This is a genomic window from Sphingomonas sp. So64.6b (assembly GCF_014171475.1).
In the GTDB taxonomy this organism is placed as follows: Bacteria; Pseudomonadota; Alphaproteobacteria; order Sphingomonadales; family Sphingomonadaceae; genus Sphingomonas; species Sphingomonas alpina_A.
The window spans coordinates 3246599-3302702 of record NZ_CP048817.1; the positions used below are offsets into that span (position 1 = coordinate 3246599).

General features: G+C 65.0%; 59 protein-coding genes (2 of these 59 cut by a window edge). 34 read left to right on the plus strand and 25 right to left on the minus strand.

Features of this window, described 5'->3' with window-relative positions; all coding sequences use genetic code 11:
• The 3 genes from G4G27_RS15625 to G4G27_RS15635 form a co-directional block, all read left to right on the plus strand.
• Positions 1–8 carry the 3' end of a hypothetical protein gene (locus tag G4G27_RS15625; protein ID WP_183109510.1) on the plus strand. The gene continues 328 nt to the left of window position 1, outside the view, so only the last 8 of its 336 coding nucleotides appear in the window; the start codon falls outside the window, past its left edge; its stop codon occupies positions 6–8.
• Between the two features lie 319 nt (positions 9–327).
• On the plus strand, positions 328–726 hold the full coding sequence (locus G4G27_RS15630) for a MerR family DNA-binding protein (protein ID WP_183109511.1): 399 nt from the start codon (positions 328–330) through the stop codon (positions 724–726).
• Positions 723–1307: a glutathione S-transferase gene (locus G4G27_RS15635; RefSeq protein WP_183109512.1), complete on the plus strand. Its 585-nt coding sequence runs from the start codon at positions 723–725 to the stop codon at positions 1305–1307. The genes G4G27_RS15630 and G4G27_RS15635 overlap by 4 nt, the downstream gene beginning before the upstream one ends.
• 48 nt (positions 1308–1355) lie before the next feature.
• Here G4G27_RS15635 and trpS read toward each other — a convergent pair whose 3' ends face one another.
• Positions 1356–2372 (minus strand): tryptophan--tRNA ligase, encoded by a 1017-nt coding sequence (trpS, locus tag G4G27_RS15640; protein ID WP_183109513.1) that lies wholly within the window; start codon positions 2370–2372, stop codon positions 1356–1358.
• 213 nt (positions 2373–2585) lie between these two features.
• Positions 2586–2816: a hypothetical protein gene (locus G4G27_RS15645; RefSeq protein ID WP_183109514.1), complete on the minus strand. Its 231-nt coding sequence runs from the start codon at positions 2814–2816 to the stop codon at positions 2586–2588.
• Positions 2817–2947: 131 nt separating this feature from the next.
• Between G4G27_RS15645 and G4G27_RS15650 the strand changes: the two genes are divergently transcribed.
• Positions 2948–4033 (plus strand): MBL fold metallo-hydrolase, encoded by a 1086-nt coding sequence (locus G4G27_RS15650; protein WP_183109515.1) that lies wholly within the window; start codon positions 2948–2950, stop codon positions 4031–4033.
• 3 nt (positions 4034–4036) lie between these two features.
• Here the strand turns inward: G4G27_RS15650 and G4G27_RS15655 are convergent, their stop codons facing one another.
• Complete coding sequence (locus tag G4G27_RS15655; protein ID WP_183109516.1) at positions 4037–4732, minus strand: helix-turn-helix transcriptional regulator; 696 nt, start codon at positions 4730–4732, stop codon at positions 4037–4039.
• A 108-nt stretch (positions 4733–4840) separates the two neighbouring features.
• Here G4G27_RS15655 and G4G27_RS15660 point away from each other — a divergent pair, with 108 nt between their 5' ends.
• The 4 genes from G4G27_RS15660 (at position 4841) to G4G27_RS15675 (ending at position 8079) form a co-directional block, all read left to right on the plus strand.
• The gene (locus G4G27_RS15660; RefSeq protein WP_183109517.1) at positions 4841–5170 is read left to right on the plus strand and encodes an NIPSNAP family protein; all 330 of its coding nucleotides are present in this window, start codon (positions 4841–4843) and stop codon (positions 5168–5170) included.
• Complete coding sequence (locus G4G27_RS15665) at positions 5167–5523, plus strand: antibiotic biosynthesis monooxygenase (RefSeq protein WP_183109518.1); 357 nt, start codon at positions 5167–5169, stop codon at positions 5521–5523. Before G4G27_RS15660 ends, G4G27_RS15665 begins: the two co-directional genes overlap by 4 nt.
• Positions 5524–5703: 180 nt before the next feature.
• The gene (locus G4G27_RS15670) at positions 5704–6948 is read left to right on the plus strand and encodes a M64 family metallopeptidase (protein ID WP_183109519.1); all 1245 of its coding nucleotides are present in this window, start codon (positions 5704–5706) and stop codon (positions 6946–6948) included.
• A gap of 138 nt (positions 6949–7086) precedes the next feature.
• Entirely contained in the window at positions 7087–8079 is a 993-nt protein-coding gene (locus G4G27_RS15675) for an MBL fold metallo-hydrolase (protein WP_183109520.1), read from the plus strand.
• Here G4G27_RS15675 and G4G27_RS15680 read toward each other — a convergent pair.
• Positions 8076–8969, minus strand: coding sequence for a LysR family transcriptional regulator (locus G4G27_RS15680; RefSeq protein WP_183109521.1), 894 nt, complete (start codon positions 8967–8969; stop codon positions 8076–8078). The genes G4G27_RS15675 and G4G27_RS15680 overlap by 4 nt on opposite strands.
• Positions 8970–9076: 107 nt before the next feature.
• Here G4G27_RS15680 and G4G27_RS15685 point away from each other — a divergent pair, with 107 nt between their 5' ends.
• From G4G27_RS15685 to G4G27_RS15695, 3 genes are all read left to right on the plus strand, one after another.
• On the plus strand, positions 9077–10069 hold the full coding sequence (locus G4G27_RS15685; RefSeq protein ID WP_183109522.1) for an aldo/keto reductase: 993 nt from the start codon (positions 9077–9079) through the stop codon (positions 10067–10069).
• A gap of 29 nt (positions 10070–10098) precedes the next feature.
• Positions 10099–10497 carry a cupin domain-containing protein gene (locus G4G27_RS15690; protein WP_183109523.1) on the plus strand — a complete coding sequence of 133 codons (399 nt, stop codon included), beginning with the start codon at positions 10099–10101 and terminating at the stop codon, positions 10495–10497.
• Positions 10498–10832: 335 nt separating this feature from the next.
• On the plus strand, positions 10833–11909 hold the full coding sequence (locus tag G4G27_RS15695; protein ID WP_202049588.1) for an acetamidase/formamidase family protein: 1077 nt from the start codon (positions 10833–10835) through the stop codon (positions 11907–11909).
• Between the two features lie 39 nt (positions 11910–11948).
• Here G4G27_RS15695 and G4G27_RS15700 read toward each other — a convergent pair whose 3' ends face one another.
• Positions 11949–13439: a serine hydrolase domain-containing protein gene (locus G4G27_RS15700; RefSeq protein WP_210275208.1), complete on the minus strand. Its 1491-nt coding sequence runs from the start codon at positions 13437–13439 to the stop codon at positions 11949–11951.
• A gap of 56 nt (positions 13440–13495) precedes the next feature.
• Entirely contained in the window at positions 13496–14368 is an 873-nt protein-coding gene (locus G4G27_RS15705; RefSeq protein WP_244624363.1) for an alpha/beta hydrolase, read from the minus strand.
• 201 nt (positions 14369–14569) lie between these two features.
• On the opposite strand from G4G27_RS15705, the gene G4G27_RS15710 reads away from it, so the two are divergent.
• Positions 14570–15460, plus strand: a complete 891-nt coding sequence (locus tag G4G27_RS15710) for an alpha/beta hydrolase (protein WP_183109525.1) — start codon at positions 14570–14572, stop codon at positions 15458–15460.
• 107 nt (positions 15461–15567) lie between these two features.
• On the opposite strand, the gene G4G27_RS15715 is transcribed toward G4G27_RS15710, so the two are convergent.
• Positions 15568–16899, minus strand: a complete 1332-nt coding sequence (locus G4G27_RS15715; RefSeq protein ID WP_202049589.1) for an SGNH/GDSL hydrolase family protein — start codon at positions 16897–16899, stop codon at positions 15568–15570.
• A 98-nt stretch (positions 16900–16997) separates the two neighbouring features.
• Between G4G27_RS15715 and G4G27_RS15720 the strand changes: the two genes are divergently transcribed.
• Positions 16998–17903: a LysR family transcriptional regulator gene (locus tag G4G27_RS15720; protein ID WP_183109526.1), complete on the plus strand. Its 906-nt coding sequence runs from the start codon at positions 16998–17000 to the stop codon at positions 17901–17903.
• 167 nt (positions 17904–18070) lie between these two features.
• On the opposite strand, the gene bla is transcribed toward G4G27_RS15720, so the two are convergent.
• The 3 genes from bla to G4G27_RS15735 form a co-directional block, all read right to left on the minus strand.
• Positions 18071–18937, minus strand: a complete 867-nt coding sequence (gene bla / locus G4G27_RS15725; RefSeq protein WP_202049590.1) for a class A beta-lactamase — start codon at positions 18935–18937, stop codon at positions 18071–18073.
• A 164-nt stretch (positions 18938–19101) separates the two neighbouring features.
• Positions 19102–19443, minus strand: a complete 342-nt coding sequence (locus G4G27_RS15730) for a hypothetical protein (RefSeq protein ID WP_183109527.1) — start codon at positions 19441–19443, stop codon at positions 19102–19104.
• Positions 19444–19454: 11 nt separating this feature from the next.
• The gene (locus tag G4G27_RS15735) at positions 19455–20972 is read right to left on the minus strand and encodes a L,D-transpeptidase family protein (protein ID WP_183113840.1); all 1518 of its coding nucleotides are present in this window, start codon (positions 20970–20972) and stop codon (positions 19455–19457) included.
• A gap of 200 nt (positions 20973–21172) precedes the next feature.
• Here G4G27_RS15735 and G4G27_RS15740 point away from each other — a divergent pair, with 200 nt between their 5' ends.
• Positions 21173–22186, plus strand: coding sequence for an aldo/keto reductase (locus tag G4G27_RS15740; RefSeq protein WP_183109528.1), 1014 nt, complete (start codon positions 21173–21175; stop codon positions 22184–22186).
• A 79-nt stretch (positions 22187–22265) separates the two neighbouring features.
• A complete protein-coding gene (locus tag G4G27_RS15745; RefSeq protein WP_183109529.1) occupies positions 22266–23153 on the plus strand; it encodes a helix-turn-helix transcriptional regulator in 888 nt (295 codons plus the stop codon).
• 15 nt (positions 23154–23168) lie between these two features.
• Here G4G27_RS15745 and G4G27_RS15750 read toward each other — a convergent pair whose 3' ends face one another.
• Positions 23169–23465, minus strand: a complete 297-nt coding sequence (locus G4G27_RS15750) for a hypothetical protein (RefSeq protein ID WP_183109530.1) — start codon at positions 23463–23465, stop codon at positions 23169–23171.
• An 85-nt stretch (positions 23466–23550) separates the two neighbouring features.
• Positions 23551–23811, minus strand: coding sequence for a hypothetical protein (locus G4G27_RS15755; protein ID WP_183113841.1), 261 nt, complete (start codon positions 23809–23811; stop codon positions 23551–23553).
• 150 nt (positions 23812–23961) lie between these two features.
• On the opposite strand from G4G27_RS15755, the gene G4G27_RS15760 reads away from it, so the two are divergent.
• Positions 23962–25134, plus strand: a complete 1173-nt coding sequence (locus G4G27_RS15760; protein WP_183109531.1) for an SGNH/GDSL hydrolase family protein — start codon at positions 23962–23964, stop codon at positions 25132–25134.
• Between the two features lie 45 nt (positions 25135–25179).
• On the opposite strand, the gene G4G27_RS15765 is transcribed toward G4G27_RS15760, so the two are convergent.
• The 4 genes from G4G27_RS15765 to G4G27_RS15780 all read right to left on the minus strand — a co-directional run bounded on the left by G4G27_RS15765 (position 25180) and on the right by G4G27_RS15780 (position 28832).
• Complete coding sequence (locus G4G27_RS15765; protein ID WP_183109532.1) at positions 25180–25956, minus strand: DUF899 domain-containing protein; 777 nt, start codon at positions 25954–25956, stop codon at positions 25180–25182.
• Positions 25957–26117: 161 nt separating this feature from the next.
• Entirely contained in the window at positions 26118–26846 is a 729-nt protein-coding gene (locus G4G27_RS15770; protein WP_183113842.1) for a hypothetical protein, read from the minus strand.
• Between the two features lie 299 nt (positions 26847–27145).
• On the minus strand, positions 27146–27448 hold the full coding sequence (locus G4G27_RS15775) for a hypothetical protein (protein ID WP_183109533.1): 303 nt from the start codon (positions 27446–27448) through the stop codon (positions 27146–27148).
• A 382-nt stretch (positions 27449–27830) separates the two neighbouring features.
• Complete coding sequence (locus G4G27_RS15780) at positions 27831–28832, minus strand: sensor histidine kinase (protein ID WP_244624364.1); 1002 nt, start codon at positions 28830–28832, stop codon at positions 27831–27833.
• Between the two features lie 294 nt (positions 28833–29126).
• Between G4G27_RS15780 and G4G27_RS15785 the strand changes: the two genes are divergently transcribed.
• From G4G27_RS15785 to G4G27_RS15795, 3 genes are read left to right on the plus strand one after another with little or no spacing between them, the layout of a single operon-like run.
• Complete coding sequence (locus G4G27_RS15785) at positions 29127–29471, plus strand: hypothetical protein (RefSeq protein ID WP_183109534.1); 345 nt, start codon at positions 29127–29129, stop codon at positions 29469–29471.
• A gap of 1 nt (position 29472) precedes the next feature.
• A complete protein-coding gene (locus G4G27_RS15790) occupies positions 29473–29976 on the plus strand; it encodes a type II TA system antitoxin MqsA family protein (protein WP_183109535.1) in 504 nt (167 codons plus the stop codon).
• Positions 29976–31805 carry an AAA family ATPase gene (locus G4G27_RS15795; protein ID WP_183109536.1) on the plus strand — a complete coding sequence of 610 codons (1830 nt, stop codon included), beginning with the start codon at positions 29976–29978 and terminating at the stop codon, positions 31803–31805. The genes G4G27_RS15790 and G4G27_RS15795 overlap by 1 nt, the downstream gene beginning before the upstream one ends.
• A 205-nt stretch (positions 31806–32010) precedes the next feature.
• Here G4G27_RS15795 and G4G27_RS15800 read toward each other — a convergent pair whose 3' ends face one another.
• Positions 32011–32577, minus strand: a complete 567-nt coding sequence (locus G4G27_RS15800) for a hypothetical protein (protein ID WP_183109537.1) — start codon at positions 32575–32577, stop codon at positions 32011–32013.
• Here G4G27_RS15800 and G4G27_RS15805 point away from each other — a divergent pair.
• The gene (locus tag G4G27_RS15805; protein WP_267134669.1) at positions 32568–32954 is read left to right on the plus strand and encodes a metalloregulator ArsR/SmtB family transcription factor; all 387 of its coding nucleotides are present in this window, start codon (positions 32568–32570) and stop codon (positions 32952–32954) included. The two genes, G4G27_RS15800 and G4G27_RS15805, sit on opposite strands and share 10 nt — an antisense overlap.
• A 33-nt stretch (positions 32955–32987) precedes the next feature.
• Here the strand turns inward: G4G27_RS15805 and G4G27_RS15810 are convergent, their stop codons facing one another.
• Positions 32988–33464 (minus strand): Lrp/AsnC family transcriptional regulator, encoded by a 477-nt coding sequence (locus G4G27_RS15810; RefSeq protein WP_183109538.1) that lies wholly within the window; start codon positions 33462–33464, stop codon positions 32988–32990.
• A gap of 137 nt (positions 33465–33601) precedes the next feature.
• On the opposite strand from G4G27_RS15810, the gene kynA reads away from it, so the two are divergent.
• The 7 genes from kynA to G4G27_RS15845 are packed head-to-tail and all read left to right on the plus strand — an operon-like array spanning position 33602 to position 41391.
• Positions 33602–34393, plus strand: a complete 792-nt coding sequence (kynA, locus tag G4G27_RS15815) for a tryptophan 2,3-dioxygenase (protein ID WP_183109539.1) — start codon at positions 33602–33604, stop codon at positions 34391–34393.
• Between the two features lie 17 nt (positions 34394–34410).
• Positions 34411–35625, plus strand: a complete 1215-nt coding sequence (gene kynU / locus G4G27_RS15820; protein WP_183113845.1) for a kynureninase — start codon at positions 34411–34413, stop codon at positions 35623–35625.
• On the plus strand, positions 35622–37118 hold the full coding sequence (locus G4G27_RS15825) for a benzoate-CoA ligase family protein (RefSeq protein WP_183109540.1): 1497 nt from the start codon (positions 35622–35624) through the stop codon (positions 37116–37118). The genes kynU and G4G27_RS15825 overlap by 4 nt, the downstream gene beginning before the upstream one ends.
• On the plus strand, positions 37115–39415 hold the full coding sequence (locus G4G27_RS15830; protein ID WP_183109541.1) for a bifunctional salicylyl-CoA 5-hydroxylase/oxidoreductase: 2301 nt from the start codon (positions 37115–37117) through the stop codon (positions 39413–39415). The genes G4G27_RS15825 and G4G27_RS15830 overlap by 4 nt, the downstream gene beginning before the upstream one ends.
• Positions 39412–40173, plus strand: a complete 762-nt coding sequence (locus G4G27_RS15835) for an SDR family NAD(P)-dependent oxidoreductase (protein WP_183109542.1) — start codon at positions 39412–39414, stop codon at positions 40171–40173. Before G4G27_RS15830 ends, G4G27_RS15835 begins: the two co-directional genes overlap by 4 nt.
• Positions 40170–40979, plus strand: a complete 810-nt coding sequence (locus G4G27_RS15840) for an enoyl-CoA hydratase family protein (protein ID WP_183109543.1) — start codon at positions 40170–40172, stop codon at positions 40977–40979. Before G4G27_RS15835 ends, G4G27_RS15840 begins: the two co-directional genes overlap by 4 nt.
• Before the next feature lies 1 nt (position 40980).
• Positions 40981–41391: a RidA family protein gene (locus G4G27_RS15845; protein ID WP_183109544.1), complete on the plus strand. Its 411-nt coding sequence runs from the start codon at positions 40981–40983 to the stop codon at positions 41389–41391.
• 80 nt (positions 41392–41471) lie between these two features.
• On the opposite strand, the gene G4G27_RS15850 is transcribed toward G4G27_RS15845, so the two are convergent.
• The 3 genes from G4G27_RS15850 to G4G27_RS15860 form a co-directional block, all read right to left on the minus strand.
• Positions 41472–42260, minus strand: coding sequence for a LytTR family DNA-binding domain-containing protein (locus G4G27_RS15850; RefSeq protein ID WP_183109545.1), 789 nt, complete (start codon positions 42258–42260; stop codon positions 41472–41474).
• Entirely contained in the window at positions 42257–43381 is a 1125-nt protein-coding gene (locus tag G4G27_RS15855) for a histidine kinase (RefSeq protein ID WP_183109546.1), read from the minus strand. The genes G4G27_RS15850 and G4G27_RS15855 overlap by 4 nt, the downstream gene beginning before the upstream one ends.
• An 85-nt stretch (positions 43382–43466) precedes the next feature.
• Entirely contained in the window at positions 43467–44228 is a 762-nt protein-coding gene (locus G4G27_RS15860) for an NRDE family protein (protein WP_183109547.1), read from the minus strand.
• 197 nt (positions 44229–44425) lie between these two features.
• Here G4G27_RS15860 and G4G27_RS15865 point away from each other — a divergent pair, with 197 nt between their 5' ends.
• Positions 44426–46003 (plus strand): ABC-F family ATP-binding cassette domain-containing protein, encoded by a 1578-nt coding sequence (locus G4G27_RS15865; protein ID WP_183109548.1) that lies wholly within the window; start codon positions 44426–44428, stop codon positions 46001–46003.
• A gap of 29 nt (positions 46004–46032) precedes the next feature.
• On the opposite strand, the gene G4G27_RS15870 is transcribed toward G4G27_RS15865, so the two are convergent.
• On the minus strand, positions 46033–46953 hold the full coding sequence (locus G4G27_RS15870; protein WP_183109549.1) for a LysR family transcriptional regulator: 921 nt from the start codon (positions 46951–46953) through the stop codon (positions 46033–46035).
• A 102-nt stretch (positions 46954–47055) separates the two neighbouring features.
• On the opposite strand from G4G27_RS15870, the gene G4G27_RS15875 reads away from it, so the two are divergent.
• The 6 genes from G4G27_RS15875 (at position 47056) to G4G27_RS15900 (ending at position 53787) form a co-directional block, all read left to right on the plus strand.
• The gene (locus G4G27_RS15875) at positions 47056–47754 is read left to right on the plus strand and encodes a pirin family protein (protein WP_183109550.1); all 699 of its coding nucleotides are present in this window, start codon (positions 47056–47058) and stop codon (positions 47752–47754) included.
• A 48-nt stretch (positions 47755–47802) separates the two neighbouring features.
• Complete coding sequence (locus tag G4G27_RS15880) at positions 47803–48630, plus strand: alpha/beta hydrolase (RefSeq protein WP_183109551.1); 828 nt, start codon at positions 47803–47805, stop codon at positions 48628–48630.
• 153 nt (positions 48631–48783) lie between these two features.
• Positions 48784–49821, plus strand: coding sequence for an SEL1-like repeat protein (locus tag G4G27_RS15885; RefSeq protein WP_183109552.1), 1038 nt, complete (start codon positions 48784–48786; stop codon positions 49819–49821).
• An 82-nt stretch (positions 49822–49903) separates the two neighbouring features.
• Positions 49904–50797: an alpha/beta hydrolase gene (locus G4G27_RS15890; RefSeq protein WP_183109553.1), complete on the plus strand. Its 894-nt coding sequence runs from the start codon at positions 49904–49906 to the stop codon at positions 50795–50797.
• A gap of 90 nt (positions 50798–50887) precedes the next feature.
• Positions 50888–53260 carry a penicillin acylase family protein gene (locus tag G4G27_RS15895; protein ID WP_183109554.1) on the plus strand — a complete coding sequence of 791 codons (2373 nt, stop codon included), beginning with the start codon at positions 50888–50890 and terminating at the stop codon, positions 53258–53260.
• Positions 53257–53787: a GNAT family N-acetyltransferase gene (locus G4G27_RS15900; RefSeq protein WP_183109555.1), complete on the plus strand. Its 531-nt coding sequence runs from the start codon at positions 53257–53259 to the stop codon at positions 53785–53787. Before G4G27_RS15895 ends, G4G27_RS15900 begins: the two co-directional genes overlap by 4 nt.
• Positions 53788–53841: 54 nt before the next feature.
• On the opposite strand, the gene G4G27_RS15905 is transcribed toward G4G27_RS15900, so the two are convergent.
• From G4G27_RS15905 to G4G27_RS15915, 3 genes are all read right to left on the minus strand, one after another.
• Positions 53842–55104, minus strand: a complete 1263-nt coding sequence (locus G4G27_RS15905) for a serine hydrolase domain-containing protein (protein ID WP_202049591.1) — start codon at positions 55102–55104, stop codon at positions 53842–53844.
• Positions 55105–55204: 100 nt separating this feature from the next.
• On the minus strand, positions 55205–55579 hold the full coding sequence (locus G4G27_RS15910; RefSeq protein WP_183109556.1) for a RidA family protein: 375 nt from the start codon (positions 55577–55579) through the stop codon (positions 55205–55207).
• Between the two features lie 17 nt (positions 55580–55596).
• A protein-coding gene (locus G4G27_RS15915; protein ID WP_183109557.1) for a hypothetical protein crosses the window boundary here: on the minus strand, positions 55597–56104 show its end. Its footprint extends 728 nt past the window's final position; 508 of the gene's 1236 nt are visible here — the last part of the coding sequence; the start codon falls outside the window, past its right edge — the gene reads right to left on this strand; the stop codon is at positions 55597–55599.

Below are 56104 nucleotides of genomic sequence, written 5' to 3' on the forward strand. Positions count from 1 at the left end.
GGTCATGATCGAAGCCACAGATGAAAGGTCACCCATGCTCGAATGACCGGCGTTAGCGGTCATTCGCGGGCGGTGTTTGTGAACTACGTAATCGGTAAATTGAAAGGGGCCGTATCTCGCGATACGGCCCCAATCGTGTCAGCAGCTGCAGGTCTTGCAAGTGCAGGGCTGGCAACGGCAGCCTTCCGACTTTTGCGGAACGGCGGCCGGCTTGTTTTCGACTTTCTGCGACATGTTCGACTCCTTCTTCTGGTTCGCCCCAAGCATCTTGTCCTTGGGTGACAGAGCTTCTAGCATCCGTACCATAGTACGGAGTCAACAGGTAAAATGCTGACCATTTCAGGCCTGGCCAAAAGCGCCGATGTCGGTGTGGAAACGATACGCTTCTATCAACGCAAGGGGTTGCTCGGCGTGCCCGACGCGGGGCGTGCCGATGCGGGGGGCAAGGTGCGGCGCTATGACGCGGACGATGTCCGCCGGCTGCACTTCATCCGCCGTGCGCAGACCGCCGGTTTCACGCTGGAGGAAATCGCCCGGTTGCTCGCGCTCGACAGCACCGAAGATCGCGCCGAGGCGCATGCGCTGGCGACGGCACGGCTCGAGGCGCTCGATGAGCAGATCGCGAAGCTGACCCGTGCGCGCGTTGCGCTCGTCTCGCTGACCGGCGCCTGCGAGGCGGGCAAGACTGGCCCCTGCCCGATCATCGAGGCGTTCGAGGCCGCATGACCCTGCCCATCCTCTACAGTTTCCGCCGCTGCCCCTATGCGATGCGCGCACGCATGGCGGTGCTGGTCAGCGGCATGGCGTTCGACCTGCACGAGGTGAGCTTGCGCGACAAACCGGCGGCGATGCTCGCCGCGTCACCCAAGGGCACGGTGCCGGTGCTGGTCCTGCCCGACGGCCGGGTGATCGACGAGAGCCTCGACATCATGCGCCATGCGCTGGGCGAGCATGATCCGGAGCAATGGCTGGACGGCGACGACACCGCGCTGATCGCGGCCAATGACGGTCCGTTCAAACATCATCTCGATCGTTACAAATATGCCGACCGTCATGGCGCCGACGCGATCGAGCATCGCGCGGCGGGGCTGGCGTTGCTCGGCGTGCTGGAGGAGCGGCTGGCGATCACCGTCAATCTGTGCGGCGAGAACCGCGCGCTGACCGACATCGCGCTGATGCCGTTCGTGCGCCAGTTCGCGGCGGTCGATCGCGACTGGTTCGATGCGCAAGCCTTGCCCGGCGTGCAGGCATGGCTGGCGCGGCATATCGCATCGGACCTGTTCGTCAGGGCGATGGCGCGGCACTGACTCCTTTTCTCCCGGGTCTGCCTCCGTCCTAAAATATTCACCTCACCGTCACAGTTCGAACAGCCCAAGCGCGGCATGCAGCTCCGCTTTGGTCGCCTCGGTCAACACTTGAGCCCTGGCGGTGCCGGAACGCAGGACGTCGCGCACGAAATCGGGATCGCGCGCCAAGGCGGCGCGCCGTTCGCGGATCGGCCCGACCAGAGACTTCAACACGGTTTCAAGGCGGCGCTTGACCGTCTGATCGCCGAGCCCGCCGCGCCGGTAATGCGCCTTCAGGTCCGCCACCGCAGCGCGCTCATCGTCGAACGCGTCGAGATAGGTGAACACGACATTACCCTCGACCCGGCCCGGATCGGACACACGCAGATGATCGGGGTCGGTGTACATGCGCCGCACCGCGTCCTCGATCGCCGCGTCGCTCGACGACAGGGCGATCGCATTGCCCTGCGATTTGCTCATCTTGGCCTTGCCGTCGACGCCGGGAAGCCGCCCGACATCGGGGATGAGCGCGCGCGCCTCGGGCAACAGGTCGTGCCCGATCTGGCGGTTGATGCGCCGGACGATCTCGTTGGTCTGTTCGATCATCGGCGCCTGATCATCGCCGACCGGCACCAGGGTCGCCTTGAACGCGGTGATGTCGGCCGCCTGAGCGGCGGGATAGCAGAGGAAACCCGCCGGAATATCGCGGTCGAAGCCGCGCGACCGGATCTCGTCCCTGACCGTCGGGTTGCGTTCGAGCCGGGCCAGAGTGACGAAGTTCAGATAGATCATGGTCAGTTCGGCCAACGCCGGCAAAGCGGACTGCACGCAGATGGTGGACAGATCCGGATCGATCCCGGCCGCGAGATAGTCCAGCGCGACTTCCATCACGTTGCGCGCCACCTTGCCCGGGTCACCGGCATTGTCGGTCAGCGCCTGGGTGTCGGCGAGCAGCAGATATTGCTGGTGCCGGTGCTGCAGGGCGACGCGGTTGCGCAACGACCCGGCATAATGGCCGAGATGCAGCGGACCGGTCGTGCGGTCGCCGGTCAGGATGACGGCGGGAGGGTTGACTTGGGAGGACATTGGCTTTGCTCTTTCGGATAAGAGCCACCGCCACGGTCGGATGAAGTTCGTTCAAATGTCCCGGCCGCTGTGCGGCGGCTCGAGTCATGGGGGATGACGGGCCGCGCTTAGAAGGCGGGCCACCAGCAGGTTGCGACAATGATGTGCCGGTTCGTCATGCTCGGCCTCCTATGCCCACGCGCCGCACAAGACAAGCATGGCGGCGCGGACTTTTCAGGCATTCACCTCGTCATACAGCGCGACCAGCCGGTCGACCTCAGCCACTACCGCCTGCTGCTCGCTCAGCCAGCGATCGGTCGCATCGGTGGTCGGCTCGCCCTTGCGCCCGTCATGGAAGGTCGCGCCATTTTCGATCAGCCAGATCATGTCGCGCGCACGGGTACGCTGCAGCCGCAAATGGGTCATCCATTGTTCGATGATGCCGGATGGTATCGTCCTGTCCATTTTGCTCTCCCTGTTCTTCAACTCATATAGGAAGCTTAGGGTCCGGTTACGCGGCCAGTGGACAAAGGGCAGGATCGCGGCGACATTCGGGCCGTGCCCGCAACCGTCCGGGCCATATCGGAGGCCGTGCCATGCTCCTGAACCGCCGCTCGCTGTTGAAGGGCGCAGGCGCGCTGATGCTGCCCTGGCCGGCGGTCGCCGCCGCTCCCCGCCCCGCCCCGCTCCGCTTTACCGTGCCGACAATCGACCGGCTCGAACTGACCGTGCTGGTCGACGGTACCGCCGCGCTGTTCGGGCTACCGATCGACAAGCCGGACCTGAAGACCATCCCGACCCCACGGCTGGCCGATTATCACGCCGCGTTCCTCGCGCAATGGGGCTATTCGATCCTCGCCAGCACCCGCGCGGGCGCGGTCGAGCGGCGCACCCTGGTCGATTTCGGCTACACGCCCGAAGCCCTGCTCAACAATATGAGGCTGCTCGGCATCGATCCGGCGACGATCGACGCGATGGTGCTGAGCCATGGCCATTACGATCATTTCGGCGGGCTCGACGGGCTGCTCGCGACCGGCAAGGTGCGGCGTGGCACGCCCTTGTTCGTCGGCGGCGAGGAAGCGTTTTGCGACCGCATACGCGGCATGACGCCCGACGGCCCGCCGTTCGGCGCGATCGATCGCCCGGCACTGGCCAAAGCGGGGATCAAGCTGGTCGTCGGTCCGGAGCCGGCGATCGCCGGGCAGGGCTTCACCACCGGCATGATCCCGCTGGTTTCGCCCGAACATCCAGTCGTGCCGACGGCGATGCTTCCCGGCAAGGGCTGCGACCGCGCGGCTATCGATCCGGCCAAGCGCGACAAGGATTTCGTGGTCGATGACGCGGTCCATGAACTGGGCACCGCGTTCAACGTCGCCGGGCATGGCCTGGTGGTGATCGGATCGTGCAGCCATCGCGGCATCATCAACACGGTGCGCCGCGCGCAAGCGGTGTCGGGGATCGACAAGGTGCATGCGATCGTCGGCGGGTTCCACCTCGTGCCGCCGCAAACTCCGGCTCAGGCGCTGCAGACGCTCGACCTGATGCGTGCGATGAACCCCGATTATATCATCCCCGGCCATTGCAGCGGTGAGACGTTCATCGCCGCGGCGCTGGCGGCGATGCCCGACCGCGTCGTGCGATCGGTGGTCGGCCAACGCTATCAGTTCGGCGTCCGCGACTGATCGTCAGACACGCACCCCGAAGCGGCTTTCCAGCCCGACCACGCCCGCCGGGGTGACGATAACCGCGCGGCTGCCCTCGACCCGGCGCAGCCAGTGGCGCGCAAGCAGTGCCCGATAAAGCGCCGACCCGACCGCACCGGCGATGTGCGGGCGGCGTTCGCTCCAGTCGAGGCAGGGCCGACAGAATACCGGGCCACTCGCGGTGCCATCCAGTTCGATGCCGAGATCGGCGAGAAAGACCAGACCCTCCCCGGTCACCGCCGCGCCCTCGCGGTCGAGATCGATCCGCCCGCTCGCGCGGAGCGCATCGGCGATCGCGACCGCGACTTCCCCGGCAAGATGGTCGTAACAAGTACGCGCGCGGCGCAGCGCCTTGTCGCGCGGGCCGGTGACCACCGGCTTGCGCTTCACGCCCGCATCGATCGTCGCGGCGACCCCCATCATCCCCTCCAGCATCGCACCGATCGCCGGCGAGGACAGGCGGTAATAACGGTGCCGCCCCTGCGCCTCGACGCCAAGCAGTCCGGCCTCGAGCAAGCGCGCGAGATGGCCGCTGGCGGTCGGCGGGGTCACCCCGGCCGCGCGCGCCAGCTCACCCGCGGTGAGCGCGCGGCCATCCATCAGCGTCACCAGCATCGCGGTGCGCGTCGGTTCGCCGATCAGCGCGGCGATCTCCGCCAGCGAGGAAATGCTCGTCATCATCGCATCCTTAAGCGCGGAAACGCCGATGCGATGCTTCGGTCCCGGCCGAACCATCGCGAGGTGCGCGGCTCTATCAGGTCGGCACCACGATATGAAAGGCGGACCATGATCACCTGCTTCATCAAATACGAACTCGACCCTTACAAGCTGGCCCAGTTCGAAGACTATGCGCGCAACTGGGGTCAGGCGATCCCGCGCTGCGGCGCCGATTTGATCGGTTATTTCGCGCCGCACGAAGGATCGGCGACCACAGCGTACGGCGTCTATTCGATCGCGGATCTCGCCGCCTATGAGGCGTACCGCGCGCGGCTGCGCGACGACCCGCTTGGTCGCGAGAATTACGCATTCAGCCAGCGCGAGCAGTTCATCAGGCGCGAGGACCGGCTGTTCCTGCGCCTCGCCTCCGGCCCGCACGCGCCACTGGTGCGCCCGTGATCGCGGTGATCTTCGAAGTATCGCCGGCACCGGGCGAGCGCGACCATTATCTCGACCTCGCGGCACAGCTGCGGCCCGCGCTGGAGAAGATCGACGGCTTCGTCTCGATCGAGCGTTTCCAGAGCCTGAGCGAACCCGGCAAGCTGTTGTCGCTGTCCTTCTGGCGCGACGAGACGGCGGTCACCGCCTGGCGCAACCAGCCGGCGCACCGTGCGACTCAGGCCAAGGGGCGCGAAACCGTGTTCACCGACTATCGCCTGCGCATTGCCGGGGTCGCGCGCGATTACGGCTTGAATGACCGCGCTCAGGCACCGGAGGACAGCCGGGACGCCCTGAATACCAGGAGATTATAAGGTCGTGGCGACCGAATCCTATCGAACCAGAACGGATGGAACCCGGCTTTGCCAAATATGACCGCGATCGTATCATCCATACAGCGCGAAGCCGGTGCCCAACCAACCTGTGTCGTCCGCGCCAGGATGTAGATCCACACAAGCGCTTTTCGATCAACCCGCTCGACAAGGATGAAGTCGATGGCAGAACCGATCAGACAGCTGATACGACTTCTCATCAGGGTCGGCCCGGAGCGGCCGGAAATCATCGATGTCGATGCGGTCAGCGGGATCGCGCCGCAACCCGATCCGCCACCCCAGCCGGGCTCGCGCGCCTTCTGGATCGGCATCACCGAACCTGGTGCCGAACCCGTTTTCCAGAGGCTGGCGGCACTTCGCCGGCATGAGGAGACCTTTGAAAAGGGTTCCTGGTCGAACGCGACATCGACGCGTGACAATCTGGTCGAAATCGAACTGCCGTGGAGCGGCGATCCCGAAGCGACGCTGCTCGTCGTTATCGGCACCGGGGAAGGACAGCCGGAAAGCACAGCCGTCTCGATCGCCAGTCTTGGCCTGCTCGACCCCTTGCGCATCCCCTATCTGAGCCAGTTCACGCTGCTCGCGGAAAGGGAGATACAATATCCGCGCACCGACCTGAATCTCACCGACAATGGCAAGGCGGTCATGCTGGCCTTTCTGCCCGACGGATTCGTCGAAGCGGAATTCGCCGCCTTTCACCGTATCGTTGCCGACTTTATCGACCAGTTGCGCCGGACCGCGCCGTTCGACCGCTATCGGGATGCGATCGACGCGGTGATGATCGACGTTCCATCGGCCAAATCGGGTATCCACGACCCTTTGAAGCTGGACGCCGATGTCGATCCCTGGTTTGGATCGGGCATGGGCACGGGCAATATGCGCCGTCTCATCGTCGCCGAGCATGCGGACAGGGCGATCAGTGTCGCGCGCGCCGCGATCGGCAAGGCGCGCCGGATCCAGTGCCTGATCGTCGCGAACACGTCCGACTATGGCGGCTCGGGCGGGACGGTCGCGGTGTTTTCGGGCCATAGCGATTCGGGCCAGATCGCGATCCACGAACTCGGCCATTCGATGTTCAAGCTGGCCGACGAATATAGCGATGACGGCAACCCCTTCGACGCCAATCCGGCTGAACCCAATGTCAGCGCCGAACCGGTGCCGGGCGGCGGCTGGACAGCGGAGGATCGCGGCAGGCTGAAATGGAATCGCCTGCTCACGCCGGACATTCAGCTACCGACGCCGCCGTCGGCGGGGCCTGCGGTGATCGGCGCGTTCGAAGGGGCAAAATCGCGACCGGAGGGACTGTTCCGCCCCACGCTTGATTGCAAGATGCGCGCCCTGACCAAGCCCTTCTGCCCGGTGTGCAGCGCCGCGATTGCCGCAGCGCTCGATCCGTATCTGCCCTGATCCTCTTTTCTGGGTCCTGATCCTCTTTTCTGGGCCCGATCCTCTTTTCTGGGCAGAGCGTCGCCGGCATTCGGTGACGCGACAGACCGAGGCAGCGACCCGATTGTCTCGACAGGCAACCACGTGCAGAAGCCAGGGATGCGAAACCGCTATTACCAGGGCCCGACGTCCGACCATTTCGATGGCGAACGGTTCTTCAATCCTCAACACCCGACGACCGACCGCAGCCTGGCCGCGCTGCTGCGCTGGCGGTTTGGCGGGACGCGCGCGACCTGGCCCGAGACGGCACCGGGCAAGCAAGTCGTGCCCGATGCGCGGGTTTCGGGCTTGCGTATCACGATGGTCGGCCATGCCAGCGTCCTGATCCAGACGGCGGGGCTGAACCTGCTGGTCGATCCGGTCTGGTCGGATCGCGCCAGTCCCCTGTCATGGGCGGGGCCGCGCCGCGCCAACCCGCCCGGCATCGTCTTCGAGGACCTGCCACCGATCGATGCGGTGCTGCTGACCCATAATCACTATGATCATCTCGACCTGGCGACGCTGAAGCGTCTCTATGCCGATCACCGCCCGCGCCTGATCGCGCCACTCGGCAATGCGCGGATCGTCGAACGGTCGCTGCCCCAAACCAGCGTCGAGGAATTCGACTGGTGGCAATCGACCGGCCTGAACGACGATGTGACGGTCTCGCTATGCCCGGCCAACCATTGGTCGGCACGCGGCATCGGGGATCGACGGATGGCATTGTGGTGCGGTTTCTTCATCCGGTCATCGTCGGGCAGCGTCTATGTCGCGGGCGATACCGGTTATGGCGACGGCCATATCTTCCGCGACATCCGGCAGCACTTCGGCGCGCCCGACATCGCGCTGCTGCCGATCGGAGCTTACGACCCGCGATGGTTCATGAAGGACCAGCATGTCGATCCCGCCGAAGCGGTGCAGATCATGCTCGACTGCGGCGCGCCGGAGGCGCTGGGCCTGCATTGGGGCACATTCGCCCTGACCGACGAACCCTGGTCGGAGCCGAAGGAAGACCTGGCCGCGGCGTTGCAGCAACACGGCCTGCCCGTCTCCGCCTTCACGGCACTGGAGCCCGGCGATGTCTGGACCAGGTCGGTGGGAGTGATCCGCTAGCCCCGATACCGTAACGTCTCGACCAGCAATGCGAACGCCGCGGAGGGCTGGCGGCGGCTCGGATAATAGAGATGGTAGCCGGCAAAGGGCGGGCACCAATCCTCCAGCACGCGGACCAATGATCCATCGGCGATCTGCGCCGCGGCCTGGCCTTCGAGCACGCAAGCCAGGCCGAACCCGGCGGTCGCGGCGCGCACGATCATCGGCATATTGTTGAACACCAATTGCCCGTCGACGCGCACGCGTTGCTCGCGCCCGCTGCGCTCCAGTTCCCAGGCATAAAGCCCGCCGGCGGTGGGCAGGCGCAAATTGATGCATTGGTGATCGGCCAGATCCTGCGGCACCAACGGCACGGCATGCCGCGCGAAATAGGCCGGCGCGCCGACCACCGCCATGCTCAGATCGGGGCCGATGCGCACCGCGACCATGTCGCGCGCGATCGTGTCGCCGAGCCGTACGCCGGCATCGAATCGGTCGGCGACGATGTCGGCCAGCCCGGAATCGATTGCCAGTTCGACATGAATGTCGGGATAATCGGGCAGGAGTTTGGCCAGCGCCGGCCACAACACGCTCTGCGCGGCATGTTCCGAAACGGTGATGCGGATCGTACCCGAGGGCCGGTCGCGCAAATCACCCAAAGCGGCGAGGCCGGTGGCGATATCGTCGAGCGCAGGCGCGAGCGCGCGCAACAGCCGCTCGCCCGCTTCGGTCGGCGCGACGCGGCGCGTGGTGCGAGTAAGCAACCGCACGCCGAGCCGCGTCTCCAGCCGCCGGATCGTGTAGCTCAGCGCGGATTGCGACGTGCCGAGCAACGCCGCCGCTCGCGTAAAGCTGCGCGCCTCGGCCACGGTCATGAAAGCGTTGAGATCGACCAGTTCGTCGCGCTGCATATATGAATCCTGGATATGACTACATGCGCTTTTAGCCGTCTAATCGATCAACGTCATCACGCCTACCTCATCGCCAGGCGCCGATGTCCGGCGCGATGGAGTCGATCATGCAACAGCGTATTCTTGGAAACAGCGGCCTTGCCGTCTCGGCGATCGGCCTTGGCTGCATGGGCATGAGCTTTTCCTATGGCCCGCCCCGCGACAAGGACGAGATGATCGCGCTGCTGCGCGCGGCGGTCGAGCGCGGCGTGACATTTTTCGACACCGCCGAAGTCTATGGCCCGTTCATCAATGAAGAACTGGTCGGCGAGGCGCTGGCGCCGCTGCGCGACCGCGTCGTCATCGCGACCAAATTCGGCTTCGATATCGGCACCGATCCGCTCACCGCGCCGGGGCTCGACAGCCGGCCCGACAATATCCGTCGCGTGGCCGACGCTTCGCTCAAACGGCTCAAGACCGATGTGATCGACCTTTTCTATCAGCATCGTGTCGATCCCGATGTGCCGATCGAGGATGTCGCCGGCACGGTGAGCGATCTGATCCAGGCCGGCAAAGTGCGGCATTTCGGCCTGTCGGAGGCGGGTGCGCAAACCATTCGTCGCGCCCATGCGGTGCAACCGGTCGCGGTGCTGCAGAGCGAATATTCGCTCTGGTCGCGCCAACTCGAGACCGAGATCATCCCCACATTGGAGGAGCTGGGTATCGGCCTGGTGCCGTACAGCCCGCTCGGCAGGGGCTTCCTGACCGGCGCGATCGACACGACGACACGGTTCGGCAGCGACGATTTCCGCAGCACGCTGCCGCGTTTCACGCCCGCCGCGATCGCCGCCAATCAGGCACTGATCGACTTGCTCGGCCGGATCGCAACCGCCAGGCAAGGTACGCCGGCACAGGTCGCATTGGCCTGGCTGCTCGCGCAAAAACCCTGGATCGTGCCGATCCCCGGCACCACCAAGCTTGCCCGGCTGGAGGAGAATATCGCCGCCGCATCGCTGGTGCTGACAAAAGACGATTTAGCCGAGATCGAGCGGACGGCGGCATCGATCGCAATCGAGGGCGACCGCTATCCCGAAAGCCTGGAGCGAATGACCGGCCGCTGAGTTAGAGTCACCTGACAAGGAGATCGACGATGGAGATCAAGCGCAGCGGCTCGCAGCCCTCGGCCATGGGGCCGGCCGACTATTTCACCGGAACGGTGCGCATCGACGCGCCGTTCCAGCGGCCCGATCCGGCGCGGGTCGGCGGTGCGACGGTGACTTTCGAACCCGGCGCGCGCACCGCCTGGCACACGCATCCGCTGGGCCAGACTCTGATCGTCACCGCCGGGCTCGGCCGGGTCCAGCGCGAGGGCGGGCCGATCGAGGAAATCCGACCCGGCGACATCATCTGGTTCGCGCCGGGCGAGAAGCATTGGCATGGCGCATCGCCCGAAACCGCGATGACGCACATCGCCATCGCCGAGGCGCAGGACGGCAAAGTGGTCGACTGGCTGGAGCAGGTCAGCGACGATCAATATAGCGCTTTTTAAGTTCTAATATTCTTGACCTGACCACCCGGGCGACTACGACTACGTTTGTAGTCAAAAGCCATTGTCTGGCGTAACAATTTCCCGGGGGACCGCATGCGACGCCTTTTCACACTGATCGCATTGTGCCTGTTCGCCTCACCGTCGCTGGCGCAACCGGCGCCCGGAAACCGGGCTGAGACATGGGTCCTGATGCAGGATATGTGGGGCAATCCCGCATATTCGACTCTCACCCTGATCAGGACCGGCGACCAGCTGAGCGGCGATCTCGATGGCGATCCACTGACCGGGCACGTGTCGGACAGGCGATCATATTTTCGGCAAAGGACGCACAGGGAATGGTCTACGCCTTTTCCGGCACGCGGACCGGCGACACGATGGCCGGCGATGCCGACTTACCCGACAATAACTTCCCCGATCGCCGGGCGCGGCACGGTTTCACCGCACGGCGCATCGCCGACCGGCCCGCCGGACCACCGCGCACCTATCGCTTCGTGCCGAGCGATTACAGCAACAGCTTCGACCCGCATCGCCCGCCCGTGCTGACCATCTGGCCGGGCGACAGCGTGGCGACCAGCACGATCGATTCCGGCGGCGTGGATGCGGCGGGCAAGACCGTCGCCTTGTTCGGCAACCCGCAAACCGGACCGTTCTTCATCGCCGGCGCAGCGCCCGGCGACACGCTGGCCATTCATATCAAGCGGCTACGGCTCGACCGTGACTATGCCGACAGTCTCGACACGATCGTCGGCCGCGCACTCGGATCGAGCCTTGCGGCAAAGGCGGGCGATCTGGGCAAACCGGTACGATGGACGCTCGACCGCGCCGCCGGGCGCGCGCGGCCCGCCTCGGCGACCGGCGCCTTGAAGGACTTCTCGATCGCCGTTCGCCCGATGCTCGGCGGACTGGCGCTTGCGCCGGGCTTCGGTTGGCAGCCGCTATCGACCGGCGACACCGGATCCTCAGGCGGCAATATGGACTTCAACGAAGTGGTCGAGGGCAACACCGTCTATCTGCCGGTGCAGCAACCCGGCGCGCTGCTTTATCTCGGTGATGCCCATGCCCTGCAGGGCGATGGCGAGACGTCGCAATATGCGCTGGAGACGTCGATGCAGGTCGAATTCTCCGTCGAACTGATCAAGGCCAGGCGCATCGGCGGCCCGCGCGTCGAATCTCCGACCGAGATCATGACGCTCGGCCAGGCCGGCTCGCTCGATGAAGCATTGAAGGCGGCGAGCACGGGCATGATCGCGTGGCTGCAACAGGATTACGGCATGACGCTGTCCCAGGCGGCACAGCTGCTTGGGGTCGCGATGCATTATTCCGTGCCCAACCTTGCCGGGCGCAGCGTCGGGGTGGCGGCGCGGATCGACAAGGCGCTGCTACCGGCAAAACTCGACGCGCGCCGGAACTAAGTCGAGCCGAAAAAGCGGCAATTCACGATCCGCACCGGATCAAAGCGGGCCGATCCGGTCGCGCGGGTTGCTGAAGCGTATGAAGCGGCTGATCCGGCCGGCGGCATCGCGTTCGAACACGACTTCGTCGGATTCGCTGCCATCGTCGCGGATGACGCGGAAGCGGTCGCCGCCCTTGGGCTTGAGCAAGACCAGTTCGCCGGCCGGATTCTTCGACGGCAAGGTCAATGCGGCGAGGCCCCCGGCCCAGGGCAGGACGACGATCTCCGATCCCCAGGGCTCGGCGGAATAACGGCCGGCAAAGGCATCGAGTTCGTCGCGAATATCGCTGACCGGCGTTTTGAAGGCGAAACCCTTGCGCTTGTCGAGCAACGCGAAGATCGCCTCATCATAGGCGCCGGGCGTCTCCGCGCCGGTCATCATCGACGCGACTGCGGTTTCGCTCTCCGGCCGCATCAGAAGGTCCGAATGATAACCGGGGCAATCGCCGCCATGCCCGACATAAGTGCGATCGCCGCGCCGGCCAATCGCGAAGCCAAGCCCGCGCGTCGCCTTCCAGTCCGGGCTGGTAAACTGCACGCGCTGCATTTCGGACAGGGTCGATGGTTTGAGGATCTCGGTCGTTTCGCTGCGCAACAGGCGAAACTGCCAGGCGGCGAAGCGACCGAGATCCTCAACGGTCGAGGTAAAGCCGGCGGCCGGCGCCAGGCCGCGCGCATCGAACGGTTGCAGCAGCGCGCGTTCGCCCTTGCGATTGAGCGCGCCCCAACCCACCGCCAGCCGCGTGCCATAAAGCGTCATCGGCATGAACGGGCGCGTATCGCGCAGCGCGAGCGGGTCGAGGATATGGCTCTGCACGTAATCGGCATAGGGCTGGTGCGCGATCGCCTCGACGGTTTCGCCGACCAGCGTCAGGCCGAGATTGCTGTACTGATACCAGCGCGACGCGGGATAGAGCGGCGCTTGCCCGACGATTGTCGCACGCAATTGCGCCTGGGTCGGGAAGGGATGATCGGCCTGCGTCCAATAGGGAAAATCGGATTCGCGCGGCAAGCCGGCCGAATGGGTCAGCACGCCGCGCAGAGTCACCGGCATGCTGTCGCGCGCATCCGGCTTGAGCTTCGCCCAGGGGAGATAGTCGGTCAGCGGCGCGTCGAGCCGCACCTTGCCCGCCTCCCATTGCTGCATCAGCGCGATCGAGGTGAACAGTTTGGAGATCGAGCAGATCGAATAGATCGTCGTCGCCGTGGCCGGCACGGTGCGCGCGGCATCGATCGTCCCATAGCCCTTAGACCACACGACCGAGTCACCCTGGACGACCGCCACCGACAAGGCCGGAATCCGTTCATAGGCCTGCACCCCATCGAGCCAGACATCGATCAAACGCAACGCCTCGGCCTGCGCCGGATCGCGCACCGGGTCGCGCGCCGACGCGGCAGTTGAGATAGCTGTCTGAGCGACAAGCGGCTGCACCGCCACAGCCACGGAAAGCAAGACGGACGTCGCTCTGATCCAACGCATATGAGTCATTGCCCCCGCCACCACGATCCGACGCGATCATTGAAGCTTTTGCCGCCCGATGTCACTCAGCCGCCGGTCGCCGCCATGAAGATCAGCATATCCTCGCGCAGCCGCGTCGCATGGGTCAGCGGCAGGCCATGTGGCGCACCTTCATAGACGAGGAATTGCGCATCCGGGATCAGCACGGCGGTGCGCGCACCGGTCAAGGCGAGCGGCGCGGACATGTCGAGATCGCCGTGCACGACCAGCGTCGGCACATCGACCCGGCGCAGATCGTCGCGGAAATCGGTGATGAAATTGGCCTGGGCGAGTTGCACCGCGGCAAGCATCGAGGTGCCGAGCATCAGCCGTTGGGCCCACTCCCTGGTCTCGGGGATCGTATCGGCGACGAAGAAAGGATCGGTGTTGGCCGCGATCCAGGCCGGGAAATCCGATGCGAGCAGTTCGCCCGACGGTGCGGCCGCAACCGGGTCAATGCCATCGGGGTTGTCGTCGGCACGCATCAGGAACGGTGTGATCGCGCCGATCATGACGACGCGGTCGATTCCCCTGCCGCCATGCCGGGCGAAGTAGCGCGCAATCTCCCCGCACGCCATCGAATGGCCGACAACCGTCAGGCGGCGCAGGCCAAGCGCGCCGATCACGGCGGCGATATCATCGGCCAGCGTGTCGTGATCATAACCGAAACCGGGATCGGATGAGCGGCCATGGCCGCGCCGGTCGAACGCGATGCAGCGATATCCCCGCCCGACAAAAGCGACCATCTGCGGCCCCCAGAAATCCGACGGCAATGCCCAGCCGGACAGGAACAGGATCGGCTCCCCCGCGCCCCAGTCGCGCACCGCGAGCCGCGCGCCATCGTGCGTCTCGACGGTGTCGATCGGCGCGGAATGGAACACGCCGGGTGCCCGGTCGGCCAATGCAATTGCGGTGTTCATCTGTGTTCTCCTCGCTTGACCGGGACCTTTGACCACCGCGCCGATCCGGGGTCGATTACGTCCCAGGTAATGGGGAGCATTATCTTTCACGGGCGGCCTGCGATGCTGTCGGGTGACGGAGTTGATCGCTGTTTCCCGCCAGCACCCCTTGCCCCTGCCCAGCCCGCCTGCGATCCTGCGCCTCAAGCAGGAGAATGCGGCATGAAGATCCAGGCCAACGGAATCGAGATCGAATATGAGAGCTATGGCGCGGAGGATGCGCCGCCGGTGCTGCTGATCATGGGGCTTGGCGGGCAGCTCACCTTGTGGCCGATGCCGTTGATCGAGGGGCTGGTCGAGCGTGGTTATCGCGCGATCCGCTACGACAATCGCGATATCGGCCTGTCGCAGAAATTCGATGCGGCGGGCATGCCCGACCTGATGAAGGTCGCGGCCACGATGTTCGCCGGGCTCAAGCCGAACATTCCCTATACGCTCGACGATATGGCGGCGGACGCGGCCGGGCTGCTCGATGCACTGGATATTCCCGCCGCGCACATCATCGGCGCGTCGATGGGCGGCATGATCGCGCAGCTTTTCGCCGCCGCCTATCCCGATCGCACTTTGTCGCTCACCTCGATCATGTCGACCACCGGCAACCCGGCGGTGCCGCGATCGTCCGACGCGGCGACCGCGGTGCTGATGACGCGACCGGCGGGGACCGATCTGGAATCGATCCTCGACCATGGCGTCAAAAGTGCGAAGGTGATCGGCAGCCCCGGCTACCCGGCCGACGAGAAGCTGCTGCGCGCGCGGATCAAGCGCGATTACGAGCGCAGCCACCAACCCGCCGGCATCGCACGGCAGATGGCGGCGATCTATGCCGGCGGCGACCGGCGCTCGGCGATCGCCACCGTCTCCGCGCCGACCATGGTGATCCACGGCGTCGACGATCCACTGGTCCCGGTCGAGGGCGGCCGCGACACCGCCGCGTCGATCCCCGGCGCAAAGCTGCGCGAGATCCCGGGCATGGGCCATGACCTGCCGCTACCGCTGGTGCCGGTGATCCTCGACGCGTTCGAGGAAGTCGCGCGGGTGCCGGCGGCGGTTTAATCGCCTGCCCGGCTCAGCCGCGATCCCTGCCCGGCTCAGAGTCTGTTTGGAAATGCACCTGTGGGCGCATTTGGCGGTGCCAGCCCGCTCCCCACCCTGCCACCCATTCAGGATACGCTGTGGGTGGCCGGGTGGGGGAGCGGGCTGACACCGCCTTGAAATTCGCTCTTTCGCGAATTTCCAAACAGACTCTCAGCCGCAATCAAACTATCCAGGTCCACCGCACCGGCCATCGCCGCATTGCCCGCATCACCCGGATGGAGCCGGTCGCCGCTATCATAATCACGGCGCATCGTGCCCGGCGCGGCCGGGTCGTCGAGCAGCCGGTCGAAATCGACCACCGCATCGAAAGTCCCGCCGGTCCGGATCCAGTCATTGACCCGCCGGCGCAGCGCATCCTTCTCCGCACTATAATAGCGCGCGGAAAGCGGCGTGCCGGGTAACGCCCCGGCGAACGGCGTCAGGGTCGCGCCGATCACGCGCACGCCATTGGCATGCGCTCGCGCGACCAGCTGGCGATAGCCGGCGGACAGTCGCTCAAAGCTCATCGCCGGCTCGTTCGGGGCAAAGGGCGTGCCCGGCCAGGCGATATCGTTGATGCCGATAAGCACGATCAGGGTGCGCACCCCGGGCTGGGCGAATACGTCACGGTCGAGCCGCGCCAGCGCATTGACGCCCATCCCATCGCTCAGCAATCGTGCGCCGGAAATGCCGGCGTTGACCACCGCGATACCGCGCGGCGCGGCGCGCGCAGCGAGATAATCGGGCCAGCGCGTCTCCGCCTCCATCGTCGCGCCGGCGCCGTCGGTGATCGAATCGCCAAGGACGACCACCGTGCCGCGCACATTGTCTGCCTCGACCAGCACATCCGACACGAACAGGCGCAACCGGGTGATCTCCGGCGCGGCAAACGCTGTGGCCGCGAGATGCTCGCCGCTTTGGATATAGCCGCTGCGCCGCCCCTCCCAATGGAAGGACTCGACCGGCGTCGTATCCGGCAGATAGGCGGTGATCGCGAGATCCTCCGCCGCCGCGACGCTCATCGCGACGGGATCGCTGAGCAACGACGCGCCGGGCAGCAGCACCGCTTCGCGCGCGCCGCCAAAGCGCAGCGCCTGGCCGCTGTCGGGTCGGATCGCTGAGCCGCCGGCCGAGCGCGCGAGATGCACCGCGCCGATCCTCACCGGCGAACGGCCAAAGGCGTTGGAGAAGCGGACGCGAACAGCGGTGCCGCCGATGCCGATCCGTACGACCTGACGCACGCTACGCTTCTCCAATGATTTGGGAAGATCGGCAGGGAGCAGGAAATCGCCGCCCCAGACGGGCTGCGGACTCGCCGTCCAGGCGGGTACCCAGTCGGCGGCCCAGTCGGCGGCAGCGGCCGGGCCGGCGAGCGCCATGAACAGCATGGCGATAGCGGCAGCGAGGGATCGGATCATCGGATGACTCCACATATCTTGAGCAACCCAAGATGGACCCTGCCCGACCGATGAAGTAGGCGTCCAATAGGCATATCATTAGTGAACCGAAGGAACAAATGGCTCGCCCCAATATCAACCGCGCCGGCGAGATGGAGATGTTCGTGCGCGTGGTCGAGCTTGGCGGCTTTTCCGCCGCCGCGTCTGCGATGGGCGTGACGCCATCCGCGGTAAGCAAGCTCGTTTCGCGGCTCGAGGCGCGGCTTGGCGTGCGCCTTGCGCATCGCTCGACGCGGCGGCTGGTGCTGACGCCCGAGGGCCAGGACTATCACCAACGAGCGCTGCGCATCCTCACCGATCTCGACGAGGCGGAGCGCAATGCGGGCGCGGGCGAGCAACTCGCCGGCCGGCTGCGCGTGAGCAGCAGCGCCTCCTATGTCGCGCATGTCCTGGCGCCGATCCTGCCCGATTTTCTCCATGCCTATCCCGACATCATGATCGAGATCGTGCAGACCGACACGGTGATCGACCTGCTCGCCGAGCGCACCGATATCGCGGTCCGCGCCGGGCCGATGCCGAGTTCGCGCCTGATGGCGCGCAAACTCGGCCAGACGCGGATGATGATCGTCGCCACGCCCGCATGGATCGCGCGCCACGGTATGCCGGCGACGCCAGCCGAATTGCTCGGCCATGACCGGATCGGCTTCGCTTATGCGCGCGCAACCAATGGCTGGCCGGTGGTCGAGCACGGGCGCGAAACGCTGCTGTCGGTCACGGATCGTGTGCAGGTCAGCGACGGGGAAGGCATCAGGCGACTCGCGCTGGCGGGTGTCGGCGTCGCGCGGCTGGCGACATTCACGATCGGCGAGGATCTCGCGGCGGGCCGTCTGGTGCCGCTGCTCGAAAACCATAATCCCGGCGATATCGAGACATTCCATGCCGTGTTTCTCGGTCAGTCGGGGCAGTTACCGGCCCGCGCGCGCGTTTTCCTCGACTTTCTCGCCGAACGCGGCCGCGTCGCCTGACGGCATTGCTCAGAGCTTGTTTGGAAATTCGCGAAAGAGCGAATTTCGAGGCGGTGCCGGCCCGCTCCCCCACCCGGCCACCCACAGCCTATCCTGAATGGGTGGCCGGGTGGGGGAGCGGGCCGGCACCGCCAAATGCGCCCATTGGCGCATTTCCAAACAGACTCTCAGACCGCCGCCGCGATAAGTTTGCCGAGTTCGGCATGGATCGCATTGGTCTGCGCCATCGGCAGCGGGCTACCGGCGATATAGATCGACACCAGCAAAGGCCGGCGCCGCGGCGGCCAGAGCAATGCGACGTCATTGTCGCTGCCATTGCCCGCGCCGGTCTTCTCCGCGACCGCCCAACTCGCCGGCAGCCCGGCCTTCATCCGCGCGGCGCCGGTCGTGCTGGCCAACAGCCAGGCGACCAGTTGCTCGCGTGAGGCCGGGGCGAGCGCGCGGCCGAGCGTCAACCGGTCGAGCAAACCGAGCATCGCCAGCGGCGTGGTCGTATCGCGCGGATCGCCGGGCCTGGCTTCGTTGAGAGCAGGTTCGTTGCGGTCGAGCCGTGACGCGGCGTCGCCCAGACCGCGCATGAAACGCGTCAGGCCGGCCGGGCCGCCGACCACCGGCAGCAGCAAATTGGCGGCTGTATTGTCGCCCAGCCCGACCGTCGCGGCACAGAGTTCGGTGATCGAGGCGTCGGACCCGATGCGCGCGCTGCACAGGGGCGAGGGCTGGACGATATCGGCGGCGGTCACCGCAATGCGGCGATCGAGCCGCTCGCGGCCTTGCTCGACCCGTTTTAGGATCGCAGCCGCCAGCACGAACTTGAACGTGCTGCACATCGCGAAACGCTCATCACCGCGCCAGGCAAAGCGCGCGCCGGTGCCGGTGTTGAGGATCGCTACGCCGAGCCGGCCACGCGTCGCGGCATCAAGTGCGGTGACGCTCGCCTTGAATCGCTCGCCGCCGAAATTCCGGTCCGTCGCCAGTGCGGGTGCACCGATCAGCGCGCACCCCGTGCCGACCAGAAATGCCCGCCGTTGCAATCGACCTCTCCCGTCAGCCAGTGGCGAGAGATAGCCCCGAGGCGGCATCATCGCAAAGCCGCGATCGGTCCAACGTCACCGCACCGGGGGCGAGCGTTGCTCTATCGACCAGTCCGTGACGGGCGGAGCGGTGCCTTGGCGGCGAACCGTCACCGCTCCGGTCGTCACTGCGGCTGCGGTGTAGCCGGCGCCGGGTCCGCCGCCTGTTCGCCGCGCGCCGAGCGCGAGGTCATGCCGGTCGCCGACGCATCGTCCATCATCTGCTCGTCCGGCGGGGTGGCCGGCTCCGTTGCCGGTGCCTCGGCCGTCGCGTTGCGATCGATCGTCGACGTCGCTTCGTTCAGCGGCGGCACGTCGCTCGGGATCGGGGCCGGCTCGTTCAGTGCCGGCGTATCGATATTCACGGCCGGCGGCGCTTCAGGCGCCGATTTCGAACAGGCCGCCAGCCCCATCACCAGCAGCGCGGCGGTGGCGGCGAAAAGCAGGCGGTTAGCTTTGGTCGTCATTCTCTTGTCCTTCAGCGTGAAGCGAGTGCCTGCTTCGCCGATCGTGCTTCGATCTTGCTCGCGAGCGTCCCGTCCCACCGATACGGATCGTCGCGGAAACTGACCAGCCCGTTCGTGTTGGCGAATGCGGTCCAGTAAAGCAGATAGACCGCCACCGGCGCGGCGATCTTGGCGCGCACCGTCTTGCCAGCGTCGACCGTCGAATCGATCGTCGCGGCCGGCCATTCCGGCGTCGAGCGCATCAGCAGCTTGGCCAGGTCGGCGGGCTTTTCGAGCCGGACGCAGCCATGGCTCGCCAGCCGGTCGAACCGCGCAAAGCCGGCCTGGGCCGGCGTGTCGTGCAGATAGACCGCAAACGCATTGTTGAAATCGAACTTGAACTTGCCCAGCGCGCTGTGCTCGGACGATTGCTGCAGCCTTTTGCCGCCATCGCCAGTGTCGATGATGCGGAAACCATTGCGCTTGAGGTAACCCGGCTTGGCCTTTTCCTTGGGCCAGAGCTCGCGATTGGCGATCGTCGAGGGCACGTTCCAGGGCGGGTTGAACACGATGCTGTGGATTTGCGATACCAGCATCGGCGTCTCGTCGCCGGGCCGGCCGGTCACCGCCTTCATCGACATGACCGGCGCGTCACCATCGAACACGGTGAGCACCGCGGCGGCGATATTGACTTGCACGCGGTCCTTTTCGAGCTGCTCGGGCAGCCAGCGCCAGCGCTCCATATTGGCCATGATCTGACGCACGCGCGCCTCGACCGGCACATTCAGCGCGGCGATCGTCTGCGCGCCCGCCAGCCCGGCGGGGTTGAGTCCATAGCGGCGCTGCGCGCGCTTGACCGCATCCTCCAGCCCGGCATCGAACTTGATCCCGGCAGCGTCGAGCGACGGATCCTCCAGTGCGAGCCTCTTGCGCAGCGCCAGCACCCGGTCGCCGGACGACCCGAGCTTCAGCTCCGCGCCGGTGGTGAGCGCGGTCCAGCCCCCGGTCGCGGCAATCGCACGATAACGGGCAAGACCGGTGACCAGCGCGTCATACCCGGCATAGGGCGGCGGCAGCGAGGCGATCCACGCGGCCAGCCGGTCGCGCTTCAGCGCATCGACAAAGCCCGGCAGCGGATCATAGGCTTGCGGCCTGATCCCCCATTCGCGCTGGAAATCGGCGACGTCGAGCCGCCCGACATGCACCGCCTTGGCATGATCGAGCGCGAGCCCGACCAGCGCATCGCGAGTCGCGGTTGCCGGGCGCGGCGTCGGATCCTCGCGCAGCCCTTGCGCCACCGCGTCCTTGTCGATCAGCGTGGCGAGTTGCGCCGCTTGCGTATCGGTCAGTTCGGGCAGCATGACAGGGGATCTCGCCGGGACGGTCTGGGTCGGCACCACCGGCGGCGGCACGACCTGTTGCGCCCCCACCTGCCGAGCACCCGCCTGCTGAGCGGCCACCGGCGTCGTCAGCATCGACGCGGCGAGCGCCGCGCCCAACACACGCGCGCCAATCCGGGAGAGTCGGGCAGATCGCTGATCATAAAGCATATTCATTCCGACCCTCTGCCAAGCATCGCTCCATATAGAAAGCCCATACTACTCCAGCATGAACAGAAAGAGACGGGGATAATTGCGATTATCCGCGATCCGCCGGGCGGACCGTCGGACCGGACTCCCGACTGGACTAGCTGGGCGGTTTCGGGGCAATGCCGGCCGACAAGCCAGACCATAAAGGTTATCTCGCCACCATGTCCCTGCCCACCCGCCAGATCGGCCCGTTCACCGTCTCCGCCATCGGCCTGGGCTGCATGAACCTCAACCACGCTTATGCGACGCCGCCGTCCGAAGCCGAGGGCACCGCGTTGCTCAACCGCGCGCTCGACCTGGGCGTGACGCTGATCGACACCGCCGCGCTTTATGGCCTGGGCGCCAATGAACGGCTGATCGGCAAGGCAATCCTGCACCGCCGCGCCGAATTCACGCTGTCGAGCAAATGCGTGCTCGACATGGTCGATGGCAAACGCGCGCTCGACGGATCGCCCGCGGCGATCGCGCGTACCGTGGAGGGCTCGCTCGGCCGGCTCGGCACCGACCATATCGACATGGTTTATCTCCACCGCCTTGATCAGCGCGTGGCCGTAGAGGAGTCGGTCGGCGCGCTGGTGCGATTGAAGGAAGCGGGCAAGATCGGCGCGATCGGCCTGTCGGAAATGTCCGCCGCGACGATCCGGCGCGCCCATGCCGTTCACCCGATCGCCGCGGTGCAATCGGAATATTCGCCGGCGGTCCGCAACCCGGAGATCGCCGTGCTTCAGGCATGCCGCGAACTGGGCATCGGTTTTATCGCCTTTTCACCCGTGGCACGCGGCCTGCTCGCCGGCGCGGTGCGCAGCGCGGATTATGCGCAGCACGACATCCGCGCCACCATGCCACGGTTTATCGAACCCAATCTGTCGCATAATCTCGCCATCGTCGACGCCTTTGACGCGCTCGCGGCGGACGCCGGTTGCACCCCGGCACAGCTTTCGCTGGGCTGGGTCCTGTCACGCGGCGACCATATCGTGCCGATCCCCGGCACCGCCTCGATCGCTCATCTCGAGGAGGATATCGCGACGCTCGGCATCTCGCTCGACCAGGCCGTGCTGGCGCAGGTCGATACGCTGTTCGAGACACGACCGATCCGCGGCGCGCGCTATACCGCGGCAATGCAGGCACAGATCGACACCGAGACTTTCGCCGGCGAGGATTTTGCCAGACCCTAATGCGCGGCCGATGCACCGGAATGCAACGGGTTGCATTCCACCGGGCGACTGGCCAAACTCCTTTTAAAAGGGGTCGCGCATGTCAAACAGCTTCGGAGAGCGCCTCACTCTGGCGCTGAAGGCCTTGTCGATGAGCCGTGGACGGCTCGCGGTCGAGTTGCAGGTCGACAAGTCGCTGGTCGGGCGCTGGGCCTCCGGCGCCGTCCGCCCCGCATCGCATAATCTGGAGCGCCTGACTCACCTCCTCGCCGAAAAGCACCCGGGCCTGACGTTGCTCGACTGGGAGCGCGAGCCGGCCGATTTCGCCGCTTTTTTCGGCGTCGACCCGGTCAGCGTCGCACCGCCGCGTCAGACCGGCATTACGCTGCCGGGCGAAACCCTCGACGCCGCGCACGCCTCGACCAGCCAGCGCGGCGAGGCCTATGAAGGGTTCTGGCGCGCAACCCATCCCGCGGTCATCGCACCCGGCCGCTTCTTCCACGAACACGGCATGATCCGGCGCGGCGATGCCGGCCTGTTGCAATTCGACCTGGGTGGCCCGGACGTCCGTTATGTCGGATCGATCCTGCCGATCGAAGGACAGGTCTTCGTCATCGCCACCGACACCGTCCGGCACCTGCCCTGCTTCATGATCTTCAATATCGTCACCATGCCGAAGATCATCCTGATGGACGGCATCCTGCTGACCGCCGGCAACGCAATGCGCAATCCGTCGGCCTATCCGATTGTCATGGAGCGGATCGGCGATCTGTCTGGCGACCCGGAAACCGACGACGCGCACGCCGCATCACTGATGGCCCGGCCGCAATTCGTCCAGGACGACGCGCTTGTTTCCCCGGCGATGCGCAATCACCTGATCCGGGATTTCGGACCGGATGCGGCAAAGGGCGGTGGGGAGCTGCTGCTTACGGCGACTGGAACACCGGATCTGGCCAAGGTCGTCGCGGCGCTCAACTATCCAGGTTGAGGGGGGACCGACCATTCATTCGGTGACGTTGCGCCTGATCCATTGCGGGTGGCCGTCCGGCGTCAGTTCGATATCGGGAACGCCGACGGGGTCGCCGCCGGTTTCCACCCAGCCCGCGCCAAGGCAATGGCCACAGGTCGCGCGTTTGCAGCGAAAGCTGACCAGGTCGATCTCGGTATTCCACTGCCCATGCCCCTTGCACACCGGGCATCTTGCATCGAGCGTACCGTTGCGCGGCTGAAGCGGAACGATGTCGAACGCATGCGGGCTGTCGGGGCCGCTGCATTCAACGACATCACTGGCGTGCGGCATCGCATCTCCCTTTCAAGCCAGCTGTAACGTGCGGCGCCCGTGTCGGTTTCGGATTCCGGCGGCACCGATATGCCGGCCAGCCGATCTATCCTGACGACCCGACCAGCTCCACGATCTCGAAAGCATAGCTCTTCCATCCGCGCATGCCGGCGGCCTCGCTCGCCGCCGCCTTCTTTTTCCGGGCTTCGGCAAGCGATTTGGTATGCCCCCAGAACACTTCCGTCTTGTCGTTGCCAAGCTGCGCGACGATCCGCCAATAATGGGTGAACGCCACCGATGTCGGGCCGATCGTCTTGGTATAACCATCGGGCAAGGTCGCCGTCAGATATTGCCGCTTCTTCGCCACGTGTGTGATCTGGCCCTTCAGTCGGTCGGGCCGACGATGATATCGCACCTCCCATAGCCGCGGGATGAGGCCGATGCGACAGCGATCGCCTTCGTCATCGGTGCTTGGCGCGGCTGACGCGGTGCACCGATGGTGGTAGCGAGCGCGGACATGACCGAGCCAGACCTGGTTGACGTACCGATCACCCCGCAAATCGTGCGCGGCGCGCTCGAACTCGAACGCACCGCGCAGGGGCTGCTCCCGCACCGCCTTCCGGCGTGGGCGCGCGCGCAATGTCCCGACGCTCAACTGGCCATGGCGGAAGCGCAGCCATCCGGGGTCAGGCTGGCCTTTCACACCACTGCAACCATCATCGAGCTCGACACGCTGGCCACCAGGCGAGTCTATGTCGGGGCGCCGCGCCGGCCGGATGGCGTGTATGACTTGCTGATCGACGGCCGCCTGGCCGCACAGGCAAGCGCCGGCGGCGGCAAGGTCCTGACCATCGACATGTCGACCGGCTCCGTCCGTACCGATGCCGGGCCGGCCAGCACCTTGCGCTTCGCCGATTTGCCCGGCGGGCCCAAGCATATCGAGATCTGGCTACCGCATAACGAGACCACCGAAATCGTCGCACTGCGCGCCAACGCAGCCGTGACCCCCGCCGTCGCGTCGGGCCGCCGCGCCTGGCTGCATCATGGCAGCTCGATCAGCCAGGGGTCCGACGCGGCCAGCCCGACCGGCATCTGGCCCACGATCGCCGCGTTGCGCGCCGGCGTCGAACTGACCAATCTTGGGCTGGGCGGCAACGCGCTGCTCGATCCGTTCATTGCGCGTATCATGCGCGATACGCCCGCCGAGCTCATCAGCCTCAAGCTCGGCATCAACCTGGTCAATACCGACCTGATGCGGCTGCGCGCTTTTGCGCCCGCCGTCCACGGCTTGCTCGACACGATCCGCGACGGGCATCCCGACACGCCGCTGCTGATCGTATCGCCGATCCTGTGCCCGATCCACGAGGACACGCCCGGTCCAAGCGCCTTCGATATGACCGCCCTGGCGGACGGACGGCTGCGCTTTTACGCGGCGGGCGACCCCACCGAACGTGCCGCCGGGAAACTGACGCTCAACATCATCCGCGACACGCTGGAGCGGATCGTGGACCAACGCGCGAAGCGCGACCCGGCGATCCATTATCTCGACGGCCGCAAACTCTACGGCGCGCATGATTGCGCCGAACGCCCCTTGCCGGACGAACTCCATCCGGATGCCGCCACTCACCGGCGCATCGGCGAGCGTTTCGCCGATCTTGCTTATGGTGAGAGCGGCCCGTTCAGCAACTGACCGGTCGCCCTCGGATGCGTCGGGGCGGAGATGATCGCCCGGCGCTCACTGCTCCCGAAACGCCGCTTCGCCCGCGTCCGACACTGCGATCCATTCCGGATCGGGCGCGGCGCCGGGAACATAGCTGTCGTGCCAGTTCCACCATTTATACGGCTTGCTTTGCGGATACCCGTCGGGCGACTCCTCCCAAAGCTCCTGGCGCCCAAGCGCGGTCATGTCGAGATAGCTCCAGGTAGTGCCCATCGCCTCGTCGCCGCGACTGTTGATCAGATAGGTGCGGAAGATCCGCTCGCCGTCGCGGATAAAGGCATTATGGCCATGCCATTCATCGACCCCGAAATCTTTGTCGAAGCTGTCGGTGAGTGTATACCAGGGCATGTCCCAGCCCATCTGCGCCCTTAGTCGCGCGATATCGGCCTGCGGCGCGCGCGACGCATAGACGAGAGTTGTGTCGCGGGCGTTGAGATGCGCGAGATGCGCGACCTGATCGGCCCCGAACGAACAACCGATACAGCCATGGTCCGGCCAGCCATGCACGCCGGGTTCGAAAAAGGCGCGATAGACGATCAGCTGGCGACGCCCCGCGAACAGGTCGAGCAGGCTCACCGTGCCCTCCGGCCCTTCGAACGCATAGCTCTTGTCCACCGCGACCCATGGCATCCGGCGCCGCTCGGCGGCCAGCGCATCACGTGCGCGGAGCATCGCCTTTTCCTTCACCAGCATTTGCTTCCACGCGGCCTGCCACTCCTCGGGCGACACGATCGGTGGCGTGTGCATCGCGGGTTGCCCGCCCTGTCGTCCATTCTCTGTCGATATCGTCATGGCTTTGACACTCCTGCTTTGGCGACGCCCTTCGCGCGATTTCCGACGCACGATGGCTACGCATCGCCCGTTCCTGATCGTGCGGCCGGTTTGGCACCGGAAACCAAAGGCAGGGAGTGACAAGTGTGTCGGGATTCCGACAGGATTATCAGGGGAGAGTATCAGAGGGTGGGGGCGCTCGCCAAATCCTGAACCCGCAAGCGGGGGAAAACCTCCTCGATCGGTTTGGTGTCGGGCAACACATAAACATATCCGCCCTTCTTCTGGAAAAGCGGACTCAGGCTCTTGCCGTAAAAGACCTTGGGCACATTGATGCACCCGAATGTTATGCGGTTGTCGTCGGCGGCCGGTGACAGCATCCGCTCGCGACGGCGCTCCTTCTTCTTGGCTCCGGGCGGGATCGGGTGAAGCGCCACGGACGTGGCATAATCGACCCAAAGCACCTTTTGCTTGCCCGCCGCCAATCCGAATTTCGCCAGGAAACGTCCTGCGGGCGTCGTCTTTTCCGCCGGGCCGATCTCGGCAAGATTTTTGCTGCCGATGCCGGGGGACGCGTCGTCGCCGACGGCAACACCGATCAACACCGGAACCTTGGCGAGCATCTTGCCCTTCGCGTTGAACAGAACGAGCGACGCGGCATTCTTGTCGATAATGGCATAGGGCAGCGAACCATTATCCCGTGAAGTGGCGACCCACTCGGCAACGCGTATCGTCGCCGGCGATGGGCTTTCCTCAACCGCAGCTTCCGGATTTGCCGGCGCCGGCTTCGATGCCGGCGGGTGGGCGTTCTTTGCCGCTCGAGCGGGCTTGGGCTTCGTCGCCCGTGCGGGCTTGGGCTTCCCCGCCTGCGCGGGTGCGGGCTTTGCCGCCTGTGCGGGTTTGGGCTTCACCGCCCGTGCAGGTGCGGGCTTCGCCGCTTGTTGGGGTACAGGAGCCGCCTGTGCAGGCACCGGAGCCGTCAGCGCAAGACCAGCGAGCGCCAGAAGGACATTGATCATCGCTTGAGGCGCCTGAAATGAAACGACGACAGAAAAGGGGCGTCGCCCTGTCGACAGGGCGACGCCGGACATACCGACCGATCGGCGTTCAGGCCAATCAGCCCTTCACGCCCGTCAGTATTTGCTGCCCAAAAAGTCTGTTTGGAAATTCGCGAAAGAGCGAATTTCAAGGCGGTGCCGGCCCAAAGGCATTAGTTGCGTGGTCGCTTCTGCTGATTCTGCACCATCCGCTGCTCGATGCCATCCACGCGGCCATTGAGCTGCTCAATGCGCTGACCATTATTCGCCGCCTGGCCTGATGCGGCCTGCGCTTCTGCCAATGCCGACTTCGCCGTACTGTCCGTCTGTCCCAAGCGGGTCTCAAGCGCATCGACGCGCTGGCTGACAGGGGCGATCTGCTCTCTCACAAATCCCTTGGTGGCACAGCCGCTCAGGCCCACCGCACCAACCAAAATCACAGTCACAGGAGCAAATTTCGTTACAAACGCCAACATCACATTCTTCCAATGGTTAACGAACCGTTACAACCCAAGCCGAGTGTTTGGGTTCCAACAATTTGATTCTGTCCGGCTGTGCATCCGCTCGGATGAGTCGATGATCTTGACCAGCAATATCGAAAAACGCGCCCTTGCCGCCTGCCGCGATGCGGACAGGATCGGGAATTGCCGGGCCTAATCGTGCCGCCGGCCCCCCGTCGGCTTTGGCGCATTACCAGCCCCCAAGCCGTCACCCCGGACTGGTTCCGGGGTCCACCGCGCCACACGCTCTGCGCTTCGAGGCACTTGCTGTCGAAAGCCGCCTGGTGGACCCGGCACAAGGCCGGGGTGACGTATAGGGTGAGGAAAGCACATACCTACGGCTGAGCGTCGATTGACCCTACGACGCGAGGCGGCTGCGGTTCAGGTGGAGCGTCACGATCAACCCGCCTTCGGACCAGTCATGATCGATCGATCCGCCGAGCTGACCGGAAATGCTGCGCTTGACCAACTGGCTGCCAAAGCCGGCCGCCTTGTCCGGCGCCTCGACGGTCGGGCCGCCCCGCTCCACCCAGGTCAGGCTGATAATGTCCTCGTCCGTCGCGCTGGACACGTCGAGCGTTCCCGTTTGTTCGGACAGGGCGCCGTATTTCATCGAGTTGGTCGCGAGTTCATGAATGACCAGCGCAAGGCTGGTTGCCGCTTTCTCGCCCACGCCCATGCGCTCGACCGCGACCCGAATGCGTCCGCTAAAGGCGCCCATATCGTCATACGGGGCAAGCAGTACCGAGAACAGATCGCCGAGGAGAGCCGCGCCGCCCTGGCTGTTCGGCAACGGGCGCACCAGGTCATGTGCGCGGCCAAGTGCGGTCAGGCGCTCGGTCAGGTCGCGCGCCATATCTTCCTTGCTGGCCGCCGATCGTGACGTGATCGCTGTCAAACCCGAGGCGATGGCAAGCAGGTTCTTGACGCGGTGGCTCATCTCTCCTGCAAGAAGCTCATGACCTTCCTCCGCCTGTTTGCGGCCGGTCACGTCGAGGAAGATGCCGAACATGGTTCGCCCGACGATCCCGACGTCTTCCCCTTGCCCCCGCGCCGCGATCCAGCGAATTTCTTCGCCGATCAGAATGCGGAAATCGGTTTCGTAGGAACCGAGAACGGCCCGCGTCGCGGCGAACGCCGCCCGGACGCGGTCCCGATCCGCGGGATGAATATGCGCGGACAATTGCTCGAACGTGACAGCATCGCGCCACGGCAAGCCCCATAACTCGAAGCCGCGCTCATCCATCGTGAACAGATCGGAATCGACATTCCACGCCCACAGCGCGACCCCGGCCGCCGTCACGGCGAGGTGGAGATGCTCCGGCCGCCAGGCATGGGGCTTTGCCCCTTCTGAATTCACGGAATTGTCCTTGCTGACGGTAAAGCGCCACCCTGCATAGGAACTGCCCTGCCATCCGGCAAACGATTGACGGGCTCAGGCTGCTGATACAATTCTGACTAACGAGCAGCGATGACACCTCGCTTTGCTCGGCTTCACCAACCCTATACTGCGTACTGAAGAAACCGGATTCGCTCGCAAAAACCGGAAACCGCGCAGTTGACTAGCCAAATTTGCCCTTGACTTTGATGGTATCAATTGATACCTGCGAATTTAGGAGGGTAAAGGGGCAAAAAAATAACGGGGAAGAGGCCAGTGAGCCCGGAGATAAGACGCCAATTGATTGAATATTGTGGTTCCTCGCGCACACGAGTGGTCGGCACTTGGCCGGACCTTCCATCAAAATGGCGTCCGGACACTGTCAGGACGCCTGATGGATTTGGGATGTTCACCCGAGTCGGCGCGTGGGATTTTATCGGCGAGTGCCTCGAAGACGAGAATATCCAAATCTATGAAATTTTGCTCGATCGTCCGCCTGGTAAGCGAGCGTGGTACTTCACCGTGCCGGGCCACGATGGCACGATGATTTATATCAAAATTCATTTCGGCCCCTCGAACGTGGTCGGACGCAGCTTCCATATTAGCAATGACGAGAAATGATGTGACTGACATCGTCCCAACAGATGTTTCGACAGAGCCGTGCCGGCTTTGCGACGATAGCGTCGCGGCTGCCGGAAACAGAGTCGAGCACTTTGTCTACGGCGATGGCGATGACGCGGTTATGCTACGGGCAATGATCCCGATTTGGTCATGCATCGCGTGCGGTGGTTCTTATTATGGCGAAGATGCCGAGAAGGCGATGCACAACGCAGTCTGTGATCATCTGGGACGGCTGCGCCCCGGTGAGATCAAGGCAATTCGTCTCCGGCGCGGCCTCAACCAGATCGAGTTTGGTGACGAAACGGGAATTGGCAGCGCATCTATCAAACGCTGGGAGAGCGGTTCGCAGATTCAGACAAAGGCCTTCGACAATTTGCTGCGCTACTTCGCCAAGGGCCCATTACCGCTTACCGCGAACAATTTCGGTGAGCCGGTCTTCCAGACAAACGTAGAGGAGCGTCGCGACGCAGCCGATCATTTTAGCCTCACGGTGTGCACGGGCTGATGTACACAATCACATTCTACTCATTCAAAGGCGGCGTCGGACGCACGATGGCGCTTGCCAATGTTGCCGCCATCTTGACGGGCATGGGCCGTCGCGTGCTGGTCGTCGATTTCGATCTCGAAGCCCCTGGCCTTCCCAGCTACGAACCCTTCCGCGGACTGGAATGCAAAAACGGGGTAGTCGATTTCGTTCATGAATATCTGCGGACCAACATTTCTCCGAATGTAGGGGCATTCGTTGCTGAAGCCTCGATCGGCGGCAAGCCAATCTGGATCATGCCGGCGGGCAGTCATACTTCCACGGGCTATTCCACTGATCTGAGCACAATCGACTGGGTTAGTCTTTATCGCGACCGGTCAGGCTTTCTTCTGATGGAAGACCTCAAGCAGCAATGGGCCGCGTTTGAAGGTCATGGTTTTGATTATGTCCTGATCGATAGCAGAACTGGTCACACTGATGTCGGCGGAATCTGCACTAGGCAGCTGCCCGACGCCGTGGTGGCGATGTTCGTGCCGACGCGTCAAAATTTGGAAGGGCTCGCGCCAATCGTTCGCGCCATAAAAGCGGAGAGCGCTCCTGTCCGAAAGAGGATCATTACGCTTCACTATTGCCCATCGAATGTTCCAGATATCGACGATGAGAACGATATTCTCAGAGGCCTTCTCCAAGAGGCGAAGACCACACTGGATTACATCTCACCGGCAGCGACGATAAATCATTATAGCCACCTGGAGATTCTCGAGCAGAAAATTTTCGCTGTTGCCCATGCAAAGTCGCGCCTCGGCAAGCAATATAGTCAGCTTACTAAGGCGCTCATCGCGGAGAATCTTCGAGATCGTGACGGCGCGCTGATCACGCTGGAGCGGCTTCCGGCTCAGTTCGATGCTGCAAGGCGAGAAGGCGATACGAAAGTTGTCGACCGGTTGAACTCCAAGGCCACAGTCATCCGCAAGAATTTTAGCGACGATGGTGAAATCGCTTTTTCGCTCGCGCGCGCAGCGGATAAAATGATTCGGCCGGAGGAAGAGATTGCAAGCCTCACGGTTGCGATCGATCAGGGTTTCGAGACCAATTGGGCGCAGCTTCGTCGAGCCTTCGTCTATTCCTCGCTCGGCAGAGACAAGGAAACGGAGGCGGATTTGAAGGCCGTTATCCTGTCAAAGGATGTCAAGCGACTTGAGGCTACACCAGCGCTCGATTTCCTTCGAACGCTACTCGAAAATGACCCCGAGCAGCTTGAGAAGACGTTATTCGAACTCGCGCGGGCGCCCGACCTCGACGATGATCTGCGAGGGCGCATTCTGCAGAATGCCATCCGATCGCGGAAATGTGCTGAAGACGTTCTGGAGATTGTCACACAATACAGACGCTCGGATGAGGATGCAGGTTCGCGTCTTTTCAATGTTCACGTTTGCGCACTTATAGCGCTCGGGCGATTTGCCAAGGCGATTGATATTTTGGGTGGTCGCACGAACGTTCTTAAGGCTGGCGACGTGGCTCAGATATTCAATCTGGCTATTGCTGAATGGGGCTTGCACGGCGAGGCACCCCGCGACCTGTTCAACGAGGTTAAACTGTTTCTTGAAAGCCGGGCGACGCATGACGCAAATGCCCGGCAGTGCTTCGCGCTTACTTTGATGGTTTGCGGAGAACGCGAAGCTGCACTTTCCGAATTGCGTGAAGCCCGCCAAGCGATCGCGCCGTTGGTCAGTAGCTTTAGCTGCTGGCAATACCTTGAGCGGTATGAGGAAGAATTCGAGCAGGACCTGGACGACATGGAAATCGTTTTCCGGTCAGACCAGCCGATCCGGCTTCCAATTTTCAGCTAAAAAAAGGGCCCAAACCTCTCGGTTTGAGCCCAGCCGAATTAGCTCGATATCGTCACTTAATCTTCGGCTGGTTCCTGATAGGACATATGCTGGCCTCCTTGATTCGCTGTTTATATGGCGTGTAAATTAAGAGATTCCTACACCTATCTCACTCGATGCTGACCCACCGGCAAATTTTCTAGCGCATGACAAATTAACTTCCAACTCAATACGCGGTTCCCAGCGGAGAGTTGACAGGAGGTAGCCCGCCGCGATCGGCTGGATTGCCGCCGTCGTTGAGCGCCGATATAGAGCCCATCGGTATCCGACGGCGCGTCGACTTTGCCACTTGCCCCGGGTTGGCCCGCTTTCCTCGTCTGAAACGACGCTCGACCGGCGGTTTGCCATATCTGCCATGTGGTCGTGCGATGCCGAGTTCTTCGTCATCAACCACATATTCGGCGCGATTCACATCGCTCTTCGGCCTCTTCATGCCTGTTCTCCGGCGTGCCATGTCACGCACCAAGAGTGAAAGCCCATTCGATGGACCATTTGAATCGAGCAAGACCGAAAGTGAGCAGCCATGATTTCCACCCCGCCACGTCCCGATTTTCCCGTAAGCGCCGCGCAAATTTCCCGTTATACCACACCGGTTTTTCGCGTAGTTTTTCCCGTAGCTTCCCGCAGAAAACCCAAAAAAAGCTTTTACCCGCAGGACTTCCCGTAGCTGCAGGAATTTGATGACCTCAACAGCGCCAAAATGCGCTGCGACTTCGAAACGGATTGAATCCACCGATACAATTCCGCCTGTCCAAAGGCGAGCCTTTGACGATCGCCGAATCTATCCAGCGCGAATTCGGCATCACCCAGGCCGCGGTGTCGCAGCACCTCCGCGTGCTGCGCGACAATGGTTTTGCCCGGTCGCGCGTCGATGGTGCGCGCCGCATCTATTCGGTCGATACCGGGCCGTTGCAGGACGTCGATGCCTGGCTCGACCGCTTCCGCGCCTTTTGGGAACCGAAGCTCAGCGCGCTCGACACTGAAATCGCGCGCGGCAAGAAGAAGCGGCGCATGGCACAAGCCGATTCAACACCTGCGCCGAGTGATGGCAATGTTGTGCCTGACGAGTCCTTATCCGGCCCGGCACGCTCTTTCTCATCATTGAAATGACCAAACCGCCCTTCGCTATTGGCGCGGAAACGCTCAGCCTTTGGGCGACCGCGCGCGCGACAAGGCGGCCTGGGTGACGCGACCACCGCGCTTGACCGTCTTCAGGCAGATCATGGTCGAGGATCGCTGCACGCCGGGCAGCACGACGATATCGAAGCGCAGCAGATGGTCGAGGTCGTCGACATCGCGGCACGCCACGCGCAGCACATAATCCGCCTCCCCGGCGATGGTATGGCATTCGAGGATCGCCGGGGCGGCGAGCACCGCCGCTTCGAACGCTTCGCGCCGGGCGGAATCGATCATCACCTGGACGAACGCGGTCACGCCCAGTTCGAGCCGCGCCGGATCGATGTCCGCGCGGTAACCGGTGATCACGCCCGCCTCCTCCAGCGCCTGCACCCGGTTCCAGCATGGCGTCTTGGACAGGCCGACACTGTCGGCAAGCGTCGCATAGGACTGCCGCCCATCGGCCTCCAGTGCACCCAATATCGCATGATCGATCCGGTCCATAACCGCTCCTCCAATCGCCGGCTTCGCAGGACGATGTTCTGAAAGCACGCAAGATTTCCGGTGATCGTTTTGCAGGATCGCCGATAAGGAGGCAATCGGAGAACAATGGTTCTGCGCTTTCGCGTTACCCATGGTCGATGAGCGCCCCCATCACCTATCGCAGCTATCTGCGCTTGCCCGACCTGCTGTCCTGCCAGTCGCCCTTGTCCGATGCACATGACGAATTGCTGTTCATCTCGATCCACCAGGCCTCGGAAATCTGGCTTAAGCTCGCGCTGCACGAACTGCGTGCGGCGCGCGAGCATGTCGTCGCCGACGATCTGCGCCCCGCCTTCAAGATGATGTCGCGCGTCGCGCGCATCCAGTCGCAGATGATCCAGAGCTGGGAAGTGCTCGCGACCATGACCCCGGCCGATTACACGCGGATGCGCGACCGGCTCGGCACCAGTTCGGGTTTCCAGTCCGACCAGTATCGCGAGATGGAATTCATCCTCGGCAACAAGGATGCCGAGATGGTCGCGCTCCATATCGACGAGCCGGAGGTGCACGCGACGCTGCAGGCCGCACTGGAAGCGCCGAGCCTGTATGACGAGGCGCTGCGCCTGCTCGCCCGGCGCGGCTTTGCAATCCCCGCCGACCAGCTCAACCGCGACTTCACCAGGACCTATACCGCATCGGCCGAGGTCGAGCGCGCCTGGGCGACGGTCTATGCGAAGCCGGAGGAATATTGGGACCTGTACGAACTCGCCGAGAAGCTCGTCGACATCGAATATCATGTCCAGCTGTGGCGCTTCGGCCATCTCAAGACGGTCGAGCGCGTGATCGGCTTCAAGACCGGCACCGGCGGCACCGCAGGCGTGCATTATCTCGCCAAGGTGCTGGAAAAGACCTTCTTCCCCGAGCTGCTCACCGTGAGGACGCGTTTGTGAGTCTCACGCTGGCGGAGATGGAGGCGCGAGACGCGGCCGATCCCTTGCGCGCCTGCCGTGACGCGTTCGACCTGCCGCCGGACGAAATCTATCTCGACGGCAATTCGCTCGGCGCGCTGCCTCATGCGACCGCAGCGCGGGTTGCCGCGACGATACGCGACGAATGGGGCAAGGGCCTGATCCGCAGCTGGAACAGCGCCGACTGGATCGGCGCGCCGGCGCGGCTCGGCGGCAAGATCGCCAGGATCGTCGGCGCCGCGCCGCATGAAGTGCTGGTCGCGGACTCGACCTCGGTCAATCTCTACAAGCTGCTCGTCGCCGCGGTGCGGGCGCAGCCGGGCCGGCGCGTGATCCTGTCCGAGCCGGGCAATTTTCCCACCGACCTCTATGTCGCGCAAGGCGTCGCCGCGACGCTGCCGGATTGCGAACTGCGCACCGTGCCGCGCGACCGGATCATCGATGCGATCGACGAAAGCGTCGCGGTCGTCATGCTCACTCATGTCCATTACCAGAGCGGCGCGCGCTTCGACATGGACGCGATCACGCGCGCGGCGCAGGCGAAAGGCGCGCTGATGCTATGGGACCTGAGCCATAGCGTCGGCGCGGTGCCGGTCGATCTGAGCGCCGCCAATGCCGATCTCGCGGTCGGCTGCGGTTATAAATATCTCAATGGCGGCCCCGGCGCGCCGGCCTTTCTCTATGTCGCGGAGCGGCATCAAGCCGCGCTGCGCTCACCGCTGTCGGGCTGGATGGGCCATGCCGCGCCGTTCGACTTCACCGACGATTATGCCCCCGGTCCGGGCATCGCCCGCTTCCTGTGCGGCACACCACCGATCCTCGGTATGGCCGCGCTGGAGGAAGGGGTCGATCTGTTCCTCGCGGTCGATCGCCCGGCCCTGTTCGCCAAGGGCCAGGCGCTTTGCTCGACCTTTATCGAACTGGTCGAGACGCGTTGCGCCGGCCTTGGCCTGACCGTCGCGACGCCGCGCGACCCCGACGCGCGCGGCAGCCATGTGTCGCTGCGCCACGCCAATGCCTGGCCAGTGATGCAGGCGCTGATCGCACGCGGCGTGATCGGTGACTTCCGCGCGCCCGATGCGCTGCGCTTCGGCTTCACCCCGCTCTACACCAGCCATACCGATGTGTGGCACGCGGTCGAGGCGCTGCGTGACATCCTCAGCAGCGGCAGCTGGGACCAGCCCGCCTTTTATGTCCGTACGGCGGTGACATGATCGTCAACGCCGCCGCCGCCCTGCTCGAACGCAACCGCGACCGGCCCGACGCCATCGCGCTGATCGATGATCGCGGTGCGTGCAGCCATGCCGAGCTGGCCCATCGCGTCCACAGCTTCGCCGGCGTGTTGCGCGCACGCGGCGTCGCACCGGGCACGCGCATGATGCTCTGCGCCGAGGACAGCATCGAATTTGTCGTGGCCTGCCTTGGCGCGATCTGGGCCGGGGTGGTGCCGGTGATGGTCAATCCGCAGCTCAGCGCCGCCGACTATCGCTATCTGCTCGACGATAGCGGCGCGGGCCTGCTGCTCGTTTCGCCGGCCGCGCTGCCGCGCTTTGAGGGGTTGATGGTACCCGAAACGATGATCATCGACGACCTGCCCGATGTGACGCCGATCGACTTGCCCGCGCCGGCCGCGCCGGACGATGTGTGCATCTGGCAATATTCCTCCGGCACCACCGGCCAGCCCAAGGGCACGATGCATTCGCACGCCGCGATGATCGCCGCGCCCGGCCTGTTTGCCGAGGAAGTGCTCGCACTCTCGCCTGAGGACATCACCTTCTCGGTATCGAAGATGTTCTTCGGTTACGGCTTCGGCAATTCCGTGCTGTTCGCGCTGTGGCACGGCGCGACCGCGATCCTGATCGCGGAGCGGCCGACCCCGGCGGCAGTGCTCACGCACATGGCGGCGCACCGCCCGACCATCCTCTACAGCGTGCCCGGCTTCTACGCCGCGCTGCTCGCCCAGCCGGACGTCCCGCCACAGGTCATGGCCCAGGCCTTTGAGCACCTGCGGCTATGCGTCTCGGCCGGCGAGGCGCTGCCCGCCGAGCTGTGCCGCCGCTGGCAGACGCGCTTCGGCGTGCCGATCGTCGACGGCATGGGATCGACCGAGATGCTCCACATCTTCCTCGCCAATCGGCCGGGGGAGATCGAACCCGGCACCACCGGCCGCCCAGTCGCCGGCTATGAGCTGGAGCTGCGCACCGAAGACGGCACGGCCGTGGCGGCGGGCGAAGTCGGCGAGCTGTTCGTGCGCGGCCCGACCCGCGCGCTCGGTTACTGGAACAAGCCGGACAAGGCCGGCACGGTGTTCGTTGACGGCTGGGTCAGGACCGGCGACCGGTTCCACCGCGATGAGGTCGGGCGCTTCATCTATCATGGGCGCGGCGACGACATGCTCAAGGTCAACGGCATCTACGTCTCACCGTTCGAGATCGAAGCGGCGCTTGCCTCACACGACGCGGTCGGCGAAGTCGCGGTAGTCGGCGCGCCCGACGCGGACGGGCTGACCAAACCGGTCGCGTTCGTCGTCGCCGCGCCCGGCGCCGCGTGCGATTGCGACGCGCTCAAGGCGCACGCCAAAGCATTGCTCGCGCCGTACAAATATCCCCGCCGCATCCTGCTGGTCGATGCCCTGCCCAAGACCGCGACCGGAAAGATCGAGCGTTTCAGACTGAGAGAGTGGGCGCTCGACAAGGTGGGGGCATGAAGATCGCCTGTCTCGGCGGCGGCCCCGCCGGCCTGTATTTCGCGATCTCGATGAAACTGCGCGACCCGGCTTGCGAGATCGACCTGTTCGAACGCAACCGCGCCGGCGACACGTTCGGCTGGGGCGTGGTCTTTTCCGACCAGACGCTCGCCAATCTGACCGCCAATGACCCGGCCAGCGCCGCGCTGATCAGCGACGCCTTCGCGCATTGGGACGATATCGCGGTCCATATCAATGGCGAGACGATCCGCTCCGGCGGGCATGGTTTCATCGGCATCGGGCGCAAGCGGCTGCTGACCATCCTGCAGGACCGGGCACGAGAGCTCGGCGTGCGGCTGTTCTTCGACCATGAGGCCGCGACCGATCTCGACGCCTGGACCGACTATGACCTGGTGATCGCGGCGGACGGCGTGAACAGCCGGATGCGCGACCATTACGAGGAGCAGTTCGGCGTCGATGTTGATGTCCGCCCCAACAAGTTCATGTGGCTCGGCACGCACCAGGATTTCGACGCCTTCACCTTTGCCTTCGAACGGACCGAGGCGGGTTGGATCTGGGCGCATGCGTACCGCTTCGACGACCAGACCTCGACCTTCATCGTCGAATGCGCCCCCGATACCTGGGCTGCGCTTGGCTTCGACCGGATGGATCAGGCGGAGACGACGGCACGGCTCGAAGCGATCTTCGCGGACCATCTCGGCGGTCATGCGCTGATGTCGAACGCGGCACATCTGCGTGGTGCTGCGGTGTGGCTCAACTTCCGCCGCATATTGTGCGAGCGCTGGGCCTATCGCAATCTGATCCTGATCGGCGATGCCGCGCATACCGCGCATTTCTCGATCGGTTCGGGCACCAAGCTCGCGCTCGAGGATGCGATCAAGCTGGCGGAAGTGCTCAACCGCCCCGGCCTGTCGCGCGATGCGGCGCTCGACGAATATCATGCCGAGCGCTCGGTCGAGGTGCTCAAGCTGCAGAACAGCGCGCGCAACTCGACCGAATGGTTCGAGACGCTGGAACGCTATCTCGATTTCGCCCCGATCCAGTTCGCCTATTCGCTGCTCACCCGCTCGCAGCGCGTCAGCCATGAGAATCTGCGGCTACGCGACCGCGACTGGCTCGAAGGCGTCGAACACTGGTTCCACGCCGAGGCCGGCGCCCCGACGACCGAGGCAGTGCCGCCGATGTTCGCGCCCTTCCGTCTGCGCGAGATGAGCCTCGCCAACCGTATCGTCGTATCGCCCATGGCGACCTATTCGGCCGGACCGGATGCCACGCCGACCGACTTCCATCTCGTCCATTACGGCGCACGCGCGCAAGGCGGCGCGGGACTGGTCTTCACCGAGATGACCTGCGTCTCGCCCGAGGGACGGATCACCCCCGGCTGCACCGGCATGTATGCGCCAGAGCACGTCGCGGGCTGGCGACGGATCACCGATTTCGTCCATGCCAACAGCACGGCGCGGATCTGCCTGCAGCTTGGCCATTCGGGATCGAAGGGATCGACCCGGCTTGGTTGGGAGGGGATGGACCAGCCGCTCGAACAGGATAATTGGCCGCTGATCGCCGCCGCCGATATCGCCTGGACGCCGGGCAATGCGCAGCCCCGCGCGATGACGCGCGACGATATGGACGCGGTGCGCGACCAGTTCGTCACGGCGACACGCATGGCGGTCAACGCGGGGTTCGACATGATCGAGCTGCATGCCGCGCATGGCTATCTGCTCTCGGGCTTCATCACACCGCTGCAGAACCGCCGCACGGATGATTATGGCGGCAGCCTCGCCAACCGGCTGCGCTATCCTCTCGAAATATTCGCGGCGATGCGCGAGGTCTGGCCCGCCGAACGACCGATGTCGGTGCGCATCTCGGCGACCGACTGGATGGCGGAGGCGGGCATCACCCCCGACGACGCGGTCGAGATCGCACGCGCCTTTGCGCAAGCCGGCGCCGATCTGATCGACGTGTCGGCAGGCCAGACCTGGGCCGAGGCGAGCCCGGTCTATGGCCGCATGTTCCAGACGCCCTTTGCCGACAAGATCCGCAACGAGGCGAAGCTGGCGACGATGGCGGTCGGCAACATCTTCGAACCCGACCATGTCAACGCGATCCTCACCGCGGGCCGCGCCGACTTGGTCGCGCTCGCCCGGCCGCATCTCGCCGACCCCTATTGGACGCTCCAAGCCGCCGCCGCGTTCGACTATCGTGGCGTGTCGGTACCGCCGCCTTATCTTCCGGGCCAGATGCAGCTGACCCGCAATTTGAAGCGCGCGGCCGAGATGGAAGGGCTGAAGACATGACATCGCTCACCGGGATTCACGCGGTGGTAACGGGCGGCGGCACCGGGATCGGCGCGGCGATCGCGCGGCGCCTTGCCGCGGAGGGCGCGCTGCTGACGCTGGTCGGACGGCGGATCGAGCCATTGCGCGCGGTCGCCGCCCCGCTCGGCGCGATGGTCGCACCCGCCGACGTGACCGATCCCGAGGCGGTGGCCAAGGCGTTCGAGCGCGCCCGCGCAGCCCATGGCCCGATCGCGATGCTGATCAACAATGCCGGCGCGGCGTCGAGCGCGCCCTTCGCCCGCACCTCGCTCGCCGACTGGCGCGCGATGACCGCGATCAATCTCGATTCGCTATATATCTGCACCCATGCGGCGCTGACCGACCTCAAGGCCGCGCCGATGGCCCGCATCGTCACCATCGCCAGCACGGCGGGGGTCAAGGGCTATGCCTATACCTGCGCCTATTGCGCGGCGAAGCATGGCGCGATCGGCTTCACCCGCGCGCTCGCGGCGGAACTGGCGACGAGCGCGATCACGGTCAACGCGGTATGCCCCGGCTTCACCGATACCGATCTGGTCGCCGGAGCGGTCGCGGGGATCGTCGCCAAGACCAGGCGCAGCGCCGAGGATGCACGTGCCGAACTGGCCCGTTTCAATCCGCAAGGCCGACTGATCGAACCGGCCGAAGTCGCCAACACCGTCGCCTGGCTGTGTCATCCGGACAGCGGATCGATCACCGGACAATCGATCATCGTCGCGGGAGGGGAAGCCGCATGACTCCAGACACCTATGCGCCACAGCATTTCGCCTGGCATTACGATCGGGGCGTCGCGACGATCATCTTGTCGCGGCCCGAGCGCAAGAATCCGCTGACCTTCGACTCCTATGCCGAACTGCGCGACCTGTTCCGCGACCTGGTCGATGCGCCGGAGGTGAAGGCGGTGATCGTCACCGGCGCAGGGAGCAATTTCTGTTCGGGCGGCGATGTGCATGAGATCATCGGACCGCTGACGAAGATGGACATGCCCGCGCTGCTGCGCTTCACGCGCATGACCGGCGATTTGGTCAAGGCGATGCGCGCCTGTCCGCAGCCGGTGATCGCCGCGATCGACGGCATCTGCGCGGGCGCGGGTGCGATTATGGCGATGGCTTCCGACATCCGGATCGCGACGCCGCGCGCAAAGACCGCATTCCTGTTCACGCGCGTCGGGCTCGCCGGCTGCGACATGGGCGCGTGCGCCATCCTGCCGCGGCTGATCGGCCAGGGCCGCGCGTCCGAACTGCTGTTCACCGGCCGGACGATGAGTGCGGAAGAGGGCGAGCGCTGGGGCTTCCACAACCGGCTGGTCGATCCCGCTGCGCTGCTCGCCGAAGCGACCGCGCTGGCGCGCAGCCTCGCCGACGGCCCCAATTTCGCGCATGGCATGACCAAGACTCAGCTCAACGCGGAATGGGCGGTCAGCCTCGACGTAGCGATCGAGATGGAAGCGCAGGCGCAGGCGATCTGCATGCAGACCGCCGACTTCGCCCGCGCGTACGAGGCGTTCGCCGCCAAGACCGTGCCGGTGTTCGAGGGCAATTAGGATGACGCTCCACCAGACCCTGTTGCCCGATGGCTGGCCCCGGCCCAAAGGCTATGCCAACGGCATCCTCGCCGAAGGGCGGATGATCTTCACCGGCGGCGTGATCGGCTGGGACGAACAGGAGCGCATCGTCGCCGACGACCTGCCCGGCCAGTTCCGCCAGGTGATGAAGAACATCCTCGCGATCCTCGCCACGGGCGGCGCCGGTCCCGAACATATCGTCCGGCTCACCTGGTACATCACCGACCGCGACGCCTATCTCGCCGCGCAAGCGGAGATCGGCGCGATCTGGCGCGACCATATGGGGCGCAACTATCCGGCGATGGCGGTGGTCACGGTCACCTCCCTGATGGAAGCGGCGGCGAAGATGGAGATCGAAGCCACCGCAGTGCTGCCGGTCCCTGCTTCCTGACCGTCCAAGCGGGCTTACTATTTGATAATGCGAGCTCGCACCCTGGAGTCACGGGATGGTACATCGGACCTGAGAGCAGCCTAAGGAAAACCCGTCTCGCTTGCCGTGGGGGTATCGACGCGCTTGATCAGCTGGCGCAGTCCGCCACTGAATTTGCGGCCGACCGGCGCTTCCACGCCGCTCGCCATGGCGGCGGCGAGTGCGCCGGTGGTCTTGCGGCGCAGTCCGGCGATCGCCGTCCTGCGGCAGATGGCGGAACGATGGACGCGAATGAACAGCGCATCGTCGAGCTGAACCTCCAGCGCCGACAAAGTCATGCGCACCAGCCCGCCGCGCCCGTCATTGGTGTGAAGCCGGACATAATCGCCATGCGCCTCGACCCATTCGATATCGTCGATCCTGACGCGCAACACTTCGCGGTGGCGATGCGTCCACAGGCTCTCGATCGGCGCCTGGCTGTCCGGCGCCGGGTCCGGCCCAGGACCGGCATGGATCGCACGACCGCTCAGCCAGGTTCTGGCGCGGCCGATCGCCATGGCGAGACGATCCGGCGCGACCGGCTTCAACAGGTAATCGACCGCATCGACACCGAACGCCCGGACCGCATGGGAATCGAACGCGGTGACGAAGATCACCGCCGGCATCGTATCGCCGGCCAGTCGTTCGACGATGTCGAAACCGGTCAGTCCGGGCATCGCGATGTCGAGAAAGACCAGGTCGGGCCGTACATCGCCGATCATCGCGAGCGCTTCACGCGCCCTGGTCGTCGCGGCGACGACTTCCACGCCGCCGACCTCGTCAAGCGTATGCCGGAGCCTGGTCAACGCCAGCTGCTCGTCATCGACCAGGATCGCGCGCAACCGCTTCATCCGAGCTTCTCCAGCGGCAGGCGGATTTCCGACCGAAAGCCCCCCTGCTCGCGCGGCATCGCGGTCAGCGTCGCACGATCGCCGAAATGAGCGCGCAACCGGTCGCCGACATTACGCAACCCCAGCCCGCTTCCCGCGCTGTTCGGTGCGGCACCGGCGCTGTCGTCCTCGACGGTGATGCGCAATTCGTTGCCGCATAGCATGGCATGAATCGCGACGATGGTCAGTTCCTCGGAGCGTTCGACGCCATGCCGCAGGGCGTTCTCGACCAGCGGCTGGAGGATCAACGCCGGCAAGCGCATGTCGAGCAAGGCGTCCGGAATATCGATGACGACCTTCAGCCGTTCCGAAAAACGCACCTCCTCGATCTGCAGATAGAGCCGCTGCAAGCCGATCTCCTCGCGCAGCGGGATCATCGTTTGCGGGTCCTGGATGAACGTACTGCGTACGAACGCCGACAGGTTGAGCAGCATCAGTTCGGCATCGGCATTGCGGTGTTCGAGCACCAGCGACGATATCGAATTCAGCGTGTTGAACAGGAAGTGCGGATTGACCTGATAGCGCAGCGTTGCGATCTGCGCCTCCTGCGCCAGCTTGGCCATTTCCGAGATGCGCGCCTGCTGGTCCTGCACCTCCCAATGATAGGTCAGCGCGAGATAGGTCCCGGTCCATGCCAGGCAGTATCCGAGCCAGATCAGCACCCATTGTATACGTTCCCCAAGCTGGAACGGCGCCATCTCCGGAATCGGCACGATCACCCGGTTGAGCAAGGTGCTGAACGCCGTCAGTGCGACCGCCATCGTCAGTGCGCCGACCGTTCCCCAGATCACAAATTGCTCAAAGGATCGCATGCGCAGCCCGTCGAGCAGGCGCACCATCCCGAAACAGAGCATGGCACCGAACGCGGCGGTCAGCAGCCGGCGTGGGCCAAGGACGTCGAACGGCAGGTCGCTCATCGCTGCCGCCCTGATCGACAGCATGCTGAAGGTGAAAATCCAGAACGCCGCGGTCAGCCAGAGGATCGACCGCCCCCGCGGCGATAACCACGGCCCCCGCGATCGGCGCGTATCGACGGTCGTATCGATCGCGGCCGGTGCACCTTCGGTAGGCGCTCGCGTCATGACGCTGGCTGTCGATCGCGGCATGTGATTGCGGCCCATCCCCTGTTCGGACTTCCGCCCGAATTCGCGGCCCTGTTAGAGCAAGTCAGCCCGGCCAGCAAAAGGACAATGCCGTCTCGCCAGCCGCCTCGCCCTCTGCCGTGTAGCGCCGCTCGACGATCAAGCCCTGCCCCTGGTCGTCGATCGCCACCACGGTGCCGCACCGCGTGCCATAAACCGGATTGCGGATGAAGATCGGCGAAAGCCGGGCTTCCTGTGGCACGTCGGACGGGTCGGCGGGACGCAGGCCGACATCGGGCAGCACATCGTCGCTCAGCCGATCGAGCAGCGTTTCGGGGTGCGTCGCATCGCCGACGATCCAGTCGAGCAGCATGGCTTTCAATTGCATCGTCTTGGGCCAGGGTTCGTCGAGCGTTCCGTTCGACAGGCCATAAATGCCCGAGGCGAGGCTGGAACGGATCGGCTCCGGCCGGTTCGACAGGAAATGCGCCTGATCGCGGTCGACCATGATCAGGTTGAACGGGTTGAAGTCGGACAATTCGGCCTGGAGCGGGTCGGCATAACGCCCCTCGCCCGCCAGTAGATCGGTGACCAATGCGCCGCGCGACGCCCGGTCGGGGGCCGGGCCGCCATAACCGCGCAAATTGGTGATCACCGCCATGCGTCCCCGTTCGGACACACCAAGCCAGGTCCCGCCCGATTGCAGGTCTCGCCCGGCGATGAGATGATCGGGCCGTTCCCAGCGCGCCAGCGGCGCGGCCGGCCGGGCATGCAATTCATCGCGATTGCCGGCCACGATCAGCCGCCAGCGGGGATGGGCTCGCCATGCAAAGGCCAGGACACACATGGCTCGTCTATCGCTTACCCGGCGCGTTGTGGCGACAGGAAAACGCGGGCAAGCGGCAGGGTCCCGGACTTGTCATCGGGACTTGTCATTGCTGCGAATGGACATCACATAACGCCCCAGTCGCCCATTGAAGGAGGTTCCCGTGAACGATCGGCTACGCATTGCGAAACGCCTTTCCTCTTGCATCACGGTGACTCATGCCTGCCTTTCTCACACTGGATTCCATCTCCGCCGCCACGCCTGACCGGCGGCTACTGTTCGACACGCTGACGCTGAGCGTCGGCACCGAGCGCATCGGTCTGGTCGGGCGTAACGGCTCGGGCAAATCGACCCTGATGCGTATCGCCGCCGGTGAGATCGCGCCGGTCGCGGGCAGCGTCACGCATAATGGCAGCATCGGCATGCTCGTCCAGCATTGGGCCGACGACCTCGCGGTGTCGGACGTGCTCGGCGTGACTGTGCCGCTCGCCCGGCTCGCCCGGATCGTCGCGGGCGAAGGCAGCGAGGACGATCTGGCAGAGGCGGACTGGTCTCTGGAAGCCCGGGTCGATGCGGCGCTGGCCGAGGTCGGTCTGCCCGCGCTGGCGCTCGACCGCCGCATGGCGACGCTGAGCGGCGGCGAGCGCACCCGCGTCGCGATCGCGCGATTGCTGATCGAAGCGCCCGACCTGCTGCTGCTCGACGAGCCGACCAACAATCTCGATAACGACGGGCGCGCAGCGATCGATGCGCTGATCGCCGGGTGGCGCGGCGGCGTGCTGGTCGCCAGTCACGATCGCGCGCTGCTCGAGCAAATGGACCGCATCGTCGAACTCACGCCGATCGGCGTTCATGTGTTCGGCGGAGGTTGGTCCGCCTTCGTCGCAGCGCGAGACGCGGCGCGGACGCGCGCCGAAGCCGGGCTCGAACGCGCCGACGATGCGCTACGCAATGCCGAACATGCCGCGCAACGCCAACGCGAAAAGAAGGCGCGGCGCGACAAGGCCGGTCGCGCGTTCGCGGCAAGAGGATCGGAACCGAAGATCCTGCTCAGCGCGCGCGCCGAACGCGCCGAGAATAGCGGCGCGCGCGACCATCAACTTGCCGGCCGGCTGCTTGGCGATGCCGCCGCGCGGCTCGACGAGGCGCGCTCGCAGGTCGAGATCGTGACGCCGCTGACCATCGATCTTCCGCCGACCGGCTTGCCCGCCAATCGCGAAGTGCTGGCGATGGATGCGGTGACCGTCGCCGTCGGCGAGCGCCGGCTCGGCCCCTGGACGCTCGAGCTGCGCGGCGCGGAGCGGATCGCGGTCACCGGGCCCAATGGTGCCGGCAAGACCAGCCTGATGCGCGCCGCGCTGGGGCTGACGCTGCCGACCAGCGGCAGCGTGCGCCGCGCCGAGGGTCGGCTCGCCATGCTCGACCAGCATGTCGCGTTGCTTGATCATGACCGGAGCATCCTCGACAATTTCCGCGCGCTCAACCCGACGCTCGACCTTCAGGCCGCGCATGCGGCGTGCGCGCGCTTCGCCTTTCGCAATCGCGACGCGCTGCAGCCGGTCGGCACGCTGTCCGGTGGCGAGCGGCTCCGCGCGGGTCTCGCCTGTGTGTTGGCGGGCGAGCGGCCACCCTGGCTGCTGCTGCTCGACGAGCCGACCAATCACCTCGACATCGGCTCGATCGAAGTGCTGGAGGCGGCGCTCGCCGAATTTGACGGCGCCTTGCTGGTGGTGAGCCATGATCGCGCCTTTCTCGATGCGATCGGCGTGACGCGCGAGGTGGCGCTGGCTGGGTAGCGCTGGGACACGAACGCTGGTGGAAATGATCAGGCCGGTTCGTCCCATGGCGGCGTCGCCAGCGCCTTGGCGAGATGATCGATCAACACCTGGACGCGCAGTGGCCGCAGCGACGATGGCGGCGTGAGCAGATGAAGGCCAAGCGGCGGCACGGTCCATTCGGGCATGGCGATTTCGAGGCGGCCCTCGCGCAACTCGCGCCAGACCAGGAACTCCGGCTGCAGGGCAAGGCCCTGTCCGGCAAGCAGCGCCGGATTGAGCATATCGGCATTGTCGGTCCAGATCCGCACCGGGGGTTCGACCAGCTCCTCGCCGAACAACGGATGCGAAAACCGCCACACGCCGCGCGGACCGCCGCCGGTATAGGCGAGCGCGGCATGATCCATGAGCTGGGCGGGATGCGTCGGCCGGCCGCGCGCGTCGAGATAGGCGGGCGACGCCACCAGCAGGATGCGCACCGTGCACAGACGTCGCGCCAGCAATGATGAATCCTCCAGCCGGGCAATGCGCAACGCCAGGTCGAAGCGTTCGGCGATGAGATCGACGCGCCGATCGCTCAGCGCGAAATCGAGCGTGATCTCCGGATAGGCGTCGAGAAAGGCCGGCAAGGTCGCGCCGACATAAGCGATGCCGAACGACAGCGGCGCACTGATCCGCACCAGCCCGCGCGGGATCGTCGACTGCTCCGCCGCCTCGTCCTCGATCGCCTCGCCTTCGCTCAGGATCCGCGTCGCGCGTTCGAGCGATGCGCGCCCGCCCTCGGTCAGCGACAGTCGCCGCGAGGTCCGCGACAACAGTGCGATGCCCAGCCGCGCCTCAAGCCGGGCGATCGCCTTGGACACGGTCGGGTTGGACAGGCCGAGCTCCTGCGCCGCTCCGGCGAAGGAGCCGCGTTCGGCGACCTTGGCGAAGATCGCCCAGGCTTCGAGATCGGGGAGGCGACGTGTCATTTTCGGCAATGATGTGATGCCATCCTTTCTATTTCGTCAAGTCCGATTTGTCCGCATCTTGGTTCCAACGAAGCATTCTCGCTTCAAAATCGGAGACACAAGATGATCGAACGTCGGCCCTTTGCTCAACTCGGTGGCGCCAACCATGGATGGCTAGATGCCAAGCATCATTTCTCGTTCGCCAGCTATTATGATCCGTCGCGGATGGGCTGGGGCCCGATCCGGGTATGGAACGACGATACGATCGAGGCCGGCACCGGCTTCCCGCCGCACGCCCATGCCGACATGGAAATCATCACCTATGTCCGCGAAGGTGCGATCACGCACCAGGACAGCCTGGGCAATAGCGGCCGCACCGAAGCGGGCGACGTGCAGGTGATGAGCGCCGGATCGGGCGTGCGCCATTCCGAATATAATCGGGAAACCGAAACCACGAAGATCTTCCAGATCTGGATCGAACCCAAGACACGCGGCGAAACACCGTCCTGGGGCGCCAAGCCTTTCCCCAAGGGTGAGCGTTCCGGCCGGTTCGTGACCCTGGCCAGCGGTTTCGCCGACGATGCGGATGCCCTGCCGATCCGCACCGATGCGCGCATCGTCGGCGCCTCGCTGAAAGCCGGCGAGACGGCGGAATATGCGCTCGGCGCAGGTCGTCACGTCTATCTCGTTCCGGCCAAGGGCTCGGTCGAAATCAACGGCGTGCGGATCGAAACGGGCGACGGCGCCGCCATCGCCGATGAAACCGCGCTGCGCGTCACCGCGATCGACGACGCCGAGATCGTCCTTGTCGACGCCGCCTGATCCTCAAACTGTTCCAGCCCCCGTCAATCCACCACCAGGAGACAAATCATGACCATTATCACCACCAGGGACGGCACCGAAATCTTCTACAAGGATCTCGGCCCCAGGGACGCTCAGCCGATCATGTTCCACCATGGCTGGCCGCTCAGCGGCGACGACTGGGATGGGCAAGTGATGTTCTTCCTCGATCAGGGGTACCGCGTGATCGCGCATGACCGGCGCGGGCATGGCCGGTCGAGCCAGGGCTCGACCGGGCACGACATGGACACCTATGTCGCCGACGTCGTCGAACTGACCGACGCGCTCGACCTGAAGAACGCGATCCATATCGGCCATTCGACCGGCGGCGGCGAAGTCGCGCGCTATGTCGCGCAGGCCAAGCCCGGCCGAGTGGCCAAGGCGGTGCTGATCAGCGCGGTGGCGCCGCTGATGGTCAGGACCGCCGCCAATCCCGGCGGCACGCCGATCGAGGTATTTGATGGCGTCCGCCTGCAGACCGCGACCAACCGTCCGCAATTCTATCTCGACTTCACCCTGCCCTTTTACGGTTACAACCGCGACGGTGCAGACGTGAAGCAAGGCGTGCGGCAAAACTGGTGGCGGCAGGGCATGATGGGCGGCATCAAGGCGCATTATGACGGCATCGCCGCTTTCTCCGAAACCGACTTTACCGAGGATCTGAAGAAAATCGCAGTGCCGACATTGATCCTGCACGGCGAGGACGACCAGGTCGTGCCGTTCGCCGATTCAGCCGCGATGTCCGCGACCCTGGTGCCCGGCGCAGTGCTGAAATCCTATCCCGGCTATCCGCACGGCATGCCGACCACCCATGCCGAGCCGATCAACGCGGACCTGCTGAGCTTCATCAGGGGCTGACTCTTCTCGGGTGCTGCCAACGGGCGCGTGGGGTGTTTCCGGCACTCCACGCGCCTTGTCCCTTCCTTCCTGCTCGCATTTTTCCGGGACATCGGCTTTTTCCACGTTCAAGGCAGGGCTTGTTGGCAAATATGAGTTGAAGAGGCTGGATCGATGATGGCGCGACGATGGATCATCGCCCTTGCAGCGCCAATGGTGCTGATCGGCACGGCGCCAGTCAGCGCATTTGCTCCGCAGGAGACGGCGGCCGAGCGCGGGTCCGGCCAAACAATGCCGGAAGTCACGGTGCCTTCCATCGCCTCAGGCACCGCTCCGACGAATCCGGGCGAGCCCGATAGCGGCAGCAGCGAAGTCAGGGTGCTGGAAGAGGCGTGCGGTAACGACGGAATCTCCGACTGTGCGACTCTCGCAAAGCGTTTCGCCGATGGCGAGGGTGTCGCGAAAGACGAAGCGCGCGCCGCGACGCTGTTCGACAAGGCCTGCATTGGCGGCGATGCGGATAGCTGCACCCTGCTCGGTCTCGCCTATCATAAGGGCAATGGCGTGCCGCGAAGCGCCGAGCGCGCGTCCGCCTATTTCGCTCAAGCCTGCGAGAAAGGGAGCCCCGCCGATTGCGGCAATTTCGGCCTGTCGCTGGTCAATGGCGATGGCGTGAAGAAGGACGTCGATCGCGCGTTCGGTTATTTCTCCGCCGCCTGCAAACACGGCAATGCCGCGAGCTGCTCCAGCCTGGGCGCGGCCTATTCGCTGGGCGTCGGGGTCAAGGCCAATGCGCGCCGCGCCCGGCACCTGTTCAAAAAATCGTGCGACCATGACGATGCAGGCGGCTGTTATAATCTCGGCGTCGTCTATGATCAGGGTCTGGGCGTGAAGAAGGACCCGCACCGCGCCGCCTCGCTCTATACGGGCGCTTGCGATCGGGATGACGGCGCGGCGTGCGGCAATCTCGGGTCGCTCGCTCGGGATGGCCGCGGCATCGCCAAGGACGTCGTTCGCGCCGCCGAGTTGTTTCGCAAGGGCTGCGACCTCGATGATGCGGACGGGTGCCTCAATCTCGGCCGGGCGTATCAGGCGGGTTCGGGCGTGACGCAAGACTCGCAACAGGCGGCCAGCTTCTATCGGCGCGCGCTGGAAATCGAGCCGGACAAGGCCGATGCCCGCAACGCGCTCGCCGCGCTTGAGCCGCACTGACAAGGGTCGCGACTGCAATCGGATCACGCATCCGTTCTTCATCCCGTACGTTTCGGAAAAGCAGCAACCGTGAGGCAGCGCCATGCTGGATGGTTTCGACGAACGGACGATCGAGGTCGAAGGGACGGCGATCTTCGCAAGAACCGCAGGCCGTGGCCCGCCGCTTCTGCTGCTGCACGGCTTTCCCGAAACCCACATCATGTGGCGCGATGTCGCACCGCGGTTGATCGACCGCTTCACCATCGTATGTGCCGATTTGCGCGGTTATGGCCGCAGCGGCTGTCCCGCCTCGTCGCCCGACCATCTCCCTTATTCGAAACGAGCCATGGCCGCCGACATGGTCGAAATGATGGCGCGGATCGGCTTCGACCGCTTCATGGTCGCCGGCCATGATCGCGGCGGGCGCGTCGCCTACCGCATGGCGCTCGATCACCCCGATATGGTCGCGAAGCTGGCCGTGCTCGACATCGTGCCGACCGCTACCGCCTGGGATCGGGCCGATGCACGGCTTGCGCTGGGTTTCTGGCCCTGGACCTTGCTCGCCCAGCCTGCGCCGCTGCCCGAACGATTGATCGGCGGCGCGCCCGAAGCGGTGATCGACAGTGCGCTGGCGCAATGGGGCTCCGACGGCAAAGCCTTTTCCGATACGGTCAGGACGGCCTATGTCGATGCCTTGCGCGAACCGGATCATCTTCATGCGATTTGCGAGGAGTATCGCGCCGCGGCAGGTGTCGATCGCGACCATGACGCGCAGGACATGGCAGCGGCGCGGCGCATCGCGTGCCCTTTGCTCGCGCTGTGGAGCTGCCAGGGCGCGCTGTCGAGCTGGTACGAAGACGCTGGTGGCCCCTTGGCGCTTTGGCGGCAATGGTGCGACGATGTTCGCGGCCATGCCGTTGCGGGCGGTCATTTCTTTCCGGAAGAGTATCCGGCGGACACCGCCGCAGCGCTCGGCGCCTTTTTTGAGCAGTTATGAGCGTCCCGAGGATCGACCCGGCGGCCACTGGACTCGACAATCCTGCTACGCCCGATCATCGACCGGTGTGTCGAAAGGAAGACCTGAAGCATGAAGCGTGCGCTCTTCGCTGGCCTGGCAGCGGCCCTGCTTCCGACCATCGCCGCTGCCGAGGTCCGGCAGGATGGCTGGAACGTGCGCGGCCTGACCGCGCCGGCGGAGATCATCGTCGATCGCTGGGGCCTCGCGCATATCTATGCGGCGAGCGAGCGCGACACCTATTTCCTGCAAGGCTATAACGCCGCGCGCGACCGGCTGTGGCAGATCGACCTGTGGCGCAAGCGTGGCCTCGGCCTGCTTTCGGCCAGCCTCAGCCCGGACTATGTCAAACAGGACCGGGCCGCGCGACTGTTCCTCTATCGCGGCGACATGAAGGCCGAATGGGCCCGCTACGCGCCGGGCAGCGAAGCGCGTTACACGGCGTTCGCCGAGGGGATTAATGCCTATGTCGATGAGATCGCGGCCGGCGGGAAACCGTTGCCAGTCGAATTCACGCTGTCACGCAGCCGTCCCGATCATTGGCGGGGCGACGAGATCGTCCGCATCCGCAGCAACACGCTCGTCTCCAATGCCAAGCAGGAAGTGCTGCGCGCGCGCGTCGCCTGCACCGGTGGCCTGGCCGCCGATCGCCTGCGCGTGCGTCTCTATCCCGATCACACGCCCGAAATGCCCAAAGGGCTCGACCCATGCGTCGTCACGCCCGAAGTGATGGCCGATTATCTGCTCGCCACCGGCGAAGTCGCTTTCACGCCGGGCGCCGCTCCGGCGCCGGCACCGCTCGACCAGGCGGCCGAAACGGCCCGCCTCGACGGGTCGAACAACTGGGTCATCGCCCCTTCGCACACCGCGACCGGCCGGCCGATCCTTGCCAATGATCCGCATCGCAGCCTGCTCGTGCCGAGCCTGCGTTATGTCGTGCATCTCGAAGCGCCCGGCCTTTCGCTGATCGGCGCGGGCGAGCCGGCCACGCCCGGCGTGGCGCTTGGCCATAACGGGCATGGCGCGTTCGGCCTGACCATCTTCGGCACCGATCAGGAGGATCTCTACGTCTATGCGCTGAAGCCGGGAGATCCCGATTCCTATCGTTACCGCGACGGGTGGGAGAAAATGACGATCGTGCGCGAAAGCATCCCGGTTAAGGGCGGCGCGCCGGTCAATGTCGAACTGCGCTTCACCCGACACGGACCGCTGCTGTTCAGCGATCCGGCAAACGGCCGCGCCTTCGCGCTGCGCACTGCCTGGTCCGAGCCCGGTGCATCGGGTTATGCCGCCGCATCCTGGCTGGCCTCTGCGAAGAGCTGGAGCGATTTCCGCAAAGCCGCCGATCATTGGGGCACGCCGCCGCTCAACCTGATCTGGGCGGACACCACGGGATCGATCGGCTGGGTCGCCGCCGGGCTGGCCCCGATACGGCGCAACTGGGACGGGCTGCTGCCGGTGCCCGGCGACGGACGCTATGAATGGCGCGGTTTTCAGAAGGCGGCGACGCTGCCGCAGGTCAAGGATCCGACGCAGGGCTGGTTCGCCAGCGCGAACGAAATGAACCTGCCGCCGGGTTATGCGGCCACGCCACCAAGTTTCGAATGGGGCGAACGCAGCCGGATGGATCGCATCTCCAAGGTGATCGCGAGCAAACCGCACTTCTCGATCGACGATGCGGTCGCGTTGCAGATGGACACGCACAGCGAGCTCGCGCCGCGGCTGATCGCGCTGAGCAAACGACTGCAGCCCGCTGACCCCGACACACGCCGCGCGCTGACCCGGCTCGCCGCCTGGGACGGCGACCTGTCCGCCGAAAGCATAGCGGCGACGATCTACGAGACCTGGGCGACGCAACATCTCGGCCGCGTGCTTGCCGCGCACAGCACGACCCCGGCGGCGCAGGCGGTGATCGATCTCGGCTCGCCCGATGCGGCGCTGCGCATCCTCGAAACGCGCGACCCGCTGCTCGGCAAGGATCCGGTCGGCAGCGTCGACGCGATCCTGCTCGAAAGCCTCGATGCGACGCTCGCCGACCTGCGAGAGCGGCTCGGCCCCGACATGGCGACATGGCAATGGGGCCGGCTCCACACGATCCAGGTCTCGCCGGCGATCGCGCCGCTCGCCGATCCGGCGCAGCGGCAGGCAATGACGGTCGGCCCACTCGGCATCGGCGGTTCGGGCTCGACCCCTGCCGTGGCCGCTTATCGTGGCGGCAACTTCGCCGTGGTGCACGGCCCGTCGGTACGATTGGCGATCGATGTCGGCGACTGGGACAAGTCGGTGTTTCTCAACATGCCGGGACAATCGGGCGATCCCGGCGATCCGCATTATCGTGACCTGTTTCCCGGTTGGGCGGCCGGCCATTATGCGCCCCTGTCCTATACCCGCGCGGCGGTCGACCGGGCGGCGGAGCGGATCATCCGCCTGAAGCCGGCGCCATGAGCGACGCCGCGATCCTGGGGACGCCGCGCCTGATTCTGCGGCGCCCGATCGAAGCGGACTTTGCCGACATGTTCGCGCTGTGGAGCGATGCCCAGGTGCTGCGCTTCATCGGCCCGCCGGGCAATCGGCAGGATGTCTGGGCACGGCTGCTGCGATATATCGGCCACTGGTCATTGTTCGGCTACGGATACTGGATCGTGCGCGAAGCCGACACGGGATATTTCGTTGGCGAGGCGGGCATCGCCTATCAGCGCCGCGCCGATATCCCTGCGCTGGACGACGATCCGGAAGCAGGCTGGGCGCTCGCCGCCTCGGCACAGGGTCATGGATATGCCGGTGAGGCGCTGGCAGCGATCCTCGCCTGGGCCGACGCATCGCTCGACGCCGCGCGCACCACCTGCATCATCGACCCCGCCAATGCGGCGTCGGTGAAACTGGCCATGGCACAAGGCTATCGCCGCTTCGCGAGTACCGAGCTCAAGGGCAACGACATCGACCTTTTCGCCCGGCCACGTGGGGGCGCCTGACCGGTCGCCGCGCTTACCGGATGACTCGCCGGACGGGTGCGGCATTGTCCCGGATCAGCTCAGCGCCGCATAGGTCGCGTGCCGGAATTCGGTATGTATGGGCGGCGTGTCCGGTCCGTCGAAATACCGGTTGGTCAGCAGGATCGCGGTCAGATCCGCGGCCGGGTCGTTGAGCCAGCTGGTCCCGAACCCGCCATTCCAGCCATAGGCACCCGCGCGTAACCCATCAGCGGTGGGGGCGACCGCCACGCCCACGCCATAGCCCCAACCCTTGTCGCCAAGAATGATTCCCGCGGTCTTCATCTGCTCGGCGGTCAGGTGGTTGCGCGTCATCGCCGCGATCGACTTGCCGGAAAGCAGTCGCCGACCCTGCGCATCGAGGCCGGACATCAGGAAACGGGCGAAGCGCATATAATCGGTGGCGGTGGAAACAAGGCCGCTATCGCCCTCGGGAAAGCTTGGCTCGTGCGCATAGGCGCCATCGGGGCGGTCGAATACGGAAAGCTTGCCGTCCTGCGCCAGATAACCGGTGGCAAGCCGTTTGATCTGCGCCGGCGAAACCGCGAAGCCGGTGTCGGACATGCCGAGCGGATCGAAGATGCGTTCCCTGAACACCTCGCCCAGCGGCTTCTTCGCGGCCCGCGCGATCAGCACGCCAAGCACGTCCGAGCCAGTGCTGTAGGACCAGCGTGAACCGGGCTGCGCCGCCAGCGGCAAGGCACCGATGCGCTTCATCCAAGCGTCCGGCGTCAGCGGCGAAGTGGGGTCGGGCATGCCGAATCCCGGAAGGCCCGACACCGCCTGCTGCAGCGCGGTCGGGCGCTCGTCCAGGCTGATGCCATGACCGAAGCGGAAGGTCAGGAGATCCTCGATCGTGATCGGACGTTCGGCCGGCACGACATCGTCGAGCGGGCCATCGGGATGGCGCATCACCTTGCGGTCGGCGAGTTCGGGAAGCAGCGTGTCGACCGGGTCGGAAAGCTTGAAGACACCGCGTTCGGCCAGCATCAGCGCAGCGACCGCCGTGATCGGCTTGGTCATCGAGGCGATGCGAAAAATCGAATCACGTTGCGCCGGCCGTTCGCGCTCGAATTCCAGCGAGCCCAGCACGAACGGCACAACCTCAGTGCCCCGACCGATCAGCGCGACCAGCCCGGGCGCATATCCAGCCGCGATATGTTTGCGCAGGACCGTTTCCACCGACGCCAATCCGGTTTTGGTGAAAGCCTTAGCCGCCCGGCCCCGGGCAAGCGCCACGCCAGGCGTGGCGCAAAGCCCGATTATCACACCGCGCCGGCTCATATCGGTCGATCCCATGTCCGTCCCTTATTTGTCTGCGATATTACTGATCCATTAGGCTAAGTATCAGCTAAAGTCGCTAAGCGCAACGGCTAAGTATCGACGAGGTCACCCGTAGCTAGCGCACCGCGATCGCGTCGATCTCGACCAGCGCGCCGGGCACCGCGAGCGCGGAGACCACGGTGGCGCGCGCCGGATAGGGCGCGGCGAAACGTGCGGCATAGACCGCATTGAACGCCGCAAAATCCTCGATCCGCGTGATCCACACCGTCGTCTTGGCAACAGTGGCTAGCGTCAGCCCGGCCTTGTCCAGCACCGCTTCGATCGCGTCGATCACCGCGCCGGTCTGGGTCGTGATGTCGTCGCCGACGATCGCGCCGTCGCGCATCGGCAATTGCCCCGAGACGAACACCAGCCCGTTCGCTTCGATCGCCGCCGAAAGGGGCAAGGTCTGGCCTGTAGGCGTGACGATAGCGCCGCCGATTTGCTTCATGGTCGTTCTTCCTGTGCTTAGTGAGTGAGCGCGTGTTCGAAAGCCGCGGTGCGGGCGGCACCCGCAACGGCATTCATGGCCTTGAGCAATCCGGCGGTGGTGCGCGGCGCGTCAGGCCCGGTAAGCAATGTGTCGAGTGCGGGGCGGCCGATATCCTGTTCCAGATCGAACAGCATCACAGCGCCCTTCTGATACATCGCCGCGTTGCCGGGCCGTTTGCCCGGCGTGATCAACGGTCCTGCCGTCGCCAGCGCAGGCCGCTTGCGATCGAGCATCTTTTGCCGCTCGGCCAGGCCGAGCCGGGATTCGACATAACGCAGGCCGTAAAATTCGGCATAGGCCTCCGACATCCAGTAATTCGCATAATCGCTGCTGAAACCGGGCCGCCAGGCATGGAAGATCTCGTGCGCGACGAAACGGGCCGGGCTGCTCTCGTCATAGTCGGGCGTCGGCGCGCCAGGCTTGCGAAAATCGGGCATGACCACGAAACCGGCCCGCGCATATCCGCCGCTCGCCTCGCGCGGC

Excerpts from the sequence above, each read along its gene's own strand:
- G4G27_RS15630 (WP_183109511.1), top strand. The coding sequence starts at position 328 with ATGCTGACCATTTCAGGCCTGGCCAAAAGCGCCGATGTCGGTGTGGAA.
- G4G27_RS15635 (WP_183109512.1), top strand. The coding sequence starts at position 723 with ATGACCCTGCCCATCCTCTACAGTTTCCGCCGCTGCCCCTATGCGATG.
- trpS (WP_183109513.1), bottom strand. The coding sequence starts at position 2,372 with ATGTCCTCCCAAGTCAACCCTCCCGCCGTCATCCTGACCGGCGACCGC.
- G4G27_RS15645 (WP_183109514.1), bottom strand. The coding sequence starts at position 2,816 with ATGGACAGGACGATACCATCCGGCATCATCGAACAATGGATGACCCAT.
- G4G27_RS15650 (WP_183109515.1), top strand. The coding sequence starts at position 2,948 with ATGCTCCTGAACCGCCGCTCGCTGTTGAAGGGCGCAGGCGCGCTGATG.
- G4G27_RS15655 (WP_183109516.1), bottom strand. The coding sequence starts at position 4,732 with ATGACGAGCATTTCCTCGCTGGCGGAGATCGCCGCGCTGATCGGCGAA.
- G4G27_RS15660 (WP_183109517.1), top strand. The coding sequence starts at position 4,841 with ATGATCACCTGCTTCATCAAATACGAACTCGACCCTTACAAGCTGGCC.
- G4G27_RS15670 (WP_183109519.1), top strand. The coding sequence starts at position 5,704 with ATGGCAGAACCGATCAGACAGCTGATACGACTTCTCATCAGGGTCGGC.
- G4G27_RS15675 (WP_183109520.1), top strand. The coding sequence starts at position 7,087 with ATGCGAAACCGCTATTACCAGGGCCCGACGTCCGACCATTTCGATGGC.
- G4G27_RS15680 (WP_183109521.1), bottom strand. The coding sequence starts at position 8,969 with ATGCAGCGCGACGAACTGGTCGATCTCAACGCTTTCATGACCGTGGCC.
- G4G27_RS15685 (WP_183109522.1), top strand. The coding sequence starts at position 9,077 with ATGCAACAGCGTATTCTTGGAAACAGCGGCCTTGCCGTCTCGGCGATC.
- G4G27_RS15690 (WP_183109523.1), top strand. The coding sequence starts at position 10,099 with ATGGAGATCAAGCGCAGCGGCTCGCAGCCCTCGGCCATGGGGCCGGCC.
- G4G27_RS15695 (WP_202049588.1), top strand. The coding sequence starts at position 10,833 with ATGGTCTACGCCTTTTCCGGCACGCGGACCGGCGACACGATGGCCGGC.
- G4G27_RS15700 (WP_210275208.1), bottom strand. The coding sequence starts at position 13,439 with ATGACTCATATGCGTTGGATCAGAGCGACGTCCGTCTTGCTTTCCGTG.
- G4G27_RS15705 (WP_244624363.1), bottom strand. The coding sequence starts at position 14,368 with ATGAACACCGCAATTGCATTGGCCGACCGGGCACCCGGCGTGTTCCAT.
- G4G27_RS15710 (WP_183109525.1), top strand. The coding sequence starts at position 14,570 with ATGAAGATCCAGGCCAACGGAATCGAGATCGAATATGAGAGCTATGGC.
- G4G27_RS15715 (WP_202049589.1), bottom strand. The coding sequence starts at position 16,899 with ATGATCCGATCCCTCGCTGCCGCTATCGCCATGCTGTTCATGGCGCTC.
- G4G27_RS15720 (WP_183109526.1), top strand. The coding sequence starts at position 16,998 with ATGGCTCGCCCCAATATCAACCGCGCCGGCGAGATGGAGATGTTCGTG.
- G4G27_RS15730 (WP_183109527.1), bottom strand. The coding sequence starts at position 19,443 with ATGACGACCAAAGCTAACCGCCTGCTTTTCGCCGCCACCGCCGCGCTG.
- G4G27_RS15735 (WP_183113840.1), bottom strand. The coding sequence starts at position 20,972 with ATGCTTTATGATCAGCGATCTGCCCGACTCTCCCGGATTGGCGCGCGT.
- G4G27_RS15740 (WP_183109528.1), top strand. The coding sequence starts at position 21,173 with ATGTCCCTGCCCACCCGCCAGATCGGCCCGTTCACCGTCTCCGCCATC.
- G4G27_RS15745 (WP_183109529.1), top strand. The coding sequence starts at position 22,266 with ATGTCAAACAGCTTCGGAGAGCGCCTCACTCTGGCGCTGAAGGCCTTG.
- G4G27_RS15750 (WP_183109530.1), bottom strand. The coding sequence starts at position 23,465 with ATGCCGCACGCCAGTGATGTCGTTGAATGCAGCGGCCCCGACAGCCCG.
- G4G27_RS15760 (WP_183109531.1), top strand. The coding sequence starts at position 23,962 with ATGACCGAGCCAGACCTGGTTGACGTACCGATCACCCCGCAAATCGTG.
- G4G27_RS15765 (WP_183109532.1), bottom strand. The coding sequence starts at position 25,956 with ATGACGATATCGACAGAGAATGGACGACAGGGCGGGCAACCCGCGATG.
- G4G27_RS15775 (WP_183109533.1), bottom strand. The coding sequence starts at position 27,448 with ATGTTGGCGTTTGTAACGAAATTTGCTCCTGTGACTGTGATTTTGGTT.
- G4G27_RS15795 (WP_183109536.1), top strand. The coding sequence starts at position 29,976 with ATGTACACAATCACATTCTACTCATTCAAAGGCGGCGTCGGACGCACG.
- G4G27_RS15810 (WP_183109538.1), bottom strand. The coding sequence starts at position 33,464 with ATGGACCGGATCGATCATGCGATATTGGGTGCACTGGAGGCCGATGGG.
- kynA (WP_183109539.1), top strand. The coding sequence starts at position 33,602 with ATGAGCGCCCCCATCACCTATCGCAGCTATCTGCGCTTGCCCGACCTG.
- kynU (WP_183113845.1), top strand. The coding sequence starts at position 34,411 with ATGGAGGCGCGAGACGCGGCCGATCCCTTGCGCGCCTGCCGTGACGCG.
- G4G27_RS15825 (WP_183109540.1), top strand. The coding sequence starts at position 35,622 with ATGATCGTCAACGCCGCCGCCGCCCTGCTCGAACGCAACCGCGACCGG.
- G4G27_RS15830 (WP_183109541.1), top strand. The coding sequence starts at position 37,115 with ATGAAGATCGCCTGTCTCGGCGGCGGCCCCGCCGGCCTGTATTTCGCG.
- G4G27_RS15835 (WP_183109542.1), top strand. The coding sequence starts at position 39,412 with ATGACATCGCTCACCGGGATTCACGCGGTGGTAACGGGCGGCGGCACC.
- G4G27_RS15840 (WP_183109543.1), top strand. The coding sequence starts at position 40,170 with ATGACTCCAGACACCTATGCGCCACAGCATTTCGCCTGGCATTACGAT.
- G4G27_RS15845 (WP_183109544.1), top strand. The coding sequence starts at position 40,981 with ATGACGCTCCACCAGACCCTGTTGCCCGATGGCTGGCCCCGGCCCAAA.
- G4G27_RS15850 (WP_183109545.1), bottom strand. The coding sequence starts at position 42,260 with ATGAAGCGGTTGCGCGCGATCCTGGTCGATGACGAGCAGCTGGCGTTG.
- G4G27_RS15855 (WP_183109546.1), bottom strand. The coding sequence starts at position 43,381 with ATGACGCGAGCGCCTACCGAAGGTGCACCGGCCGCGATCGATACGACC.
- G4G27_RS15860 (WP_183109547.1), bottom strand. The coding sequence starts at position 44,228 with ATGTGTGTCCTGGCCTTTGCATGGCGAGCCCATCCCCGCTGGCGGCTG.
- G4G27_RS15865 (WP_183109548.1), top strand. The coding sequence starts at position 44,426 with ATGCCTGCCTTTCTCACACTGGATTCCATCTCCGCCGCCACGCCTGAC.
- G4G27_RS15870 (WP_183109549.1), bottom strand. The coding sequence starts at position 46,953 with ATGACACGTCGCCTCCCCGATCTCGAAGCCTGGGCGATCTTCGCCAAG.
- G4G27_RS15875 (WP_183109550.1), top strand. The coding sequence starts at position 47,056 with ATGATCGAACGTCGGCCCTTTGCTCAACTCGGTGGCGCCAACCATGGA.
- G4G27_RS15880 (WP_183109551.1), top strand. The coding sequence starts at position 47,803 with ATGACCATTATCACCACCAGGGACGGCACCGAAATCTTCTACAAGGAT.
- G4G27_RS15885 (WP_183109552.1), top strand. The coding sequence starts at position 48,784 with ATGATGGCGCGACGATGGATCATCGCCCTTGCAGCGCCAATGGTGCTG.
- G4G27_RS15890 (WP_183109553.1), top strand. The coding sequence starts at position 49,904 with ATGCTGGATGGTTTCGACGAACGGACGATCGAGGTCGAAGGGACGGCG.
- G4G27_RS15895 (WP_183109554.1), top strand. The coding sequence starts at position 50,888 with ATGAAGCGTGCGCTCTTCGCTGGCCTGGCAGCGGCCCTGCTTCCGACC.
- G4G27_RS15900 (WP_183109555.1), top strand. The coding sequence starts at position 53,257 with ATGAGCGACGCCGCGATCCTGGGGACGCCGCGCCTGATTCTGCGGCGC.
- G4G27_RS15905 (WP_202049591.1), bottom strand. The coding sequence starts at position 55,104 with ATGGGATCGACCGATATGAGCCGGCGCGGTGTGATAATCGGGCTTTGC.
- G4G27_RS15910 (WP_183109556.1), bottom strand. The coding sequence starts at position 55,579 with ATGAAGCAAATCGGCGGCGCTATCGTCACGCCTACAGGCCAGACCTTG.